Consider the following 53,352-nt stretch of genomic DNA (forward strand, 5'->3'; position numbering starts at 1 on the left):
AACTGCACGTTGACGATGTTAGAGTCGCCCGTCAGCATCCAGCCGGCATTGGAGCTCGAACCCCGCGCCGCGCCGATATTCTGTTGCTGCTCCGTGACCTTGACGATCTCGACGGACTCCAGCGGCCAGAGATGGAAATGCAGGCCCGGCATGGAAATCTCGTCCTTCGGACGGCCAAAACGCAACTCGACGCCGCGCTCGTCCGGCTGGACCGTATAGACAGACTGGAATGCAAGAAACGCCACGACGATAAGAAGCACGATGACGAAGGCGCCGCCGTTGAAGCCGCCGGGCATTACGCCACGCAGGCGATCCTGGCTGCGCCGGATGATGTCCTCCAGATCAGGTGGACCACCGCTGCCTCCCCCGCCGCGTGGGCGGTTCGGTCCCTGCCCCCAGGGTCCTTGATTATTACCGCCACCGCCGCCCCAAGGGCCGCCGCCGCCATTCTGATTGCTCCAGGGCATCAAAACCTCTTTGTTCGTACCACTCCCATGCCGCGACATACCGCGTGACGGCAGCCGGGCCTTGCCGTTATAGGTATCCCGCGCCCCGCTTTCAACGCAGCTTCAATAACTTCCCGTTGTTCGGTAACGAAATGTCTCAGTTTGTCGCGCTTCGGCGCCGATAGGTGACGAAATGCGTCGCATAGTTGTCCTTCTCGCCAGCCGGGACAGCAACCTCTTCCACCTTTTCGAAAACCTGCGGATCTATGTCCGGAAAGAAAGTATCGCCGTCTGAAATGTCCGCGTCGACATGCGTGACGTACAGCTTTTCCGCGAGTTTGATCGCCTGCGTATAAATTTCACCGCCGCCCAGCACGTACACCTCATCGGCGCTTATCTCAGCCGCCTTCTCCTCGGCCATGCGCAGGCCCTCAGAGAATGAGGGCGCGACCGCTACGCCGTCGGGCCGAAACTCGTGGTTTCGGGTCACCACCACATGCGGACGTCCGGGCAGCGGCTTTCCGCCGAAGGAATCGAAAGTCTTGCGTCCGACGATGACGGGTTTGCCGAGCGTGAGCGCCTTGAATCGTTTGAGATCGGTGGAGAGCCTCCATGGCATATCGCCATCACGCCCGATTACTCCATTGCGGGAGACTGCAACGACAATGACAAGGCGTGGTTTTGCCATATAGGCCACTTTCAAAACGCCGGCGAGAGCGCCGATTGGCAACAAGGACGCCCAGCCGTATTGAAGCCTGCCCCTATGCGCAACAGGTTTTGAAACTGAAAATCCGGTTTTCAGACGCTATTGTCCGCGATGCCCGGGCAGGAGTATCGGCCGGGGGCCTGGCACTGAGTAGGGCTACCCCTTCAGCAAAGAAAAGTCCGGTCGGTCTTGAGATGATACATCACGCCATCGTCCCACGGCGCAGCCTCCCTGAGTTTCGCGAGGCTTTCCCAGTCCGTGGAGCCGGCGGCCCAGAAGTGGATGGTTTCGACACCCGCCTGTTTTGCGCGCGATTTGGCGAGTTCGAAAAGCTGGCGGGCCACACCGTGTTTGTCGACGAGGCTGACTGCCGCAAAGATCGGAACTTCCAGCTGAGACCCGCGTACCGGATGCTCCCGGGTGAAGACGTAACAAAGCCCGCGGATATAGCCGCGCGCATCCGTCACGGTCAGCCAGTCGTGACGGGAGGCGGCGGTTGCCGTCAGGGCCTTCCACTCCTCCAGATCGATACCCGGAATTACATGTTGAATGACTGCGTAGGCGCGATGCACATCCGCCGCATCGAGCCCTCCCACATCGTATTCCATTTTCATCTTGCCGTTCCGCCAAATGCTGAACCCAGGCCTTCGCCTGTTGTTCTCAACTTCGCAGATCCGGGGACATCGGCATTGATCGGCGTCAACGGATAGCAATCCTCTCCTCATTGCGCTGCGTCAATGAAACCACGGCAAAGTTGAGGACAATCGCCGCCGGACTTTATCTTTTTGCAAAGGAGCAATTGATGGCAAGAACCATGAAAGCCGCGATAGTGCATCAATTCGGCAAGCCTCTTGCCATCGAATGCGTGCCGGTACCCGTTCCCGGCCCCGGCGAAATGCTGGTGAAGGTCATGGCCTGCGGTGTCTGCCACACGGATCTTCATGCCGCCGACGGCGATTGGCCCGTCAAGCCGACGCCTCCCTTCATCCCCGGACATGAAGCTGCCGGCATCGTGGTCGAACTCGGCCCCGGCGTCACGGGTTTCAAGGAGGGCGATGCCGTCGGCGTCGCCTGGCTGCATGATGCCTGCCTGCGCTGCGAATATTGCGAAACCGGCTGGGAGACCCTTTGCGAGCATCAGCACAATACCGGCTATAGCTGCAACGGCGGGTTCGCGGAATATGTGATCGCCGACGCGGCCTTTGCCGCGCGATTGCCGCAGAACGTCGATTTTGCTGCTATCTCCCCGATCCTTTGCGCCGGTGTCACGACCTATAAAGGTCTCAAGGAAACCGAAGCCAGGCCGGGCGAATGGGTCGCGATCTCGGGTATCGGCGGTCTCGGTCACGTCGCCGTCCAATATGCCAAGGCCATGGGTCTGAAGGTCGCAGCGCTCGATGTCAGCGCCGATAAGCTCGAACTTGCCCGCAACTTAGGCGCCGATCTCGCCGTCGATGCTCGTGCCCTGACCGCCGTCGAGGAGGTCATGACCGCCACAGGCGGCGGTGCCCATGGCGTGCTGGTGACGGCGGTCTCGCCGCCGGCGTTTTCCCAGGCGATCCGCATGGTGCGACGCAAGGGCACCGTCAGCCTCGTGGGGCTGCCGCCCGGTGAATTCCCCACGCCGATCTTCGACGTGGTCTTGAAGCGCATCACGGTCCGTGGCTCGATCGTTGGAACGCGGCGTGACCTCGATGAGGCCATCGCCTTCGCGACCGAAGGCAAGGTCAGGACGGAAATCCACAAAGCGCCGATCGAGGACATCAACGACATCTTCACCCGCCTGAAGGATGGCAAGATCGAAGGGCGGATGGTGCTCGATTTCTCTTCCGCGGGTTGATCGGATGTAGGCGCCGGTCCAGGAGCCGGCGCCTTTTTCAGCGGCAAATGAGCTCGACGACCTCCTCCAGCGGCAGGGATGCATCGACATGCCGCCAGGAGATATCCGACGGTTTGCGGGCAAGTTGTGCTTCCAATACGCCGGCATCCGCATCCGACGGGCCGCCGACGCGGCTGCGTACTCGCTGCAGGAGGATTGCCGGAACGGCATCCAACCAGACACCCAGGAAATCCGCGCCGGCTGCGGCGCCTTCTATCAGCTTGCGGTTGGCCGGGTTGTCGAAAACGGCATCCGCCACCACGCAGCCGCCCTGCTCCAGAATGAGTTGGGAATGCCGCGCCATCTCCTGGTAGACTTTCCGCGAAACCTCCGGATCGTAGGCAGAAACAGGCAATCTCGTTTCCACCGAAACCCCGTAGAGGGCTTTGCGGATACGGTCGCTTTCAAGAATCCTTGCGCCTGCGGGTGCTCCGACTCTCGCCGCCAGGCGGTCGGCCACGGCCGTCTTGCCGGAACCGCTCAAGCCGCCGATCGCAATCAGGCGGGCCGGCCTGTCCTGCAGCAGGACGTCGATCATATCGAAGTAGGATTTTGCCTCCGCCGTCAACCTGGAGAGATCCTGCCCCGGCTCTTCGGCCTGCGTCGCGGTGACATGCGCGCGGACGGCTGCCCGGATGGCCATGAAGAAAGGCAGCAGGCAGAAACCTTCCGCATCGCCGGTTTCGTCGAGATAACGGTTCATCGTGAGGTTGGCGAGTTCCGGGAAACCCCGGTGCCACAGATCCATCAGAAGGAAGGCCAGATCGTAGAGCACGTCGATGGTGGCAATCTGCGCATTGAATTCGATGCAGTCGAAGAGGCGTGGCTCGCCCTCCAACAGGCACAGATTGCGCAGATGAAGGTCTCCATGGCAGCGGCGGACCTTGCCGGCGGCCGCCCTTCTGTCCAGCAATGCAGCGTGACGCCGCAATCGTGACCGGAACGCCTCGCCGACCGAGGCCAGCGCGGTCCTGTCGAAGACCCGGCTGGTGGCGAAACCCGCGTCGTTGATGTCCAGAACGGCTGCGATATTGTCGGCGCCGCCTCCGGCAGCAACCACCGGCGCCTTTGCGTGGTAGACGGCGATCATGCGCGCGGCGGCGCTCATGAGTCCGGGCGTCAGTTTCCCGGACACCGCCATGCGGTCGAAAAGGTTCTCCTGCTTGAAACGAACCATCTCGACGACGCAATCCACCGGGTCCCCGTCGCCGTCCCACTCGAGCGAACCGTCAGCCGCAGATGTGATCCGGCGAACTCCCAGGTAGAGGTTGGGTGCTGTCTCGCCATTCAGAGCGACCTCCTTGCGGCAGGCCTCTTCGCGGATTGCAGCGGTGGAAAAATCCACATAGGGAAGCTTCAGCGCCTTCTTCAGCTTGTATGCCCGTTCGCCGGCCAGCACGACCACCGAAATATGCGTTTCGATCACCTCGACCGGACCTGTCAGGCCATAGGTGGCCGGATCTGTCAGGAAGGCGATCGTGCCGCTCTGATCTTCTGTCATCATCGTGCATTCCCTCACAGAATCGCTTCATCCAAAGAAGCCGTGCGACCCGACGCCACCTTTCATGGGTCAACTGCGAGGCTCCGCTTGCTCTACCAAGACTTCAGCGCCCGCAGCGTCGGGGTCTTCTTGAAGATATGTTCGTCCATACGGGCGAGAAGGCTGTCAAGCAGGCTGACTGCCTCACCAACGGCAGGTCCCTTATTGAGCATGACGCATTCCGCGCGGGCAGCCATGGCTGCGTCGGTCATCTCGCCGCGGGATGGCAGGCCGTCTTTTACCAGATCCTCCAGAACCTGCGTCGCCCAGACCGTCGGCACGAAGGCGGCCTCGCATATCCAGAGGATTTCCTCCTGCATTTCCGCCACCCGCTCGAAGCCGATCTCGGCGGCAAGATCGCCGCGGGCAATCATCACGCCGAAGGGGCGATTGCGGCAGCGGGCACGTGCGATCAATGCCGGCAGATTTGTGACCGCCTGCGGCTGCTCGATCTTGGCGATGAGGCCAAGCGCATGTTCGCGCGGGGGATGTTCGCCAAGCGCCTCCTCCAGGAGGTCGATGTCGTCGGCACGGCTCACAAAGGAATAGCCGAGCATATCGGCATGGCGAATGATGGTGGCGAGATCGCTCTGATCCTTGGCGGTCAAGGGAGACAGACCAAGCGCCGTATCCGGCAGGTTCAGTCCTTTCTCTGCCTTCAACTTGGCACCGCCCGTTTTTGTATGCGTTATCCGAACGAGTGCCTCGCCGTCGCCAACGCTTTCGATCACGCCTTCCAGCTTGCCGTCATCATAGCGGATCCGGTCGCCGACCGAAACGCGTGTGACGATCTCGGGCAGCGAGACAGCCGCGCAGAAAGCGACCTCGGGCGTTGCGTAAGGCGTGCCCTTCGCCACCAACCGCAACAGATCGCCTGTCTCGATCCGCGATCCCTTTTCCGTCGCGACGGCTTCCGTGCGGATTTTCGGGCCTGCTATATCCATCAAGATCGTCAGGCGGCGACCGATGTCGGTTCCAGCGGCGCGCACGTGTCGTGCCATCTCCGTCCAGGCCTGCTCATCGTCATGGGCGCAGTTGATCCGCGCCACATCCATTCCGCGCCTGGCGAGATCGAGGATGAAGTCCGGCCGGCTCGCGGCCTCGCTTGGAAGCGTTACCATGATACGCCCGCGCCGGTTGGCGCGGGGCAGCCCGAAAAGCTCGTCCGTAGCCTGCGCCAGAAGATTTTCGCCCCGGAAGAACTCGCCCTCCGACGGCGACGCAAATTGCGGGTCGACGCCGCGCATCGCCGCAAGCGCAGCCAGAACGGCATCGATCGTCGGCAAGACCCGGCTCTCCAAGCGACCGAGCGAGGACAGCCCCCGCCGCATCAGCTTTCGCTGCAGGGGCCTCAGATCATGGTGACGCAGCGAAAGATAGTGGCAGAGGTTTTCCAGCCCCGCCCGCTTGTCCCCGGCCAGTGGGTCTGCGCCCAGCAATCCGCCCAACATCGGTGCCCCTTGTTTGGCTATGTCGTGGCGCAGCGCAGACAGTTCTTCAGACAGATCGGCCAGGTCATCAGGCCTGAGAGCATTTTCCACCGCATGCTGCAGCATCGCTATTCTCCTTTGGATGATTTCCTGCAGCCTGCATCGCGAAGATCAATTCTTCATGACGGCCGGCCGCACCTTGCGCTGCGTCAAGGAAGCCGAGAACCCGGCATGCGACACAAAGGCCAAAGCCAGCCTCGCCTGGCGAATTCTTCGTTGGGGCCGGTAACATGCTTGCCAAACAGCCGATCTATTTTGCCGAAGCCGACGCGGCGGGACTGGTCGGAGCCGCCCGCGTTCCTATCCTTCTGACAAATCGCGCCGAGCCGGCCGAGGTTCGCACTGCACCGGCAGCTCTTGTGGCGCTCATGGCGGCCGGAAATCGCAAGACAATGGATATCCCATGACCGACAAACTCCTCCTGACCTTCAATGCCGGTTCATCGACGGTGAAGATCGGCATCTTCAGGTTGGACGGCCATGGGGCCGCTCGTGTCGGCAAGGCGGTCGTCGATTTTGCAGATCAGCCCCCGGTGCTGCATCTCAAGGAAGGTCCGGAGCAATTTGAACTGCCTTTGAAGGGCGCGGCCGGCGACGATCTTGCGGAACTCATCGGCGAAGTCTTCCGGGAACTCGGCAAGCATTTCGATCTCGAGGCCGTTATGGCCGCAGGCCACCGGATCGTCCACGGCGGCGATATGTTCGACGGGCCGGTGGAACTGGAAGCAGAAACGCTCGAAAGCATCAGGAAGCTGACCGAGCTCGCGCCCTTGCATCAGCCCCAGGCACTTAGGCTTATCAGGGCCGTGAGGCATCTCCGCCCGTCGCTTTTCCAGACCGGCTCCTTCGATACGACCTTTCACGCGAGCCAGCCTGACCTCGTTCGGCGTCTGGCCATTCCGCGAGCCTATCACGACCGGGGCATCAAGCGGTACGGGTTCCACGGTCTTTCCTACCGTTACGTGAAAGGCGCTCTCGTGAAAAAGGCTCCCGACATCGCCGATGGCAAGGTGGTCATCGCCCATCTCGGCAGCGGCGCCAGCCTTTGCGCCATAGAAAACGGTGCGAGCCGCGATTCCAGCATGGGCTTTTCAACGCTCGACGGCGTTCCGATGGCGACACGTCCGGGCTGGCTTGATCCGGGTGTCCTGCTGCATTTCCTTGGCCCACTCGGCAAGTCCGTCCGGGAAGTCGAGGAAATGCTCTATCACCATTGCGGTCTTCTCGGCGTCTCCGGTGTCAGCGGCGACATCCGCGAACTTGTCAAGGACGATGGCAAGGAAGCCCGGGAAGCGGTTGATCTCTTCATATTCAGGATCGCCGGAGAAATCTGCCGCCTGGCCTCGACGCTCGGAGGATTGGACGGCCTCGTATTCACCGCCGGCATCGGCGAAAACCAGCCGATTATCCGCGAACGCGTCGCCGACCGACTGCTCTGGTTGGGTGTCGAACTCGATGCCGCAGCCAACGGCAGGAACGCCTCTAAAATCAGTACCCCAACAAGCCATGTCGCAGTCCATGTCATTCCGACGGACGAAGAACAGATGATCGCCGACGAATGTCTTTCTGTTCTGAAAGCGAACGATCGCGTGCCGGCCTAACGGCCCAGCCCAAGGAGAAGTCGATGCAGCTTAACGTGCCCCTTCCCACACAGCCCGAGATCGGCCCGCAAGAGCTGGCGCTGCTGGACCGCTATTGGCGCGCCGCCAATTATCTTTCCGTGGGGCAGATCTATCTGCTCGACAATCCCCTTCTGCGCGAGCCGCTGAAGCCCGAACACATCAAGCCTCGCCTGCTCGGCCACTGGGGCACGACGCCCGGCCTCAACTTCATCTATACCCACCTCAACCGCGTCATCCGTCACCGCGATATCGGCATGATCTATGTCTGCGGCCCCGGACACGGCGGGCCTGGCATGGTCGCCAGCACCTATCTCGAAGGCAGCTACAGCGAGATCTATCCGGATATCGGCCAAGACGCCGAGGGCATGAAAAGGCTCTTCAGGCAGTTTTCCTTTCCAGGCGGCATTCCGAGCCACGCGGCGCCTGAAACACCCGGCTCCATCCACGAAGGGGGCGAGCTCGGCTATGCGCTGGTGCATGCCTATGGCGCCGCCTTCGACAACCCCGATCTCGTCGTCGCCTGCGTCGTCGGCGACGGCGAGGCCGAGACCGGACCGCTTGCGGCAAGCTGGCAGTCGAACAAATTCATTAATCCGGCTCGCGATGGCGCGGTTCTGCCGATCCTGCATCTTAACGGCTACAAGATCGCCAATCCGACCGTGCTGTCGCGGATGAGCGACGAAGACCTCGACCATCTCTTCCGCGGCCATGGCTACGAGCCTTTCTTCGTCGAAGGGCACGAGCCGGAAAAGATGCACAGGCAGATGGCTGCAGTACTCGATCAGGCATTCGACCGCATCAGGACGATCCAGAGCGAAGCCCGCGAAGGCAAGGCCGGCGACCAGTGCCCGCGCTGGCCGATGATCGTGCTGCGCAGCCCCAAGGGCTGGACGGGGCCAAAGGAGGTGGACGGCAAGAAGGTGGAGGACTTCTGGCGGGCCCATCAGGTGCCTGTCGCAAATTGCCGCGGGGACGCCGGGCACCGCAAAATCCTCGAAGACTGGATGCGGAGCTACAATCCGGACGATCTGTTCGATGCGGACGGGCGACTGAAGGAGGAGTTGAGGGCGCTGGTACCGACGGGTGAACGCCGGATGGGCGCCAACCCGCACGCCAACGGTGGTCTCCTGCGCAAGGAGCTCGTCGTGCCGGACATCGGCGATTACGCCGTGCCGGTGACCGAGCGCGGCGCGCTGATGGTGCAGACAACGGAGATCCTCGGCAAATACCTGCGCGACGTGCTGAAGCTCAACGACGCCCACTCGAATTTCCGCATCTTCGGCCCCGACGAAACGGAGTCCAACCGGCTAGGTGCCGTCTTCGAGGCCACCGATCGTGTCTGGATGGAGAGGATCGAGCCTTATGACGTGCACCTTGCGCGCGACGGCCGGGTGATGGAGGTGCTCTCGGAACATCTTTGCCAGGGCTGGTTGGAAGGCTACCTGCTGACCGGCCGGCACGGCTTCTTCTCCTGCTACGAAGCCTTCATCCATATCGTCGATTCGATGTTCAACCAGCACGCCAAGTGGCTGAAGGTTTCCCGGGAACTGCCCTGGAGAAAGCCGATCTCTTCGCTTAACTACCTGCTGACCTCGCATGTCTGGCGGCAGGACCATAACGGCTTTTCCCATCAGGACCCCGGTTTCGTCGATCTCGTCGCCAACAAGAAAGCGGATATCGTGCGCATCTACCTGCCGCCGGATGCCAATACCCTTTTGTGGGTCGGAGACCATTGCCTGAGGACCTGGGACCGCATCAACGTCATCGTTGCCGGCAAGCAGCCGGAGCCGCAATGGCTGACGATGGACGAGGCCGTTGCGCATTGCGAGGCCGGAGCCGGTATCTGGGCCTGGGCCGGTAACGAGGACGGCGCAGTCGCGCCCGACGTCGTCATGGCATGCGCCGGCGACGTCCCGACCATGGAAACGCTCGCGGCCGTCGCCCTCCTGCGGGAGGCGATACCGGAACTCAAGATCCGCGTGGTCAATGTCGTCGACCTGATGGCCCTGCAATCGAAGGAACACCACCCGCACGGCCTTGCCGACGAGGAATTCGACCGCCTCTTCACCACCGACCGGCCGGTGATCTTTGCCTATCACGGCTATCCTTATCTCATCCACCGGATGACCTATAAGCGCATCAACCACGGCAATATCCACGTCCGCGGTTTCGTGGAGGAAGGTACCACGACCACGCCCTTCGACATGACCGTGTTGAACGAACTCGACCGGTACCATCTTGCGATCGAGGCGATCGAACGCGTCCCGGGCCTCAAGGCGAAAGCAGGTCACGTCGTGGAAGCCCTGCAGGCCAAGCTTGACGAACACCATCACTATGTCAGGGAATACGGAGAAGACATGCCGGAGATCCAGAACTGGAGATGGAAACGTTAGGCGGCGCATCCGAATTGATGGATGTCAATGGCCGGTGATTTGCGTCAGGTATTGTCTTCAGAAAAGCCGCTCGGACCCGCCACGGGTTCGAGGTCGGTTTTTGCTGGAGCCCATATATGTCCGTCCCGTCTCTGCGATTCAGTGATCCTCCTCTCCATGAAAGCTGCTTATGGGGATTATCGGCCGAGGAGGCGGAGGCGCGGCTCGCCGAGCATGGCCAGAACCTATTGCCGGCCCCGCAAGCACCGTCGCTGTGGGTCATTTTCCTGCGCCAGTTCCGCAGCCCGCTGATCTATATCCTGCTGCTTGCAGCCGCCGTATCCTTGGCGGCGGGCGAAGCGGAAGATGCCGCCTTTATCGGCGCCGTGCTCCTCCTGAACGGTATCATAGGAACCATGCAGGAATACTCCGCGGGCCGTGCCGCAGCGGCGCTTCGCGCGCTTGAACAGCCGTATGCCGTTGTTATCAGGGATGGCCAGGTGCAGGAAATCGAAGCACGCCTTCTCGTCCACGGCGATCTTGTGCAGCTCGAGGCAGGTGGAAGGGTTCCGGCCGATGTCTCGCTGGTCGAAGCCAGTGATCTTCTCTGTGACGAATCGCTGCTGACCGGCGAGTCCCTTCCCGCGCGAAAGAGACTTCCCCTGCCGGGCACGCCGCCCGAAGGTCGGGAGGCCGCGATGGCATTCGCAGGAACCTTGATTACGCGCGGCCGCGGCAAGGGCGTCGTTACTGCGACGGGACTTTCCACCGAGATCGGGCGGATCGCTTCCGAGATCAACAAGGCGTCCATCTCGCAACCGCCGCTGATGATCCGGCTTGCCCGCTTTTCGAATATCATCGCCTGGACGGTGGGGATTGCCTCGATCGTGCTCGTGGCCGTCGGGCTTTTGCGCGGCATGGCCTGGAGCGACCTGTTCCTGATGTCCGTCGGCCTCGCCGTCAGCGCCATTCCGGAAGGGTTGCCGATCGCCATATCGATTGCGCTCGCAATCAGCATGCGTCGCATGGCCAGGCGAAATGTCATCGTCCGACGAATGCCGGCGGTCGAGTCGCTTGGATCCTGCACGATGATCGCAACCGACAAGACCGGAACATTGACCCTGAACGACCTGACGGTGACGGATATCCGCCTGCCCGAGGGCACCGACCTGCTGCTCGACGCCGGACAGGATCTCGACGCATGCGAGATCCGGGGCTCCGATCTGAGTCCTTCCGAAGCACGCAACCGGGCCGCGAGACTGCTGCAGGCGGCATTGTTACCGAACGAAGGCTCGCTCTCACGCGATGGCGACGGCTGGAAAGGCGTCGGCGATACGGTCGACGTCGCGCTGCTGGCAGCCGCCCATAAAGGCGGTCTTACCCAGGATACGATGGTGGAAACCTATCCCCTCGTCGGCCGCATTCCCTACGAGCCGGATCTCAAATATGCGGCGTCCTTCCATCGAAGCGGCGAACGCATTCGCATTTTCGTCAAGGGCTCGGCTGAAATCCTGATCGACATGGCCGATCGGATGGATACGGGCAAAGGCGTCGTGCCGATCGAACGTCTAACGCTTCTACGGCAGAAGGAAAAAATGGCGGAGCGCGGCCTGCGCGTACTCGCCTTTGCCGAAGGAGAAATCCGAAGCGGCGCGGACGAGACCTTTGGCCACCACCACCTCGTCGATCTTGTTTTCCTTGGTCTGGCAGGTATGCAGGACCCCATCCGTCCGGAAGTTCCCCAGGCGATCCGCGACTGCCACGCGGCGGGAGTCCAGGTCGCAATGGTGACAGGCGACGATCCGAAAACGGCAGCGGCCATCGCCGCCGAAGCCGGATTGGCTTTCAGGCAGGATCAGGTGACGACGGGTGAAGAGGTAGATCGCGCCGAAGCGGCGGGACAGGCCGCCCTCGACGAGTTGACGCGCCGCGTCCGGATTTACGCCCGCGTCGCCCCCGCCCAGAAGCTGTCGATCGTCCTTTCGCTGGCGCGCAACGGCCATTTCGTCGCCGTCACGGGAGATGGCGTCAACGACGCGCCGGCGCTCAAACATGCCCATGTCGGCGTGGCAATGGGCCGGAAGGGTACGGAGGTCGCCAAAGAGAGCGCCGACATCGTCGTCACGGACGACAACTTCGCCTCCATCGTCAGCGGGATCCGCGAGGGGCGCACCGCCTATTCGAATATCCGCAAAGTTATCCTGATGCTGGTCGCCACGGGTGCGGCCGAAATCCTGCTCTTCCTGCTGGCGATCCCGCTCGGCCTGCCGATGCCGCTGCTGCCGGTGCAGCTCCTGTGGCTCAATCTCGTCACCAACGGCATCCAGGACGTCGCACTTGCCGGAGAGAAGCCGGAGGGAGACGAGCTCACCCGGCCGCCGCGGCGCCCGAAGGAGCCGATCTTCGACCGCCTGATGATCCGCCGCATCCTCCTGTCCACCCTCGTGATCGGCGGCGGCGGTTTCGCCGCCTTCTATTGGCTTCTCGAACAGGGATACGAAGTGTCCGCAGCGCGCAACATGCTGCTTCTGCTTTTCGTCATGTTCGAGAATGTTCAGACCTTTACCTGCCGATCGGAACGACGCTCGGTTTTCTCGTTCAACTTTTTCGGCAATCCGCTGCTCATCTTGACCGTCGTCGCAGCGCAGGCCCTGCATATCTCGGCGATGTATATCCCCTGGTTTCGGGATACGCTCGAGCTTGCCCCGATATCCCTTTCCGAATGGGCCTTGATGCTGCTTGCCGCATCGTCAATCCTGCTGGTGAGCGAACTGGACAAATGGCGTTGCCGCAAGGCAGCATGAGCGCTCGATCGTCGGGAGTTGCATCTGATGCCGAAGCGCAGCGCAGGTCTCTTGATATTTCGCCGACAGGGTGGGGATCTGCAGGTTCTCCTGGTGCATCCTGGAGGACCGTTCTGGGCGCGCAAGGACGATGGCGCCTGGTCCATTCCGAAGGGCCTTGTGGAAGAAGGCGAGGACGAACTTGGCGCCGCCATCCGCGAGGCGGCGGAGGAAATCGGAACCACCATCGAGGGCTCCTTCGAGCGACTGGGGGAATACAGGCAACCCGGCGGCAAGAGGGTTCTGGTCTGGGCAGTCGAAGCCGATCCCCCGATCGATGAAGGCCACCTGGTCAGCAATCTGTTCTCGCTGGAATGGCCACCGCGCTCGGGTGTCTTTAGACAATTCCCGGAGGTGGACCGGGCCGGCTGGTTTTCCATTGCCGAGGCAAGGCAGAAAATCTTGAAAGGACAGGAGCCGATCCTCAACGATTTCATGGATCCGGCCACGACCGCTCGGCAACATTGATCCGCATCAATGTCGTCTGGACGGTGACGGGCGATCAGATAGCACCGCAAGACGAAGCCGAGAGCGTCGGCAACAGCAATCATACTCAAGGCTTTCGCGCCTGCCGCAAACCCCAGATGTCCGATGGAGCCATACAGTGAATCGCACCGGGAAAATTGCCATCGTCCTCGCCATTGTCGGGTTGGCCGCAGGTTCTGCGTGGAAATATCTACAGGACCGCAGCGCCGAACAAGCGCTGCGCGGTATCGCCAGCGGCAATGGACGCATTGAAGCCACAGAGATCGATATAGCCGCACGGACAGCCGGCCGCCTTTCGGACGTGCTCGTCAAGGAAGGCGATTTTGTCGAAGTCGGGCAGATTCTGGCCCGGATGGATATCGAACAGCTGACCGCCGAGAAACGGGAGGCCGAGGCGCAGCTTTCAAGGGCGAGGATCGGCATCGACACGGCCCGAAGCTTCGTCACCCAAAGGGAAGCAGAAAAGGAGGCCGCGGCCGCGGCCGTTGCACAAAACGAGGTGGAACTCCAGTCGGCTCGAAAGAGGCTTGCCCGCAGCGAGCAGCTTTCCCGCAGCGGCTCGGTCTCGGAGCAGGTTCTTGACGACGACCGCGCTCGCGTCGACACATCGGTCGCAACCGTCGCAGCCGCCAGGGCGAGGCTTGCGGCAACCGACGCAGCCATCGGTTCGGCCAGATCCCAGGTGATTGACGCAGAAGCATCGGTCGAAGCGGCGCAGGCGACGATCGCCAGGATCGAGGCGGACCTGCGCGATTGCGAACTCAAGGCGCCGCGCAGCGGCCGGATCCAATACCTGGTCGCCCGGCCTGGCGAAGTTGTCGCCGCCGGAGGACGGGTTCTCAACATGCTGGATATCGGGGATGTATACATGACCTTCTTCCTGCCGACTGCCGAGGCCGGGCGAACCGCCATCGGCAGCGAGGCGCGCATCGTTCTCGACGCCGCACCCCAATACGTCATCCCGGCCAGGATATCCTTCGTTTCGGACATCGCGCAGTTCACGCCCAAGACGGTCGAGACGGAGGAGGAGCGCCAGAAGCTGATGTTCCGCCTGCGCGCCCAAGTCCCGCGGGAACTCCTGCAGAAATACGTGGCGCAGGTGAAGACCGGACTTCCGGGTCGGACCTATGTCAAAATCGATTCCAACGCCGCATGGCCGGCCGCGCTAGCTCAACCGCTTACGCCTTGATTTGGAGCAGTCAGCCATGGTTGATCCCGCGGAACCAGCCTTCGTCGCCCGTCTGACGGGCGTCAGCCACACCTACGGCACTACCCTCGCGCTCGACGGGATATCGCTGGATATACCGCAAGGGCGGATGGCCGGCTTCATCGGCCCGGACGGGGTCGGCAAGTCGACGCTTCTTTCGCTGATCGCCGGCGCTCGTTCGATCCAGCGGGGCGATGTCCAGGCGCTGGGCGGCGATATGCGCGCCGGCCGCCACCGCCGCCGCGTCTGCCCGGCCATCGCCTATATGCCGCAGGGCCTCGGCCGCAATCTTTATCCAACCCTGTCGGTCTTCGAAAACGCCGATTTTTTCGGAAGCCTGTTCGGCCAGAACAAGGCCGAACGCCAACAGCGCATCCGCACGCTCCTGAAGCGCACGGGCCTTGCCGGATTCGAGGATCGGCCTGCCGGCAAGCTTTCCGGTGGCATGAAACAGAAGCTCAGCCTCTGCTGCGCTCTCCTCCATGATCCTGATCTCCTTATTCTCGACGAACCCACAACCGGCGTCGATCCGCTGTCGCGGCGTCAATTCTGGAACCTGATCGACGACATCCGGGCCGCGCGGCCGCAGATCAGCGTCATTGTCGCAACCGCGTATATGGAAGAGGCCGCACGCTTCGACTGGCTGGCAGCCATTGATTCGGGAAAAGTCCTCGCAACCGGCTCCCCACAGGAGATCCTGGCGCAGACGGGCGCCGCTACCCTCGATGACGCCTTCATTGCACTGATGCCCGAGGACAAGCGATCTGCGCATCACGCGGTGGAACTTCAGCCGCCGCCCTCGTTTGACGAGGCGGATTTTGCCATCGAGGCGCAGGATCTGACCATGCGTTTCGGCGCCTTCACCGCCGTCGACAATGTCAGCTTCCGTATCCGTCGCGGCGAGATCTTCGGCTTTCTCGGCTCCAACGGATGCGGCAAATCCACCACCATGAAAATGCTGACCGGGCTGTTGCCGGCAAGCGAAGGCACGGCCAAGCTGTTCGGCAGGCAAGTCGACCCGCGGGACATGGATATCCGCAGACGGGTTGGCTACATGTCGCAGGCATTTTCACTCTATACCGAGCTGACGGTGCGACAGAACCTCGACCTGCATGCGCGCATCTTCCGGCTCCCGCCCGAGACAATTCCGACGCGCATCGAAGAAATGGGGCGACGGTTCCAGCTGCTGGAAGTCATGGATACGCTGCCCGACGCGCTACCGCTCGGTATCCGGCAGCGGCTGTCGCTCGCCGTAGCCCTTGTCCATTCGCCCGAGGTTCTGATCCTGGACGAACCGACGTCCGGGGTCGATCCGATCGCCAGAGATCAGCTCTGGGCAATGCTGATCGAACTCTCCCGCAAGGAGAAAGTGACGATTTTCATCTCCACCCACTTCATGAACGAGGCAGAGCGCTGCGATCGCATCTCGCTGATGCATGCCGGCAAGGTATTGGTGAGCGATACACCCGCCGCAATCCAGGAGAACCGCCAGGCGGCCACGCTTGAAGAGGCCTTCATCGGTTATCTCGAAGACGCCACGATGGAGACACCCGACGTGGTGGCGACGGAATCGGAGGAAGGCTCCGACACGCCGGTGCCTGCCGCCCCGCCGCATCGACGGCTTTTCGACCTGCGCCGGATCTTGAGTTTCAGCCGCCGTGAAGCCCTTGAGCTGCGCCGCGATCCGATCCGCGCCACACTGGCGCTGATCGGCAGCGTGATCCTGATGTTCGTCGTCGGTTACGGCATCAACATGGATGTGCAGAACCTGACCTTCGCCGTGCTCGACCGAGACGATACGGTCGCCAGTCGGGACTACGTCGCCAATATTGCCGGTTCCCGCTACTTCATCGAAGAGCCGCCACTTCAAGACTATGCCGATCTCGACGGGCGCATGCGAGGGGGAAGGCTGAAACTTGCAATCGAGATACCGGCAGGTTTTGCCGAACGCGTCGCGCGGGGCAACGACGTGGAGATCGGAGCGTGGATCGACGGGGCGATGCCGCAACGGGCCGAGACCATTCGCGGCTATGTCCAGGGAATGCATGCGGCCTGGCTTGCCCGGCATATGCGGGAAACCTACGGTGACGCGGCGGCTGCGTCGTTCTCGATCGAAACCCGCTTTCGCTACAATCCCGGCATCGAGAGCCTGGTTGCCATGGTGCCTGCCGTCATACCGTTATTGCTGCTGTTGATCCCGGCGATGCTCACGGCCTTGTCCGTCGTTCGGGAAAAGGAACTCGGCTCGATCGTCAATTTCTACGTGATGCCGGTCACCAGGCTCGAATTTCTTTTGGGCAAGCAGATTCCGTATCTCGTCCTCGGCTTGGCGAATGCCGCCCTGCTCTGGCTCTTCGCCGTCCTCGTCTTTCAGGTACCCTTTACCGGCAGCCTGCTGCCATTTGCGGCCGCCGCCCTGCTCTACGTCGCCTTTTCCACCGCCTTCGGCCTCCTGGTTTCCAGTTTCATATCGAGCCAGATCGCCGCGATATTCGGAACAACGCTGATGACCATCATTCCGGCGGTTCAGTTTTCCGGCATGATCGACCCGGTCTCATCGCTCCAGGGTCTCGGCGCGCTGATCGGCCAGATCTACCCGACCACCTATTTCAACATCATCTCGCGCGGCACTTTTTCAAAGGGACTGGCGTTCGAAAACCTCGGCAGCGCCTTCCTGCCGCTCGTCGTCGCAGGCCCTCTGCTCATCGCTGCGGCAACCGTCTTTCTCAAGAAGCAGGCAAGGTGAAGCATGCGGCCCGGAACAATCTTTTATCTCGGGATGAAGGAACTGCAGGGACTGGTGCGCGATCCGATCCTCATCGGACTGATCATCTATGCCTTTACCATCGCCGTCTATACCGAAGCAGAGTCGGTACCCGAAACCCTGAACAATGCCCCAATCGCCCTCGTCGACGAAGACAATTCGCCGCTCTCGCGACGGATCGGGGATTCTTTCCTGAGCCCCTATTTCAAGCAACCGGTCATGATCACGGCGGGCGAGATGGATGCGCGCATGGATGCCGGCACCGATACTTTCGCGCTCGACATCCCGCCGAATTTCCAGAGCGACCTCATCGCGGGCAAGGCACCGGTCATCCAGCTCAATGTTGACGCCACGCGGATGACCCAGGCCTTTTCCGGCTCCGGCTATGTGCAGAGCATCGTGACTACGGAGGTCTCGGATTTTGCGCGTGCGAGCACTGTCGAGCAAACTCCCGACGTGGAGCTCACGCTTCGGTCCCGCTTCAATCCGGAGCTGAACCAGAGGTGGTTTGCGTCGGTGATGAGCATCATCGACAACGTGACCATGCTGTCGATCATCCTGACCGGCACCGCCCTTATCCGCGAGCGCGAACACGGCACGATCGAGCATCTCCTGGTCATGCCGGTAACGCCGATCGAGATCATGCTGTCAAAGGTTTGGTCGATGGGCATCGTCGTCTTCTGCGCCACGTTGTTTTCGCTGATCGTCATCGTACAGCTCATGTTGCAGGTTCCGATCGAGGGGTCGCTGGCGCTCTTCATGGCGGGAGCGGCGCTGCATCTTCTTGCAACCACCGCCATGGGGATCGCGCTTGCGACGATCGCCGGATCGATGCCGCAGTTCGGGCTTCTGATCATGCTCGTCCTCCTGCCACTGCAAATCCTTTCTGGAGCGACGACCCCACGCGAAAGCATGCCGGCAATGATCCAGACGATCATGCTCGCGGCCCCCAACACACATTTCGTCCTGATGGCGCAGGCAATACTCTATCGCGGCGCCGGCCTATCCGTCGTTTGGCCGCAGCTCATCTGGCTTGCGGGGATTGCAACGATCCTGTTTACGTTTTCGCTGCGCGGCTTCCGCCGTTCGCTGAAGTAACCACACCTGCCTGCGTCCGCATCTGGGGTCTCAGACCGCGACCGGCGCCTCGATGGCGGGGTGCGGATCGTATCCCGTCACCTCAAAGTCCTCGATGCGGTATCCATCGATGCTATCCGGCCGCCGCAGCAGGCTAAGCTTCGGAAACGGCCTCGGCTCTCTCTCAAGCAAGGTGTTCGCCATGTCGATATGATCGAGATAGAGGTGAACGTCGCCACCGACCCAGACCAGTTCGCCAGGCACCATATCCACCTGCTGCGCGACCATGGCGAGCAGGGCCGCCTGCTGGCAGACGTTGAACGGGTTTCCAAGTCCCATGTCGCTCGATCTCTGAAGAACGAGAAGCGAAACCTTTGGGCGCCCCTCGCCCATGCCGGAAACGTAGAACTGATACGTCATGTGGCAAGGCGGCAATGCCATCTGGTCCAGCTCTGGGACATTCCAGGCATGGAACAGCATCCGGCGGCTTGACGGATTCTTTCGAAGCGTTTCAATCACTCCCGAGATCTGGTCGTATTCCTTGCCGTCTGCGCCCTTCCAGCGACGCCACTGCTTGCCGTAGACAGGGCCGAGATCGCCCCATTCTTCAGCAAAAGCGTCGTCGGCCAGAATTTTGTCCTCAAAATCCTTCTGCGAAATCTCGGAGCCCGTTGCCTTGCGATATGCGGCGAGCGGCCAGTCGGTCCAGATGCGCACGTTTTCCTTCAGAAGCGACTGGATGTTGGTCTGTCCCGTCAGGAACCACAACATCTCCTTCACCGCGGTCTTCCAGAACACCTTTTTTGTCGAATAGACGGGAAACGTTCCGTCCGACAGGTCGAAACGCATCATCGCGCCGAACATGGAGAGCGTGCCGACACCCGTGCGGTCGATCCGCTTGTCCCCCTTTTCGAGTAGGTGGGTCAGTACATCGAGATACTGGTATTCCGGGTGTCTCAACGTCAAGGCGATGTCCTTTCGCGATGATCCACCGCCATGCGTCCGTTCGCGCGAGGGCCGGTGAGAACCGCCGATTCTTTAGCCAGAGATCTACATACTAGCACGGCAAGCCGCGGCCAATCTCGTTGCACCGCTTTCCCCGGCATTTCACCAGAGGCCTAATATGGTTCACCTGGGCACGTAATTGCGCCAGTTGTGCTTCTCGGAGAAGTTCAGAACCTCGCGGATCTTGCGGTTGCTGATCGGAGCTTCGAATTCGTCCAGCTCGCGCGTGATCGGCGTATTGGCGGCCCATCGCTCAAGGAATGGCCGCGTCGGCTCCCAGGCGGTGATCGTGTCGTTGACGGTGTTGAAGACCTGGAAGCCGAGGCCGTCCTTTTCGACGCAGAGATGGACGATCTGGCCGAGATCGCGGGCGTCGATATAGCTCCACGCATTGCGTTTGCGGGACGGCGGATCCGCAAGGAAGGCGGGAAAGCGGGCATAGTCTTCCGGCGAGATCACGTTGCCGATCCTCAGCGCATAGATATCCGCGCCGTAGCGCATGGAAAAGGCGCGTGCCGTCTTCTCGTTGACGACCTTGGAAAGACCATAGCTGTCCATCGGGTCGACGTCATAATCTTCCGTCAGCGGAAAGGAGCGATAATCCTTGTCTCCCTCGGCAAAGCAGACGCCGTAGGTCGTTTCACTGGAGGCGATGATCACTTTGCGGATGCCGAGTTTCATCGCCGCTTCGATGACATTGTAGGTCGATATCGTGTTGGCCGCGAATGTCGTATTGTCCGGCCGCATCAAGATTCTGGGAACCGCCGCGAAGTGCACCACCGCATCGACCGGCGCCGGCCCCTTCCCGGTCTGAAGCCCTTCGAACCCGAAATGCATGGAAAGCGCGTTGAAGGTCTCACCGCTGTCCGTCAGGTCGGTGATAAGGGTATTGACGCCCGGGCAATCCAGCGGCACGAGATCCAGGTTGAAGACCTCGTGTCCTTCGCCGACCAGATAAGGCACCGCATGCCGCCCGGCCTTGCCGCTGCCCCCGGTGAATACGATCCGCTTGCCCATGATGCCGCCTCCTCAAATCCCGTCCGGCCCGCCGCGTCTGTCGACATCGCCTGCCTGCTGCGACGAGGCATAGTCGAAACGACGTAACCAGTCCGATGATGAAGCATGGCACCGCCTGCCCGTCAATGTCGATCGCGGCAGCCGATTGCCGCTCCGCTTCGCAAGGAAGTGCGGTCAAGCGCTTCCCTTGGGCGTTGCCCGAACGAAAACGTGCCTCACGAACTTCACAAATCGACGAGGAGGAGCGCGCTCCATCGCTTGCCTCCCTGTAGGTTATCGGCCTGTTGAGTCCTGTTCAGCCAATCGCGAATCGGGCAGAAAAAGACCATTCCTCAGCCCGGAGCCTCGACATGCGTTTCCGCCACGCCCTTGCCGTCATCGCCTCTTTCGTGATCGCGGGGCCAGCTTTTCCGCAGGACCATCCTTCGGCCTTCGTCGGTTCGTGGGAGGTGGAAACAGGCAGCGCGGCCGGCAAATGCAACGTCGAACTCAAAAGCACGAGTTTCGCAGGCAAGCTCTCCGCCCGCAGCATCATGTGCCTGGGCCCTTTGGGCTTCCTGAACGGATGGACGCCGAGCCGAGAAGGCGTCACGCTGCTCGACGCCGGCGGCAGGGAGATCGGCAGCTTCGGACCGTCCCGCGGCAACCTCGTCGGACGTCTGAGCGACGGCAGCATTGTCACCATGAGACCGACGAGCGGCCAGCGTTTCGGCGGCAGGCGCGACGATGATCGCTGGCGGCCCGGCCGGGACGGAAACGATCGCGCGGACTGCTATCTGCGCGAAGATACCGGCCGTTGCGCCGATCCCGCCGACATTCCGCCGCCGCGGGAACGCCGTCTCGTCCGCTCGATCGGTCCGCTCAATGTCCGCAGGCAGGAAGATATGAGCAGCCCGGTCGTGACCCACACCGAGGCGGGCGAATGTTTCACCGTCTACGGCTGCCGCGATACCCGGTGGGGGCCCCGTTGCGAAGTCCGCTGGGGCAAGAACCAGATCGGCTATACGGTCAAGTATTTCGAGAAGAACGGGAAAAACTATATCGGGTTTCTGAACCGCTGCTGAAAACCCGGCCGCTTTCCCACGCCGTCGTCTGTTTCGAGGGCCGGTCTTCATCACCACGATGGGCCGTGGGGAGGATTGCGGCGCGAGACGCGAAAAGTCTCAGCAGTGCGCAACCAATGCGAAGCATTGCCCGCCGATGCTTTGCCCGACCCTCCTATCCCGCCTTTGACTGTGTTGCCGTGCCACACAAACGACGTGAAATGGTGGTTGGAGAAGGCGGCGGTTGACAAGCATCAAGGCTCTGGCGATCCTCACAGATATGAGCGGGATGTATCGAATCACATCTAAAGCGATGGCACTGATGTTCCGACTGGTGATGATCTTGTCACTGGCTGGCTACAGCTTTTCTGCCGTCAGCGCCGCGATGCATCCGGAAAGCTCCGCCCAGATCGCGCAGATCGAAGAGGTCTATTCCTCTCACCATGGCGACGACCACGTCGCGATGGCCGATACCGATCACCACGGCAACCAGCACGACCACAGCAGCCCGGAGAAGTCCAAGAACTCCTGCTGCAAGGATTATTGCGGCATTGCGGCCATCACATGCTCCGGCTCTTCGTTGAGCCATCCGCGCGTGGTTTCCATTCGCGAGTTCATCAACGACACGGACCCCCGGGGCCAGCCGCCGAGCCTGCATCGTCCGCCCAACATCTGAGAACGCGCACCCGCACGGGCGGGTATAGCCGTGCTGCGAGCCTTATCGGTCGACAGCGCGATCATGCATTCATTCTCGGAATTTCATTATGAAGCACCTGTTTCTGGTGGTCGCAATGCCGCTGTTCGTCAGCGGATGCGCAGCCACCCTTCCAGAGGTCGTCGCCTCCACGGATCATCCTGATTCCGCAACGGATATCAGGCCTGTACGTTATCAAAATCCGGTTGGCGCCTACATCCATCGCCTGCCTGTCGACCCTAAACCCTGGCGTGGTCTCAATGATGCGCAAGCTCCGAAGGGAGGCGCATAATGATGCCTCGGACGATCAGGCTGATCTCCTCCATCGTGTTTCCGCTGGTTACGGCGGGCTGTGTGACGACCGACTACGCGGCCAGCGATGCCGGGTTCACCAACGCTTCTCTGAAGAGCAGCGAAGCGACCGGCAAACAGACTGTCTGGGTGCAAAACCAGCAGCAGGCGCAAGCGGTTCGGGAGCGCGTGAAAACGCTGATGGCGAAGAAGACCATCGACGTGGAGACCGCCGTCCAGGTGGCGCTCCTCAACAACAAGGGCCTGCAGGCGGCTTATGCCGATCTCGGCGACAGCGCAGCCGACGCATGGCAGACGCAACTGTCGGTCTTTCCGACCTTCTCCGTCGGCCTTTCGGGCATCGGCACGCCCGGCCTCGAAGCCTATCGCGTGCTGGAAGGGGCGATCGCCGCCAACATACTGGCGCTTGCCACCTACGACAAAAACATCAGGCTTGCCGACACCCGCTTCCGGCAGGCCCAACTCAATGCCGCGCTCGCGACGATCTCGCTTGCTGCAGAAACCCGCCGCGCCTGGGTCAACGCCGTCGCCGCCTGGGAGAATGTCGCCTATCTCAACCAGGCGAAAGCTGCGGCCGACGCCTCATCCGAACTCGCCAAGAAAATCGGCGAAGCCGGATCGCTGACGAAGGCCGATCAAGCCCGGGAGCACGTCTTTTATGCCGAGCTGACCGGCGAGACGGCCAAGGCGCGGCTGGAAGCAAAGCTTGCCAAGGAGGAACTGATCCGGCTGATGGGCCTGTCGGGGACCGCCATCGATTTTCAGATCCCGAATCGCCTGCCCTCCCTGCCGAAGGCGTTGATCAAGCGTGACGATATTGAAGCGGAAGCCATCCACAAGCGGATGGACTTGCAGGTGGCGCGCCTGGAGCTTCAGGCAACCGCGCAGTCCTACAAGCTGGAGGACGTAACCCGTATCGTCACCGACATCGAGCTTGCGGGCACTTACGAAAAGGAACGCGAGCGCGAAGACGGCAGGATCCTGTCGGACGTCTCGAAGACCGCTTCGCTGGAGTTCACGATCCCGATCTTCGACTCCGGCCAGGCGCGGCTGCGAAAGGGCGAACTCGCCTATATGCGGGCCGCCAACCGGCTGGCCGAGCTCGCGGTCAACGTCCGCTCGGAAGCCCGCTCGGCCTACCTTGCATACAAGTCGAACTACGATATCGCGCGCCACTACCGGAACAACGTGCTGCCGTTGCGCAATGCCATCGAGGAACAATCGCTCCTCACCTACAACGGCATGATCACCAGCACATTCGAACTGATCGCCGACACGCGCGAGAAGATCGACTCCACCATCCTCGCCGTCAACGCCAAGCGTGACTTCTGGCTCGCCGAAGCGAACCTCGCCCCCGTCATCTACGGCGGCAGCACAGGTTCGGCCTCGGCGCAAACCGAGGTTGCGTCCGCTGAAGAAGCGACACGTGGCGGTCACTGAGAAAGGAAACGAGAATGTTCAGTAGAAGACAACTGCTTGGAGCAGGTGCCGCCGGTGCCGCGCTCGTCTCCTCCCAGGCCTGGGGCCAGACCTCCAACATGGGCCTGCCGGAAGCGGCCGTCATGGACACCGCCGCAACCCAGACGCCGGTGCGTCCGTCCGTCGGACCGGACTATAATCCGGTCGTCACCCTGAACGGGTGGACCCTGCCCTTCCGCATGAACAACGGCGTCAAGGAATTCCATCTGGTCGCCGAACCGGTCGAACGCGAGATGGCGGAAGGTATGACCGCCTACCTCTGGGGCTATAACGGCCAGTCGCCGGGGCCGACCATCGAGGCGGTCGAAGGCGACCGGGTCCGCATCTTCGTTACCAACAAGCTGCCGGAGCACACGACCGTTCATTGGCACGGGATGATCCTGCCGTCGGGCATGGATGGCGTCGGCGGCCTGTCGCAGCCTCACATTCCCGTCGGCAAGACCTTCGTCTACGAGTTCGACCTCGTGAAGTCCGGCACCTTCATGTACCACCCCCACTCGGACGAGATGGTCCAGATGGCAATGGGCATGATGGGTTTCTTCGTCGTTCATCCGAAGGACCCGAAGTTCATGCCTGTCGACCGCGACTTCGTCTTCCTGCTGAGCGCCTATGACATCGATCCCGGCACCTATGTGCCACGCGTCATGGAGATGACCGACTTCAACCTCTGGACCTGGAACAGCCGCGTCTTTCCAGGCATCGATCCGCTGGTCGTTTCCAGGAACGACAAGGTCCGCGTCCGCGTCGGAAATCTGACCATGACCAACCACCCGATCCACATGCATGGCTACGACTTCGAAGTGACCTGCACTGACGGCGGCTGGGTCCGGCCCGAGGCGCGCTGGCCGGAGGTCAGCATCGATATTCCCGTCGGGGCGATGCGGGCTTACGAGTTCGACGCAAAACATGTCGGCGACTGGGCGATCCATTGCCACAAGTCGCACCATACGATGAACGCGATGGGTCACGACATTCCCACCTTTATCGGCGTCGACAAGAAGGAGGTCGCCAAGAAGATCAGGCAGTTCCGTCCCGAATATATGCCGATGGGCACCGCCGGCATGGCGGATATGGGCGAAATGTCGATGGAAATACCGGAAAACACCGTTCCGATGATGACCGGATGGGGTCCGCACGGCCCCATCGAGATGGGCGGCATGTTTTCCGTGGTGAAGGTTCGCGAGGGTATCTCGGCGGGCGATTACACCGATCCGGGCTGGTACGAGAACCCGCCCGGCACACAGGCCTGGGAGTGGACGGGAAGTCTTCCCGACGCGCCAAAGGCAAAAGACGCAAAGACTTCGATCATGCCGGGACACCCCGATCACGGCTGATTGCCAACTTTCGAAACAAATAAAGGACCTGATCATGAAAACTGCAATTCTCGGCCTGTTGCTGGCCACCCTTGCGACGCCCGTTCTGGCATCCGGCAGTCATGCTGGCGGTCATGGCGAAATGGCCGTTGGCGAACCGGGCGACAAATCGAAGGTCAGCCAGACCATCCGCGTCAGCATGAAGGAGACGCCGGACGGCAAGATGATCTTCACCCCGAACGACTTCAAAGTCCGCAAGGGCCAGACCATCCGCTTCACCATCAAGAACGAAGGCGAACTCGATCATGAATTCGTCCTCGACCAGGAAGACAAGGTGATGGAGCACAAGGCAGTCATGGAGAAATTCCCGGACATGGAACATGACGACCCGAATGCGGTGCGGCTTGCTCCCGGCAAGTCCGGCGAGATCGTCTGGAAATTCACGAACGACGGCGTCTTCAAGATCGCCTGCCTCGTTCCCGGCCACTACGACGCCGGAATGCACGGCGACGTCACCGTCGCCAAGAAGTAAGAAGGAAGGATTAATCCATGAAAACCGTTTTCAAACTTGCTCTCGTTACAGCGCTCGCCCTGACCTCGGTGTCTGCCGCGTTCGCCCAGGAATTCACCAAGGGGACGGTCAAGAAGGTCGATGCCAAGGCCAAGAAGGTCACGCTCATCCACGAGGAGTTGAAGAGCCTCGAAATGCCCGCCATGACCATGGTCTTCAACGTCTCCGACGACGCATTGCTGGCAAAGCTTAAGCAAGGCGCGAACATCCAGTTCGTGGCGGAACGCGTCAACGGCAAGCTGACCGTCACCCAGGTGAAGTGACAACGACGCCCCGCTTCCCCGGAAGCGGGGCCTCCCCTCAAGAGACGGGTTGAAGGCACAAGGCCTTCCACAGGTCCTCTTTCCAGTCGCCCATCACAGGTGGGTCATGCAGCCTGTAAACCGTAGCGCCGATCAATACCGTTCGTGGCGCCTGACACCGGATGCGCATGAGGTGGGTGCCGTTGTCGACAAAGATGGGTTCGCCGCCGGTCTTGTGCTCGGTCAACCCGATTGCGACGTCGTAATCATATTCGATATCTTCCGATATCGCCGCCGACGTGATCGTGAGGCTCACGGTCCGGCTGTCGGAGAACTGCGCAATGTGAAACGGCTGACGTTCCTGGGCTTCCAGACCCGAGGCCACGATGACGAATGCTGCCACAGATAAGCAGAGACGGCCCATCGGCCCCTCCCAAGGCACGATACTTCAGTAGTTTAGCATCGATTGGACTGGCGGGACAGCGATTGTCAGATACTGCGACGGCGGGTTGTTATTTGCACGAAGAAACCGGCGGATTGCGCCGATCCTGCCCGCCTGCCCATATCCCTGTTGACCAGCGGCAAAAGTGACCGATGGACGATTTATAGGAGCCTTCACGCTTGTCACCCCTTTTCACCGGGGGTGGAAACGCCTATATCACGGTTGCCGGACTTCGGTCCGGCTATGGCAATAAACGGTCGGTGTAATAAACCTATTGGACCCGGGGGCGGTACCCGGCGCCTCCACCAAAAACCGGTCGGTCGCATGGGAAATCGCTGCGGACCGGCTTTTGATGGGGGCGAAATAGGATCGACAAGGGTGTAAAGATCGAACTTTTGCTCGGCATGATACCACCGTTATCGGGTCAAAAAGTGTAGTTGCAAACGACAACAACGCTAAGGGTTATGCTCTCGCTGCCTAATGGCGGTGCGGGAAATCCGAACTAAGTCCTTGGAGGTAGCACTTTAAGGCGGGGTCCGAAGGCACCTGGCAACAGAAGCCTTCACCTTCACGCCTCAGTCGAATATTATGAACTCTGACTCGGAAAACTTGGACGGGACTTCCCCGTGCCGAGCCGACATGGCATAACACGTCTGACTAACAGACGAGATAAATGGAAAGACAGGACCGTATGGGGCAGGATCACATCCGTTACGACATTCTGGCGCAGGACGCCTTGCGCGGCGTCATCCGCAAGGTTTTGTCAGAGGTTGCGGCAACCAGCCGGCTGCCGGGTGATCATCACTTCTTCATCACCTTCCTGACCGGTGCGCCGGGGGTGCGGATTTCGCAGCATCTGAAGTCGAAATATCCCGAACAGATGACCATTGTGATCCAGCACCAGTTCTGGGATCTCAAGGTCTCGGATACGCAGTTCGAAGTCGGCCTTTCCTTTTCCGATACGCCAGAACGTCTCGTCGTGCCTTTCAATGCCATCCGCGGCTTTTACGACCCCTCGGTGAATTTCGAACTGGAATTCGAGGTGCCGCTCGCCGACGAAGACGACGAGACCTCCGCAGAGATCACCGCGATCCCGGTCGAGGCCGTTTCGAAACCAGCCGACGGGGAAGCCTCGGCCAAGCCGAAGACGGACGAGGAAAAGAAGCCCGGTTCCGTCGTTTCGCTCGATTCATTCCGCAAGAAGCAATAGCGGGGAGGCGCTGCCCATGAGCGCCGACATCGTCAACCTGCGCCAGTTCCGCAAGGACAAGGCGAGGCTCGAAAAAGAGAAGGAAGCGGAGCAGAACCGCCTCACATTCGGCCGCACCAAGGCGGAAAAATCACTCACCAATGCGCGGAATGAGAAGGCCGAGAAGACCCTTGATCAGGGCCGGCTGGACAAGCCGTCACACGGCGACGAAAGTCCTCCGGACCGTTAACCTCCCGCTAACCAACACCCGCCCCATGCGCTTGACCTTATAAACGTCGCAGTCTGTATAGGCGAACCTCGTACCGTCCATCCCGGAGAGCTTCGTGATCCGAAAACATTCCGCGACGCTTCACGGTCATCGCACCAGCTTTTCTCTTGAAGACGAATTCTGGCTGGAATTGAAGGCGATCGCTGCGCAGCGGGGCATCAGCCTCGCCGGCCTCATCGCCGAGATCGACGACCAGCGCTCACCCGAAAGCAACCTCTCCTCGGCCTTGCGGCTGCACGTTTTGAAGTGGCTGAAGGCGCCGCGACGTTAGCAGCGCTCCCACCGGCTATTGTTGAACGCCGGGCAGGCCCGGCAAATCGGACGGCGGTATTGCGGGGAGGCTCTCCCGAAGCATGTCTTCGGTGGGCGAGACGATGAACGGCGTCCGGTCGATCTGCCGCTGCCGCTCTTCCTCGGCGGCGCGGGCCGCGGCTTCGGTCGCCTGTCGCTGACGCTCCTCTTCGGCGGCCTGCTGGCGCGCCCGCTCCTCGGCCGCCGCCTTTTCGCGTGCCACCTGCCGTTCTGCCGCCTGGAAATTATAGAGGGCTACTTCCCGGCGAAGCCGCTGCTTTTCGAGAACGCTCGCCTGCAGCGTCTCGACGCGCCGCCGCTCCTGCTCAAACGCACGCTGGGACAGGAAGTTGCCGATCGCGGTGATGTCGATCCGTTTGGTCGGCCGCGTCAGCCGGCCGGAATAGTCGAGCCGAACGGTCGGATCGCCGCCGGCGAGCGCCTCCTCGCCGGCATCGTAGGTGATGGCGAGGTCCGCCGACAGGGCGTCCTCCAGAAGATCGAAGCGGCCCTCGCCGGCGAGCTTCGTTGTGCCTACGGCCGCAACAACGTTCTGCGCTCTCGCCTCTCCCGCCGTAATCGTCATCGGAATGGTGAGACTGCCGATCCTGGCATTTCCCTGATGCACAAGACCAGTGACGATGGGCCGAACCTTCTCCTCCGTCACCTCGCCGCCGAGCTTGTCCACCTGCGCCATCAAGGGCTTCATCGCGTCGGGATTGAGACCGGCAACGGTCAGATCGCGGAGCCTCAATTCGGCCGAACCGCTCACGCCACCGAGCAATTCGGCGAAGCTTCTGCCGGTCGATTCCGCAGAAAGATCGAAGTCCAACTTTCCTGTTGCGACCGGCTTTTCCTCGACTGCCCAGACGAGCGGCCCAAGATCGGCATTCTCCGCCGACGCCCGGGCCTGCAAAAGTCCCATGCCGTCTCCGGTGGACATCATCAGGCGACCCGCAAGCCTGCCCCCCTGCCAGGCGCCTGCCGCGTTCTCGACGACGATGCCGCCGCTGCGATGGGTGATCCGGCCGGAAAAATCCGCAACGTCACCCAAGGCATCGGTGCGGAATGCGCCAGCCTTCACATCGAGAGCGATATCCAGGTTGCCGAAGATAGGCTGCGCAAAAGGTTTTGACGAAAGTCCCCCGGTCTGCGGATTGCCGAGCGGGCCGAAGATTGCCTCTCCCAACCACGCAAGATCGAGGGTATCGACCTGGAGCGTACCGGTTGCGGGCATTCCCGGCGCCTTGCGGTCCATCGTGATGCCGCCGCTCACCGAATTGCCGTCCACATCGCCTCTGATAGCCGCGACTTCGACGGCGCCGGGCGTCATGCTGATATCCGTATCCAGGGTGAGCGGCAAACCGGTCCCGAACTGCGGCAGGCCGATGCCGTTCATCAGCAGATAGGGTTCCAGATCGACGCTCTTCAACGTCACATGGCCGCGGCCTTCGCCGAAACTCTGATCGCGGATGTCCACGTCACCGTTCAGGTACAAAGAGGTCTTGCCGGTCTCGAAGGCGAGATCCGCTTTCGCAAGTCCCTCGGGACCTTGCCTGAGGTCGAGTGAAAGCCGCCCCGGACCATCACCATCGAAAGGCAGAGGTTCCAGCCCCGCCTGCCCGAAAAGCACCATCGGTTCAGCATTCTCGAGAGATGCATTGAGCGTCAGCGCCGTATCGCCGGTAAGGTCGAAGAGACCCGAAAGCGTCAGGGCTCCCACAAGCGCGCTGCCGTTCGATGTCCCGCTGACGCTCACGCCCACGCCGCCCGTCTCGCCGCCCACGCTCAGATTAGCAACCAAACTCGTATTGGCGAACCACGTGGAGTTCCGGGAAAGCCGTTGCAAAACCGGATGCGGCGGCAGCCGGTCGCGCAGCATGGCAAGGAATGCCGCGGGATCGGCGGAATGGAAATTCAAGGTGCCGTTGCCGGAATAGGAGAGCAGGGAGCCTTCCACCCGGCCCTTGGCCGAGATCGTCGCACCTTCGAGATTGCCGACCGTCAGCCGCTCCAGCGACAGCGCTCCGCCCGCCACCGTAAAGGCGGTGTCGACATTGTTTGCGGCGACGCCGAAGGCGGTGAATCGGTCCGCCTTGAGTGTCGCGGCAACCTTGTGATCCAGGACGTCCCGTCCCGCATCCTCACCGGTCACCAGCGAGGCAAGCGCACGCATGGCATCGATATCGATCTCGTTGCCGGCAAGGCTGACGGAAAGGTTCGGCGTCTGGTCATTGGGCGACTGACGCTCCAGCCGACCCTTGAGCGTTGCCGGACCGATCGCCAGTTCGAGATTATCGAAGCGCTGCAGCTCCGGCGTCAGATTGACCGCCGCTGAAAAACCCGTCGAACGGAGCTGGCGGATCTCCGGTGCGACATTGCCCGACAGCCAGTCCGCAAGCCCGGACGGCTGGTTGGAGGCGACGAGCATGTTCCCGACAAAGGAAATCCGGTCGCGCAGAAGAAGATTGCCCTTCGCTTCGAGATGCGTGCGGCCCGGCAAGGTCGCCACGACATTGTCGACCGTCCAGCCCCGTCCCGCCGGGCGGATATCGAGCTTGATATCGCGGATGGTGGTGTCGTTTGCCACGATCGCCGGCAGCCTGAGACTGGCCCGCCCCGGCACCTGCGGGATCGGGATCGATGCGGCCATGCGGATGAAATTGTTGATGCGGCGTTGCGCCGAGGCCGCCGGGTCGCGGCCGGTCTTTGCCCGGACGCCCTCACCGAGCCGGTTGACATCGATCTGCTGGCCATCGGCCGTCAGCAGGAATTCCGGCTTCTGGCCGGTGTCGAGCGTCGCCTCGCCGGTGACGACGTAAGGATTGTCGAGGACGCCGACCTCCAGCCGGTATTGCGGGATACGGATGCGATCATTGGTAAGCTCGAAGCCGCCCTTCACCCGAGGCCCAGGCGGCGGTGCGGTCACAGGTTCGGTCTCGTCTTCCTCCTGCAGGACATCGAGGGTGAAATTGCCGTTATAGGCCGGTCTATTGTCCGCGAGCGTCAGTTCGCCGTCGAGATTGATCTCGACCGGCTGTGCGTCCGGCCACAAACGCAGGCGCAGCGGCATCCGCTTGGCCGCGGCATCCGCGGTGCCGCTGGAGAGGTTGAACCGCGCCTCGTAACCATCCAGCGCTGCATTGCCCTCGCCCCGCCAGGGGCCATTCAGCGAGGCTGCGGAAAGATCGGCTGAGAGATCGGTTATCTGCCGCGAGCGGCCGGACTGTTCATCGATCAGATCGATCTCGCCGCCCGTCACGTGGATGTCTTCGATCACGACGGTTCGTGCGGGAATAGCGGCGCGGCTGCCGCGCATCCAGTCGAGCGTACCGTCCTGCAGAAGGCGGATGCGGGCCTTGGGTTCTTCGATGCGCATGTCGAAGATCCTGGCCTCGCCGGAGAGAAACGGCGCCAACTCCATGTCCATGGAAAACCGCGCCACCTGCACCAGCGGCTGGCCGTCCGTATCCGCACCCACCCGCACGTCGTGAAGGGTGACGGAGGGAAACGGCAATATCCGCGCATCGACTGCGCCGTGGACGGAAACCTTCTTCCCGAGGATGCGGCTCGCCTGCTCCTCGAAACCGACGCGGAAGCTGGACCAGTCGACAAAGAACGGCGCCAGCAGTGCCGTGAACAGCGCCACCACCACCAATCCGCCGAATGCCAAAAGGATGCGACCGAGCAACAGGTATCTCCGTGATCTCGACTAGAAGTGTAGTTCCATCGGGTGCTTAAGCAAGTCAAGCTTCAGGGAGCGTCTCATTCGCCATTCCGGAAGATCTTGCCGGGATTGAAGATATTGTCGGGGTCGAGGCTCTTCTTGATGGAGCGCATCAGGCCCACGGCACTTCCCAATTCCTCCTCCAGGAAAGCCATCTTGCCCTGGCCGATGCCGTGTTCGCCGGTGCAGGTTCCATCCATGGCGAGCGCCCTCCGGTTGAGACGCTCGATGAAGGCCTCCACCTTTTCGACGGAAGCCTGTTGCTTGCCGTCGAAGAGCACCAGCACATGGAAATTGCCATCCCCGGCATGGCCGACGATCGGCGCGAGCAAGCCCTGTTCGGCAATGTCCGCCTGGGTTTCGGCAACACATTCGGCAAGCCTCGAGATCGGCACGCAGACATCGGTCGACAGACCATCGAGTTCCGGCGCCAGAGCCCGGCTCGCCCAATAGGCATTGTGCCGGGCGTTCCAGAGTTTTGCGCGCTCCTCGGCATTGGCGGTCCAGCGGAACTCGTCGCCGCCGCACTCGGCCGCAATCTCCGAGAACTGTTCCGATTGCAGGGCGACGGTTTCTTCCGTGCCGTGGAATTCGAGGAAGAGCGTCGGCTTTTCCGGATAGGAGAGTTTGGAATAGGCATTGCAGGCGCGCATCTGCACGTCGTCGAGCAGCTCGATGCGGGCAACGGGAATGCCCATCTGGATGGTCATGATGACCGCGTCGCAGGCGGCTTTTACGCTTGGAAAGGCGCAGACCCCGCCGCCCACCTTTTCCGGGATGCCCTGCAGGCGCAAGGTGACGGAGGTGATGACGCCGAGCGTTCCTTCCGAGCCGACGAAAAGCCGCGTCAGATCGTAGCCTGCGGAGGATTTCCTGGCGCGCTGTGCCGTGCGGATCTCTTCGCCATCGGCGGTGACGACCGTGAGCGAAAGGACATTGTCCTTCATGGTGCCGTAGCGGACCGCATTCGTGCCGGAAGCCCGTGTCGCCGTCATACCGCCGATCGTGGCATTGGCGCCGGGATCGATCGGAAAGAACAGGCCCGTGTCGCGGAGCTCCCGGTTCAGTTCTTCGCGCGTGATGCCCGGCTCTACCGTAACGTCAAGGTCGGCCGAGCTAACCCGAAGAACCTTGTTCATGCGACTGAAATCAATTGAAATTCCGCCGGACGGCGCATTGACCTGGCCTTCCAGGGAAGAGCCGATGCCGAACGGGATGATCGGTACCCGATGCGCCGCGCAGGCTTTTACGACCGCCCTCACATCCTCTGCGGTTTCCGCAAAGACGACGCCGTCCGGCAACTGCGCCGGAAGATAGGTGGTCGTGTGCGCGTGCTGCTCCCGAAAGGACTGCCCGGTCTGGAAACGCTCGCCGAGGGACTGTTTCAGGATGCCGAGGACAGTCTTGATACCTTCCTCGTTGCGAAGGCCCGCCTTCACGTCCTTGACCGCCATGCTCAACTCCCACCGATTTCAGAGATTGGTTAGGCGACGGGTCCTGCTTTGTCCAGAAGAATAGCATCGGGAGATGGTCTGCGGAGACAGACTCCTCCCTTGGTGATGCTCGGATTTTTCGTTCGGACGGGGCGCTGGGAGCTGCCTCGTAAGTTTTAGTTTAGGCGGCACCTCTCAGCGCCCCGTTCGGCGGTTTTTATCCGCGACTCCGGTCCCTCTGCAACGGCCTTTCCGGATGGTGTTCGTTTGACCCGCAGCACCCGTCCGGATCCTCGGGTTTAACCCGAGGACCACCGGCAAGGGTTGCTGTGGGCCGCCGCCGGACTTTCCGGATCCTCGGTGATCCTCGGATCAAGTCCGAGGACGAGGGCGGACGGACTTCAAACAGTCCGGCGAAACCATCCTTCGGGCCACCATGTGTGCCGCACAGGCACGCCCGGCGCGCTCTTTCGGGCATCAAGAGACGAAGGCTCGGTCCGTGTGCCTTCACCTCTCCCCGTGTCGCCGGAGGGAGACCATTTTCCGCGGACCCGGATGATGAGGCTTTGCGTCTTACCCCCACCATCCGCACCGGCCCCGCCTCGCCGGAACGCCTTCCGGTGTATCCGATGCGGGACGGGGAAATTGTAGGCATGAGGTGAGAAGGCGGGGATAAACGCCTCCGGAATTTCTCCTAACCGATTGATTTTTGGCGAGGCGGAGGGGCGCAACTTCCCCAGCCTGTCACCAGCCGGAGACCCAGGTGGGCAGATGTCGCGGCCCCGTGCCCTCTCTACTCGGCGGCGAGCAGCGGGCGTTCCTTGTCCTTCTGGTCCTCGTTGGCCATTTCTTCCTTGTGCCGGACAGCATGCGCCAGTTCCTGGTGGAACCGCTGTTCCTCCTGGATATGAGGTTTGGCAAAGCGGGCGATCAGGAGATAGGCGACAGGGGTGATGAACAGCGTGACGGCGGTGGCGAGACCGAGGCCGCCAACGATGACCCAGCCGAGCGCAATTCGTGCTTCGGCGCCGGCACCCTGAGCCAGCACCAGCGGAACGCCGCCGATAATCGTTGCGATCATCGTCATCATCACCGGACGCAGTCGTGTGGCGCAGGCCTCTTCGATCGCCTCGCGGACGCCGGCCCCGCGATCGCGAAGCTGGTTGGCGAATTCCACGATCAGGATACCGTTCTTCGCCATGACGCCTACCAGCAGGACAAGGCCGATCTGGCTGTAGACGTTAAGGCTCGATCCGGTGAGCACGAGCGCGATCGCCGCGCAAGCCAAGCCAAGCGGCACCGTCGACATGATGATGATCGACGACAGTACGCTTTCGAACTGGGCGGCCAATACCAGGAAGATAATCGCAATCGCAAAGCCGAAGGTCAGCAGCATCGCGTTGGAGTTTTCGCCGAGCGTCTTGGCCTCGGCCATCGGCATAAGCCGCACGCCGGCCGGCAGCAGCGGCTGGGCAAGCGCCGTCACCTCCTTCACGGCATCCCCAAGCGCCACCCCATTGGCGAGGTTGGAGGAGATGGAGACGGAGGCGAGCTGCTGCTCGCGGTTGAGCTGCGGTGCGACCGCCCCTTCCTTCAACGTCGCAATGGTCGACATCGGGACGATCTTTCCGTCGCCAGCCTTCAGGAAGATGTTCTCGAGATCCGTCGGATCGTCGACAGGCCGGGTGGTCGAGGTCAGCTTGACCGGAAGAGCGTCGCCTCCGACGAAGACATCCACCACCGAGCGTCCCTCGAGCAGCGCCTGCATGGCAGTCGACAGGCCGGTGATATCGATGCCGAGATCGGAAGCCCGCTCGCGGTCGATCGAGACCGACAGCTGTGCCTGGGTCGGCTCATTGGTGAGACGCGGCGTATCGAACAGCCGGCTCTGCTCCATCTGCGACACGAGCTTCTGGGCGGTGGAGGTCAGGACATTGTAGTCATTGCCGACAAGCGCCATCTGCAATCCGTTGCCGGCGCCGCGGATCTTCAGGCTGTTCGATTGCATGGCGAAACCACGCAGCGCCGGAACGCGTTGCGCCGCTGCGTTGATGTCGGAGGCAATCTCGTCCTGGCTCCGCGTCCGCTCATCCCAAGGCGCCAGCGTCAGCACCATGAAGCCGCTGTTGGTGCTGCTGCCGAAGCCGGAAATCGAGAAGATATTGGTGATTTCGCCGGATTGGCGGAGCGGCTGCAGATTTTCCTCGATCCGCTGCATCTGGTCGCGGGTGAAGTCCAGGCTGACGCCTTGCGGCGCCGTCACCCGCAGCATGACGGAGGCGCGATCCTCGCGCGGCGTCAGCTCGCTCTTGACGAGACCGAAGACATTGTAGGCCGCAACCGCGAAGATGACCGAAAAGACGATGACGACAAGCGGCGCATTGAGGCAGGCCCTTAGCGCCCGGGCATAGAGACCGGCAAACGCATTGCCGAACGAGCCGAGAAGTCCGTGATGCTCCTTGATCGGCTTCGTCAGCATGCGCGAGGCCAGCATCGGGCAGAGCGTCAAAGCGGTGACGGACGAGAGCGCCACCGAAAAGGCGAGCACGAAGCCGAATTCCTTGAACAGGCCGCCGATCTGGCCCGGCAGGAAGGAGAGCGGAATGAAGACGGCGGCAAGCGTTGCAGTCGTCGCGATGACCGCGAAGAAAACCTCCTGGGTGCCGAGCACCGCCGCCGCACGCGGACCCATGCCCTCGGCCCGTCGCCGGACGATGTTTTCCAGAACCACGATGGCATCGTCGACAACAAGGCCAGTCGCCAGCACCACGGCGAGCAGCGTAAGGATATTGATCGAGAAGCCGACCAGGTAGATCGCGACAAGCGTGCCGATCAGCGCCACCGGCATGGTCAGCGCCGGGATGAGCGTCGCCCGCCAATCCTGCAGGAACAGGAAGATAACCACGACGACGACGACCGCCGAAAGGATCAGTGCAATTTCCACCTCGTGCAAAGCGCCCTTGATGAAGGTCGCGTCGTCGCTGCTGACGGCGATACGCGTGCCTTCCGGCAGCGTCTTCTGCATTTCCGCAACGGCATTCCTGACGCCTTCGGAAATGTTGAGGGTGTTCGACTGCGCCTGGCGGATGATGCCGAGGCCGACGCCCTGCACCCCGTTCGAGCGCAGCACGGTGGTGCCGTCATCGGGGCCGAGCGAGACGGTCGCCACGTCGCGGATCCGCACGTTCGGCGCGATCAGGACATTCTCGAAATCCCGCGGCGTCGTAAGGTTTGCGGTGGCGCGCACGACGATGTCCTGAGTGGTGCTTTCGATCGATCCCGCCGGCACGTCGAGTGCGGCGCTGTCCAGCGCCTTGGAAACGTCGGCCACCGTCAGGCCCCTGCCGGCCAGCGCCGCCTGATCGACGTCGACGCGGAACACCTTGTCCTGGTCGCCGTAGAGTTCCACGTCGGCGACGCCTTCGACGGCGGCGAGCCGATCGACGATTTCGTTGTTGACGAGCTGGGTGAGGTCGTCCATCGACAGCTTCGACGAGGTGACCGCAAGCCGCATGATCGCCTCGGAATCGGCATCCGCCTTGACGATGCGCGGCTCGTCGGCGTCGTCGGGCAACTGGTTGACGACGCGGCCGACGGCATCCCGGACATCGTTTGCGGCGTCGGAGAGATCGACAGAATCGGAAAATTCCATGGTGACGCGGCTGGAGCCGAACTGCGACTGCGAGGAGAGCGCCTTCAAGCCGCTGACGCGAGCGACCGCGCCCTCGATGACCTGGGTGACCTCCTGGTCCATGGTCTGCGGCGAGGCGCCGTCATAATCGGTGCGGACCGTGATAACCGGCTGATCGACATCCGGCAGTTCGCGCACTTCGACGCCTGCGAGCGCGGCAAGGCCCGCAACTACCAGGAGCGTGTTCAGAACCGCGGCGAGGATCGGCCTGCGGATGAAAAGCGCGGTGAAGGAATCGCCGGCCTTTTCCGCGCTTTTGTGTTCTGCGCTCTCGTCGCCAGCGCCTGGAAGTTCGATCCTCATTGGCGCGCCACCTCTGCCGTTTCCGGAGCTCCGGGGACGCGGACCGGCGCCCCTTCCCTCACGCGCTGCAGTCCTTCCGTCACCACCCGGTCGCCTTCCTTCAGGTCTGATTCGACAAGCACCGTATCGGGATTGCGCTGAACGACACGCACGCGGGTCTTGACCGACTTGTTGTCCTTGACCTGCCAGACATAGGAACCTTCGCCATCCCACTGGACGGCGAGCGGATCGACGGCGGGGTAGGTTTCACCCGGAAAGCGCATGCCGACGCTGAAGGCCATGCCTGCGCGCAGCACATCGCCCGGATTTTCGACCCGGGCGCGAATGCGCATGGTGCGGCTTGCCGGATCGACACGGTTGTCGATCGCCTCGACCTTGCCGGTGAAGACCTGGCCCGGGCGGGCGATCGATGTCGTCTCGACCGGCTGGCCGGGCTCTATCGCGACGGCGAAACGTTCGGGCGCCCAGAAATCGACGAGGATCGCCGACCGGTCGTCGATCGTCACGACGCTGGTCTGGGTGGTGACGTTGTCGCCGATATTCACCGCCACAATGCCGGTTATGCCGTCGATGGGTGCGACGATATCGCGACGCCTGAGATTGAGCTCGGCCGTGGAGAGCGCGAGCTTGGCCGCTTCCTCCGCGATCTGCGCATCCAGCACATCGAGGCGGGAAACCGATTGCAGGTTGCGGTAGGAGGCGGATTTTTCCTGCGCGCTTCGCAAGGCAACCTGGGCCTTGTCGCGCTCGATCACCTGCTCGTCGTCATCGAGCCGGGCGAGAACCTGGCCCTTCACGACCTTCTGACCCGACGTCACCCTGATCTCACCGACCGTGCCGGTCGCCTGCGGCATCACGACGACCGACTGGATCGCCTCGCCGCTGCCGATCGCCGAAAGCCGGTCGTTGACCGTGCCGATGGTGACGGGCTGCACGGCGACGAGCGTCGCCCGATTGCCGCCCTGGCCACCTTGTCCGCCCTGACCGCCCTGGGCTGCTTGCGTGCGTTGACCGCCGGCCGCCGGTGCCGCAGCCCCGCCTGCCGGCTGCGGACGAATGGCGGCGACGACCTGCCCCGGCACTCCGTATCTTGTCAGCGTCTCTCCCGCGCTCGGAACCATGAAGACCCACAGGCCGAGGGCAAGGACGATGACACAAAGACACAGAAGGAGTTGTTTCCAAATCCGCATTCAATACTCCGGCAAGGCAGGCGGGATGCAAGTCGTGCGCCAAGTATCCTTTTTTGCGTGTGCACAAGCAATGGAAGAATGCCGACCTTACGGAAATGTAACCTCACGGGATTTCACGCTTTTGTTAGATCGGATGCATACATGGACTGCCAGTATCCGGTGCCGATCGAAACCTCCGCCGCCGCTTCTCCACAATTTGGCCCTCTCCCTCGCAGAGACTGGGAATAAAAGAGGAACATTTTCTGGTCTTTCGGGTCCGAATCATTACATTGGCCGCATGAGTAACAGTTTCGACGATATTCCGTTCTTCGATGAGGAACCGGCGCCGCGCAAAGCGCCCGCTCCTCAGGGGAACGGCGGGCTTGGCATCGCCGCCCGCGCCATGGCAGCCCGCGACCAGTCCCGCGCGGCACCCGACTATCTCTCCGGCCTCAATCCCGAACAGCGCGAGGCGGTGGAGACCATCGACGGCCCGGTTCTGGTACTCGCCGGCGCCGGCACCGGCAAGACCCGGGTGCTGACCACCCGCATCGCCCATATCCTTGCGACCGGCCGTGCCTTCCCCAGCCAGATCCTTGCCGTCACCTTCACCAACAAGGCGGCGCGCGAGATGAAGGAGCGGATCGGCGTTTTGGTCGGCGGCGCGGTCGAGGGCATGCCCTGGCTCGGCACCTTCCACTCGATCGGCGTCAAGCTGCTCCGCCGCCACGCGGAACTTGCCGGCCTCCGCTCCGACTTCACCATTCTCGACACCGACGACGTGATCCGGCTGATCAAGCAGCTGATCCAGGCCGAGGGGCTGGACGACAAGCGCTGGCCGGCCCGCCAGTTCGCGGGCATGATCGACACCTGGAAGAACAAGGGCCTGCTGCCCGCCGACATTCCCGAAGGCGACGCACGCGCCTTTGCCAACGGCAAGGGCCGCGAGCTTTACGCCGCCTACCAGGCGCGGCTGAAGACGCTGAACGCCTGCGATTTCGGCGATCTCCTGCTGCATCCGATCGCGCTCTTCCGGCAGAACCCTGATATCCTGAAGGACTACCACAACCGGTTCCGTTATATCCTCGTGGACGAATACCAGGATACCAATACGGCGCAATATATGTGGCTGAGGCTGCTCGCGCAGCGACCGAAGGGTGTGGCGCAGAACGTCTGCTGCGTCGGCGACGACGACCAGTCGATCTATGGCTGGCGCGGCGCGGAAGTGGACAACATCCTGCGCTTCGAAAAGGATTTTCCGGGCGCCAGGGTGATCAAGCTGGAGCGTAACTACCGCTCCACCGAACATATCCTCGGCGCCGCCGGGCATCTGATCGCCCATAACGAAGGCCGGCTCGGCAAGACGCTTTTCACCGACCGCGTCAACCCGGACGACGAGAAGGTGATGGTGCATGCGGCCTGGGATTCAGAGGAGGAGGCGCGCGCCGTCGGCGAGGAGATCGAACAGCTTCAGCGCGGCGATTCCGACGGCAGGAAACATGCGCTGAACGACATGGCGATCCTGGTGCGCGCCTCCTTCCAGATGCGCGAGTTCGAAGATCGGTTCGTGACGCTCGGCCTCAACTACCGGGTCATCGGCGGCCCGCGCTTCTACGAACGGCTCGAAATCCGCGATGCCATGGCCTATTTCCGGCTCGTCTGCCAGCCGGCCGACGATCTGGCCTTCGAGCGGATCGTCAACACGCCGAAACGCGGCCTCGGCGACACGACCGTGCGCTACCTGCACGACTATGCCCGCGCCCGCGACGTGCCGATGCTTGCCGCCTCCACCGAGATCATCGAGACGGACGAACTGAAGCCGAAGGCGCGCAAGGCGCTGTTCGACGTGGTTCAGAGTTTCAGGAACTGGCAGACGCGCCTCGAAACCACGCCGCATACCGAGCTTGCCGAACAGATCCTCGAAGAGTCCGGCTATACGGACATGTGGAAGAACGACAAGTCGGCGGAAGCGCCGGGCCGGCTCGAAAACCTCAAGGAACTGGTCCGCTCGATGGAAGCCTTCGAGTCGATGCGCGGTTTCCTCGAACACGTCTCGTTGGTCATGGATGCCGAGCAGAACGAGGACATGGATGCCGTCTCGATCATGACGCTGCATTCGGCCAAGGGGCTCGAATTCGACACGGTTTTCCTGCCCGGCTGGGAGGAAGGGCTTTTCCCGCACCAGCGGGCGCTCGACGAAGGCGGCCGCTCGGGGCTCGAGGAGGAACGCCGCCTCGCCTATGTGGGCATCACCCGCGCCAAGCATCGCTGCCACATCTGGTTCGTCTCGAACCGCCGCATCCATGGCCTCTGGCAATCCACCATGCCGTCGCGCTTCCTCGACGAACTGCCGCAGGCGCATGTTGACGTCGCGGTCGCCGAGAGCAATTACGGCGGCTACGGCGGGCGCGGCGGCTACGGCCAGTCGCGCTTCGATAAGGCCGATCCCTTCGCCAATTCCTATTCGACGCCGGGCTGGAAACGCGCTCAGGCGAACAAGACCGACGCCACCCGCGACAACTGGGGCACCCGCTCCGGCCATGCGGTCGAACGCATCGGCTACGGCGAAAGCGGCCCGCGCGGCCGCACGATCGAAGGCGAACTGGTGGCGAAATCCGTGGCCGACACGCCGTCCCAGTTCTCGGTCGGCGACCGCGTCTTCCACATCAAGTTCGGGAATGGGAATATCTCGGCCATCGAAGGCAACAAGCTGACGATCGATTTCGACCGGGCCGGGCAGAAGCGGGTGCTTGAGGGGTTTGTGGAGCGGGTGTGAGGGTTATCCTACCACCCGCAGCCTAGGCAACTGGTCCCACGTCTGGCCTTGGTATTCTCTGCCGGTCTTCTTCTTGTTGACCCCGCCCCATTGCTTGAAGAAGAATGCCGTCTCGGCACTGTCGCACGCGGCTTTGATCTCATCCACCCAAGCCACATCCATGGGGCGGGCGCCAGGCCCGGATTCCCCGCCAACAATCGCCCAGTCGATTCCCGCAAGATCGACAGAACCTACCGCACGAATGAGCGGCTCGAATGAAATGAACCTGACAGCTGCCGGGGTATTCTTTAGGTGATCAATCCTGTCAATGTAGTCGCGGCCTTCAACCGACGTACCAAGCCAGACATTCTCAAGCACCGGTAGACCACGGCTAGACAGTACGCGCGCCATGTTATCTGGTCGCTTCGTCAAAATTTGGAATATGTGCCAATGAGCTTCGCTCATTGTTTCCCAGACTTGCTCAATAAAATCCTCCGGCACCGCATCCTGAAAAAGGTCTGACATCGAATTGACGAAAATCATGCGAGGTTTTCGCCAGGACACAGGGGCTTCAATGACGCCGTCGTTGAGGATCACCTTGCCCGTCCACACTTGGCGGCGCCCGCTCTTTCGGGTAGTGCCGCGGTAGCTTGGATGTCCCATCGCTTCCAGTCTCGCAGCCATCCGCATCGCATAGCAATTGGTGCAACCGGGAGAGATGATGGTGCAACCGGAGACCGGATTCCACGTCGCATCGGTCCATTCAATATCTGAGAGCCCAGCCATCACTTCCTCGTCATTATATGGTCCACCACCTTTAGCGCCAGCGTTCGGGCACTTTCCCGGCGATTCGCGCACGCAAACAGCAGCGAATAATAGTGCCTGCCGTTCCGTCCCAGTGGAATCCAGCGCTGTGACACGCCCTTATCGAAAATCGTCCCCATACATTTGATCATATATCGCGTGATGCCATCGGCTGTAGCAATCTTCTGGAGGTCAGGGGAATCCGGGCCAAACATATCGGATTGCGCTGGCGGCACCGCCGCTACCACTTCACTTCTCCAGTTGAAGGGTCCGAACATTTGGTCAATCGAGGCCTCTGCATCGCTAAGCACCAGCCCATTGCTTTTGACCTGCCTTGCAACTCCGAGCCAAGCCGGAAACAAATACCAGAGATCTATTTTTCCCGTCCTGGCAATCACTTCCAGCGTCTGCCACTTAACTTGATTGCCAAAGGGGTCCAAGAAGACAAGCGCTCTATCTTTGCTTGTAAGGTTCGCACAAAAATCCTGCACAACGGCGTTAGCGTCGGAGTGAGTTATCTCAATTCGCTCCCGCAGATGCGGAAACTCATTCAGCAGTTTCGACAATTCCCGGGTATTCTTCTTCTTCGCGTCGGCGAAAACATATCTTGAAAAAGGTATCTGCACTGATAAGGCACGACGAGCAGACCCCACCATAATCTCTGAGGCATCAATCATTTCAGAGAGTAGCGGCATGTCAGTGGCTGCTACTGGGATTTCGCCAGTTCCCGCAAATGCATCAAGATAGTGTAGCCGATAAGGATCGGTTGGATTCGGCTTCTCCCGCAAAGCTCTCGTGTAGAAATTTGCATAGTCAAAGACAGACTTTAGCTTAACTTCAGTATGTTTGTGCGCGAATGGAACTTGTGCCATCACCCCTCCGGAACATAGAGGGAACATACCGCAGAGCGGAGGAATTGCAACCATAATTTGCAGCTGAGACACTGCGAAAATTGCCTATTCGGTGCACTTAAATTCTGAATCCGCCCACTCCCTTAATCCTACCCGCCCCCTCCTCACCTCGCTGATCGGCGGCACGGGGGTGTCCATCGCGAGGGCCGTCATGCCGGTGTAGGATTTGGCGGCTGGGGCGGAGAAGCCGAGGGAGCGGAAGGTTTCTTCCCATTTGTCGCGCGGCGTGGTGACGACCTTGACGGGGCGTTCGAGCCATTCTGCAAAGGCGGCCGCGACATCGGCTGGGGTGTAGCGCTCGGGGCCTTCGACATGGAGCAGCCGGGTTTCGCCGGCCAGCTCGGTCATCAGGTCGGCGGCGGCCTCTCCCAGATCCTTGGGCGCAACCATCGGCAGGCGGAAATCCTTCGGGAAGAACGAGTTGAGCACGCCGTCTGTCTTCGCCGTTTCGAGGCTCATCTCCCAGTTGGTCATGTAATAGGCGGCGCGCAGGATGCTTGAGGGGATCGGCTGGCGCTTCAGGCCCTCCTCCAACTCATAGAGCGTGCCGAGATCGCCGATATGTTCGCCCTTGCGGGCGCCGTAGGTGGAATGGCCGACGATCTTTTCGAGGCCGGAGCCTTCGATCGCCGCGAGGATCGAAGCGATCGTCTTCTTTTCCCCGGCATCGGTATCGGTCTTCGGCGAGGCCGACGGGTTGAGGATGTAGAGCCGCCTGCCCTGAGCGAAAATCCTCTGGAGAGCTTTGGTGTCGTGAACGTCCGCGACCGCCACTTCGGCGCCGCGCTGCCGCAACTTTTCCGCCTTGTCGGCATGGCGAGCAACGACCGTGACCGCTTCGCCGCGCGCAAGAAGAGCTTTTGCAGTCGCCGAACCTGCCCGGCCCGTTCCGCCGAGAATGATGTGCATCGCTGCCTCCTAAACTTTGCGATGAAAATCGCTGAAGCGCCTCCTTGTTCCCCCCGCTTGCGGCTTTGCCTCCGCCCGGCTACCTCTGTTTCAGCACGGCACCGAGGAGGCAGCATGTATCTCACCAATCACGACCTGATCGAGCTTACCGCCTGGCGGCAGAGGCTGCATGCGATGCCGGAGGTGTCCGGCCAGGAGATCGCGACGGCTGCCGAAGTGCAGGCTTTTCTCGCAGGGACCAGCCCGGACCGGGTAGTCTCCGGCCTTGGCGGCACGGGCGTGGCTGTCATCTACGACAGCGGTGCGCCCGGGCTGACGGCGCTCTTCCGCGCCGAGCTCGACGCGCTACCGATCGAGGAGACGGGCAAGCCCGCGCATCGCTCGCGATTGCCTGGCAAGGGCCATATGTGCGGCCATGACGGGCATATGGCGACGCTGGCGGCGCTCGGGCGCCATTTCGGCCGGCAGCGACCGGCGCGAGGGCGGGTCATCCTGCTCTTCCAGCCGGCGGAGGAGACCGGCGCAGGTGCTGCGGCTGTGCTTGCCGACGAGCGGTTTGCCGAGCTTTCGCCGGACTACAGCTTTTCGCTCCATAACATGCCGGGCCTGCCGCTCGGCCACGCCTGGCTGAAGGACGGGGTGGTGAACTGCGCCTCGCGCGGCCTGAAGATCACGCTGTCAGGTCGGACGGCGCATGCCTCCGCACCGGAGACGGGCATCTCACCGGTGCCGGCGGTGGCGAAGCTGATGCCGGCGCTGACGGGCTTGAGCGGCGGAAGGATCGCAACCGAAGATCTGGTGCTCGCGACAGTGACGCATGCGTCAGTCGGCGAGCCCGCCTTCGGCATCGCGCCGGGTCACGCGGAGATCTGGGTGACGCTCAGGACGATGACGGACGGCAAGATGCAGGCCCTGGTGGATGCCGCCGAGGCGCTGGTCGGCCAAGCTGCCGCGGAAGGAGGCCTGGAATACGGTTTCGAATACCACGACATTTTCAGCCATTGCGAGAACCACCCGGAGGCTGCCGCATTGCTGAGGGTCGCGATGGAGGCGGAGGGCGTATCGCACGAGCCGGGAGAAGCCTTCCGGGCTTCGGAGGATTTCGGCCGGTTCGCGGGCGTGTCGAAATCGGCGATGTTCTTTCTCGGCGCCGGCGAGCGCCATCCGGCGCTCCACAATCCCGACTACGACTTTCCCGACGACCTGATCCCGATCGGGGCCAAGGTATTCCTACGGGTGGCGCGGGATATTCTCGGATGAGCGACGCCGATCAGGCGTCGCTGCCGCTGAAGAGCTTGGCGATGAAATTGTCGCCGCCGCCACCGCTGCCCGGGCGCTTGCCGTCCCACTTGGGCACGATCACCATATGGGTGATTTCGCCGCGCTGGAACGCCTTCAGGAAGCGGTCATAGTCGGCAAAGGCCACGCAGCCGTGCGAGTCGCCGCGCACACGCAGCAGAAAGCTGTGCGCCAAAAGCCCGGTGCGGTTCTGCGGATGCCTGCCGTCGACGGATGTCAGGCGGATCGCGGCCACCCCGTGGAAGAGCTTTTCGCGCATGGAGAGCTTATAGGTGCCCGGAGGGGTCGGGCCGCGCATCTTCACATGCGTGAATTTCGGGTTGTCGCGCATGCTGCCAATGCCGGAATGCGCTTCGAGCTTCGTGCCGTTCGGCATGTGAACGACGGCATTGCTGATGTCGTAGATCGCGACCTTGGTGCCGATACCCGGCCATTTCGGCGCAGGACCCGGACGCGCAGGCGTGTCGCGCAGGGGATTGTCGGGCTTGGCGAAGGCAAGCGCCGTCGGCTTGTCGTCTTCGGCAGGCTGCGCCGGCTTCTGCGGCGCGACGGCGGCAATCGCAGCCAGCGCGCTCGGCTTGGCCGGCCGGCCCGGGAAGGCAGACGACGGGCGGATGACCGGAAGCGGACCGGCCTTCGGAAGCGCATGGGCTTCGGCGGGCGCCGGCTCGTCGGTCGCCTCGACGGCGGCCTCTTCCAAGGCGTCGGCATTGTCTTCGACAGCCGTTTCCTCGAGCGCGGCCATCTCGACCGGCTTCATGTCCTTCAGTTGTGCAACGGAGGTGGCAGGCGCGGCATCCTGGATGAGGTCAGGCATGACCTCGTCGCCGCGCGGGGCAACCACGACCAGGCTTTCCATCGCCGGTGCCAGCGCCGCGCGGATGGCCTCGGCGCCAGGGCGCCGGTTTGCCAGCGCTGCGAACTGCCGTTCGCTCTCGGCGTGACGGTTGGCCTTGGCGAGCAAGGCGCCCAGCATCTGCCTGGCGCTGGAGCGATCCGGCTTCCGCGCTTCGAGCGCCGCAACATCGGCGCCGTCGAGACGTCTGCTCTTCGGGCTGGCCGGAGAACCGTCGGAGAGACGGGAAAATTTGGAAACATCGATCTCGCGCGCGCCTGGCGCCGCGGGCGCAACAGCAGGAGCAATCGGCTTGGCGAGGGCAATCTCGAACTTGACATCCGCCGTGGATTTGACCGCAGTCGCCATGGTTGCCACTGAAGCGCCCACAAGCGCCACCATCGTCAGCCCGAGGCCGACTGCGACATTCGTCAGGAGAGAGCGGGATTTCTTGCGGCGTTTCGGCGCCTTGCGTGCCTGTTTGCCATTCGCGGAAGCCTGGACCGTACGCGCCATCACTTGTTACCCGAACCGTTACCCACACGGGCGGAGAACACTTGCGTGTCGCCGCCGATACAACCGAGGCAGGACACAGCCGGAGAAGATGTGTACCGGTCCATGCCTGAGGACTGCCGGTGAGAATGAACGATTATGGTAACCAATGTCTTTACGCCCGCCCCGATTTGGTTTCGGTGGTGCACATAAAAGCGCATGCCGCCAGAAGTTTAGCCGAAATATGGCGTTAAGGTGTTTGTGGTATGCGAAACTGTGACAGTCAATACTTCGGCCACTGCAGGATGGGCCAAATCCACAGCCAGTGTTGCCTTATTGCCGCATGGCAGCCACAATCTGTGCCGTATCGGCCAGGATCGAATCACCCATAAACGCAATATTTTCCATGGCGCGCTCAGCCGCTTCCGCATGACCTGCTCCGCAGGCATCGCGGATGACGATCGGGACAAGCCCCAGATCGCATCCGTGACGGACGGTCGGGTCGATGCCGATTTCGGTCGCGACGCCGCAGATTGCAAAAGAGGTCAGGCCGAGATCGCGCAGGATGATCGCCAGCGGCGTGCCTTCGAAGGCGGAAAAGGTGATCTTGTCGAGAACCGCCTCGTCGGCGGTCGGTTCCAGTTCCGGGGTGATCTCAAAGCCCGGCGAATCGCGCAGGAACCACGGATGCACGGCATCCGGATCCTCGGTCCGCTGCCAGGCCATCGCCTGACGCATCTGGAAATGTCCCATCAGCGGCTTCGGCATCGACAAATGGCGAAAAAAGATGACCGGGAAGCCGGCCGCACGCGCCGCGTCCAAAACCGTCTTCACCTTGGCCGTGATGGCCGTCCCATCCTTGAGCTGGTGCAGGATACCGACCTGCATGTCGTAGACGACGAGCGCCATCCGGTCCGGGCGACAGAAATCCTGAAGCGTCTTGCCTATCTTCTGCGCCATCGTCACCCTCCCGTTTTGTTCCGGATGGCTCAATAGCAAAGAAACGGAGAAGGCGCGATAGGGAGAGGCGCAAGGTCAACCGGCGCGGCATGCGCCGGTCCGATTCGGATAGCAGTCCAAGACGTCGATAAGACCTCCCGGACTGTGCAAAAGCAATGATGATGTCAGCCGTTCACGACCATGCGCTTCTCGTCGCGGCCGCTCTTCATCCGCTCGGCGAGCAGGAAGGCGAGTTCGAGCGCCTGGTCGGCGTTGAGGCGCGGATCGCAGTGGGTGTGATAGCGGTCGTGCAGATCCTCAGCCGTGACGGCCCGGGCACCGCCGGTGCATTCGGTCACGTCCTTGCCGGTCATCTCGACATGGATGCCGCCCGGATGGGTGCCTTCGGCACGATGGATCTGGAAGAAGCTCTCGACTTCCGACAGGACGCGCTCGAAGGGCCGCGTCTTGTAGTTGTTCAAGGTGATCGTGTTGCCGTGCATCGGATCGCAGGACCAGACGACTTTTCTGCCTTCCCGCTCGACCGCGCGGATGAGCTTCGGCAGGCTGTCGGCGACCTTGTCGTAGCCGAACCGGCAGATGAGCGTCAGGCGACCGGCCTCGTTGGTCGGATTGAGGGCATCGATCAGTTCGATCAGGTTGTCGGGCTGCAGCGACGGGCCGCATTTGAGGCCGATGGGGTTCTTGATGCCGCGGAAATATTCCACATGCGCGTGATCGAGCTGGCGGGTGCGGTCGCCGATCCAGATCATGTGACCGGATGTGGCGTACCAGTCGCCGGAGGTCGAATCGACGCGGGTGAGTGCTTCTTCATAACCAAGCAGCAACGCTTCATGGCTGGTGAAGAAGTCGGTTTCGCGCAGGCTCGGATTGTTCTCCGAAGAAATCCCGATCGCCTGCATGAAGTCCATGGTTTCGCTGATGCGATCGGCGAGCTTGCGGTAGCGCTCGCCCTGCGGGCTGTCCTTTACGAAGCCCAGCATCCATTTGTGGACGTTTTCCAGGTTTGCGTATCCGCCCATCGCGAAAGCGCGCAGGAGGTTCAGCGTCGCGGCCGACTGACGGTAGGCGTCGAGCTGGCGCTCCGGGTTCGGCGTGCGTGCGTCCTTCGTGAACTCGATGCCGTTGATGATGTCGCCGCGGTAGGACGGCAGTTCGACATCGCCCTGCTTTTCGATGTTCGACGAACGTGGCTTGGCGAACTGTCCGGCGATGCGGCCAACCTTCACGACAGGCAATTGCGCGCCGAAAGTCAGCACGACGGCCATCTGCAGGAAGGAGCGGAAGAAGTCGCGGATATTGTCGGCGCCGTGTTCGGCGAAGCTTTCGGCGCAATCGCCGCCCTGCAGGAGGAAGGCGTTGCCTTCCGCGACGTTTGCGAGCTGCTTCTTCAGGCGGCGGGCTTCACCGGCAAAAACGAGCGGCGGAAAGGTCGCGAGCTGAGCTTCCGTCGCCGCCAGCGCGGCCGCGTCCGGATAATCGGGGACCTGCTGGATCGGTTTCTGCCGCCAACTGTTCGGGGTCCAATTCTGTGCCATCTCACTCACCTGTTACGGCCCGGCACCGAAGGCCGGGCGACCGCCCGTTAAAATAGGGGCGGCTTATAAACCTTAATAGAGGGTTTGCATAGCCGCCCTCGGCCCTAGAGCATCTCCGTCTTTCTGCGCGCCACCGACATGCTCTATCTTGTCGTTTTGACGCACTTCCGGACGGAAAACCGCTTCGCACTTTTGCCGGAACCGCTCTAGATACGCTCGCCGTTTTTGACCCGGTAGCTCGGGTTGTACATCGTGACGAGCTCTTCGGATGCCGTTGGATGCACGGCCATTGTACGATCGAAATCGTCCTTGGTCACGCCCGCCTTCAGGGAGATACCAAGAAGCTGCGCCATTTCGCCTGCGTCGTGGCCGAGCACATGCGCGCCGACGACCTTGCGGCTTGCCGCATCGACGATGAGCTTCATGATCATCTTCTCTGCCCGCCCGGAAAGCGTCGCCTTCATCGGCCGGAACTCGGCGCGATAGACTTCCAGTTCCGGGTAACGCTTCGCCGCTGCCTCTTCCGACAGGCCGACCGTGCCGATTTCCGGCTGCGAGAAGACGGCGGTCGCGATCAGATCATGGTCTGGGGTCGTCGGATTGTCCTTGTAAGCGGTCTCGATGAAGCACATGGCTTCGTGGATCGCCACCGGCGTCAGCTGTACCCTGTCGGTGACATCGCCAAGCGCATAGATATTCGGAACGCTCGTGCGGGAATATTCATCGACGACGATTGCGCCGCGTTCATCCATCTCGACCCCTGCCGCATCGAGCCCGAGGCCGGTGGTGTTCGGATCCCGGCCAAGCGCCAGCATCACAGTGTCAACAGCTATGGTTTCGCCGCAGAGCGTCCGTGCCAAGAGGCCGCCGGCCGGCGCCTTCGTCACCTCCTCGATGACGTCCGTCAGAACGATGCGGATGCCCTTTTCGACCATCGCCTTGTGCAGGCCCTGGCGCATGTCCTGGTCGAACCGCGACAGGATCTCCTTGCCCCGGTAGATGAGCGTGGTGTCGACGCCGAGACCGTGGAAGATGTTGGCGAATTCGACGGCGATATAACCGCCGCCCGCAATCAGGATCGAGCGTGGGAGCTCTGGCAGATCGAAGGCCTCGTTCGAGGAAATGCAGAGCTCGTGTCCGGGCAAGGCGACGTGCGGATTGGGCGCTCCGCCGGTTGCAATGACGATCTTTTCAGCCGTCACGGTCCTGCCGGTCTTTACCAGCCGGACGGTATGGGCATCGACCAGTTCGGCGCGAGTTTCGAGAATCTCGGCGCCGTTGTTTTCCAGCCCGCGACGATAGAGACCCTCGAGGCGCGCGATTTCCTTATCCTTGGCAGCGATGAGTTTTTTCCAGTCGAAGGTGCTTTCTCCGACCTGCCAGCCGTATCCGGCCGCATCCTCAAAATGCTCATGATATTGCGAGGCGTAGACGAAAAGCTTTTTGGGCACGCAACCGCGTATAACGCAGGTGCCGCCGAAGCGGTATTCCTCGGCGATAGCGACGCGCTTGCCGAGCGAGGCGGCGATGCGCCCTGCCCTGACCCCGCCTGATCCGCCGCCGATTACAAACAGATCATAGTCATAGGCGGTCATCGGCAATCTCCTTGAGGCAGGCGGCGGGACGGCTCCCATATAAGTTCCCGCTCTGAAAAGCAAAAGCCCGGATCGCTCCGGGCTTCGACAAAATTATCAACCGGCGAGAAGCCTCAGGGCTTCGGAGCGGGTGCCGGAGCCGGCTTGGCGGCGGGTGCCGGAGCAGGCTTTGCCGGGGCAGCAGTCGGAGCGGCGGGCTTGGCCGGTGCGGCAGCCGGAGCAGCCGGTTTGGCGGGAGCCGCAGGCTTTGCCGGTACCGGTGCGGCTGCCTGTGCTTCGGGCTGCACAGGTTCAACAACCGGCGCCTGGATTGGCGTCGCGTCGATGATACCGCGCAGCTTTTCGGTGCTCTGGTTGGTCAGGTCTCGCGAAATGCCGTTTGCCCAGATTTCGGCGGCCTTGGCCATTTCGCGGGACACAAGCGGCTGGGCCGTGAGAAGCTTCTTGCCGCCTTCGGTGTTGAAGAAGGCCGCGATCGCCTTCAGTTCGTCGATCGAGAAGCTCTTGGCGTAGATGGTCGCGGCTTCCTTTTCAAGATCGGCGCGACGCGGCGCCAGCGCCAGCGCCTGTTCGTCGACAACGCTGCCAATCTGTTCCTGGAAGTTCGGAGAGGCCTGAATATACTGCGCCTTCAGCCGCTCAGCGAGGTTCGGCAGGATATTGTCGTAACGATCCGTGACGTTCAGCGAAGCGATCGCCTCCCGTGCAGCGGCGAGCTGGGCCTCCGACACTTCTTGCGCGCGGGCGGATACCGTAAGGGCGCCGGAGAAGAGAACCGCCAATGCGGCGGCACGGCCGAGAACCGCGAATCTGATCATAAGTTGGTTGCTCCTAGTTTACTTCGCCTTAAGCGTCCGCGCTCCTGCCGGACCGGCAATGATCGCAAAGGACGCCATATGGATGAACAGCCCGTGTTCCACGACACCGGGAATGGAATTCAGCTCTCTCGAGAGAGCCTCTGCATCAGGAATGCGGCCAAAAGATGCGTCGAAAATATGGTGGCCACCATCCGTCATGAAGGTATCGTCGCCCGATTTGCGGAGCTTCAGCTCGCCGCTGAGGCCAAGCTTTGCCGCCACTTTTTCGATCGCGATACGGGTCGCAGCCTCGCCGAAGGGATTGACCTCGATCGGCAGAGGAAAGGCGCCGAGTGCCTCGACGAGCTTGCTCTCGTCGGCAATGACGATCATGCGGCCCGATGCTGCCGCGACGATCTTCTCGCGCAGCAATGCTCCGCCGCCACCCTTGATGAGGGTCAGGTTTTCATCGACCTCGTCGGCCCCGTCGATGGTCAGATCGAGTTCGGGAAGCTCGTCGAGCGATTTCAGCGGGATCCCCAGCTCGACGCAAAGCCTGGCCGTCCGTTCGGAAGTCGGAACGCCTTCGACCTTTAATCCCTCATGGACCTTTTCGGCCAGCAGCCTCACGAATTCCTCGGCTGTCGAACCAGTACCGATGCCGAGCCTCATGCCGTCTTCGACATACGCCAGTGCAGCCTCGGCCGCCTTGACCTTCATTTCCCGGGCGTCCATCCGCCACAAGCTCCCCGCTGTTTTCGCCGAGAGGCTGTTTACACGCCTCCTCCCGCAAGCGAAAGTCCCCCTGCCCGGTTTTGGACCGGCTTTTAAGGCGGGCGCGAATCTCGCATATTTGCTTTTCGCAACCGCATTCCTTAAGGCGGGCAATGTCCCGACACCATTTGCGAGGTTTCATTGACCGCTCCACTCGTCATTTTCGACCTCGACGGCACGCTGATCGATACCGCGCCGGACCTGATCGACAGCCTCAATCATACGATCACCGGGGCCGGACTCGCCCCTGTCACCTTCGATGATCTGACGCATCTTGTCGGCCAGGGCGGACGGGTGATGATCCGGCGGGCCTTCGATCTCAGGAAAACGCCTATCGACGAGCGGGAAACCGACCGGCTGTTTGCCTATTTCATCGACCACTACAAGAACCATCTGCCGGGCAAGAGCCGCCCCTATCCAGGCATCATCGAATGCCTCGACCGGCTGGCGGATGCCGGGATGCGGCTTGCGATCTGCACCAACAAGATCGAGCAGCTTGCGTTTCCGCTGATGGAGCGTCTGGATTTGTCGAGGCGGTTCGCGGTGATGACGGGCGGCGATACGTTTTCGGTCCGTAAGCCGGACGGCCGTCATATCCTCGGCACGATCGAGCGGGCCGGCGGCGAACCCGCGCTCAGCGTGATGGTCGGCGACAGCATCAACGACATCATGGCCGCACAGAATGCGGGCGTTTCCTCGATAGCGGTCGATTTCGGCTATTCAGACGTGCCTGTCCAAACCCTCAATCCGGATCACGTGATCAGCACCTATGACGACCTGACGGCGGATGTGGTGCATGCCCTGATCGGCGTCGACACCAAGCGCGCGGCCCTGGCCAAACAAGCGGTCAAATAAAAAGCAACGGTGTTAGGTGTCAATCGCGTTAGCGTGGTGTTCCCGCATTCTTGCGTTGAGGATGATGATCATCTTTCGCATGACGGCGACGACGCGACTTTGCCGGGTTTTCCTTTCGATTTCAGCTTTTCGAAGAAAGCTCTGATGCCGGGATCGAAGCGGATTGCCGGCAGGGCTGCGATGTAGA

At 61.8% G+C, this 53,352-nt stretch carries 43 protein-coding genes, 1 other RNA gene and 1 pseudogene (1 of these 45 only partly in view); 23 read left to right on the forward strand and 22 right to left on the reverse strand.

Features of this window, described 5'->3' with window-relative positions; genetic code table 11:
• The 3 genes from hflK to EDE05_RS19555 all read right to left on the reverse strand — a co-directional run.
• Positions 1 to 467, reverse strand: the 5' end (the start) of a protein-coding gene (gene hflK / locus EDE05_RS19545; RefSeq protein ID WP_105373812.1) for an FtsH protease activity modulator HflK. The gene continues 628 nt to the left of window position 1, outside the view; 467 of the gene's 1,095 nt are visible here — the first part of the coding sequence; its start codon is at positions 465 to 467; the stop codon falls past the left edge of the window.
• Between the two features lie 136 nt (positions 468 to 603).
• Entirely contained in the window at positions 604 to 1,134 is a 531-nt protein-coding gene (locus EDE05_RS19550; protein ID WP_132412835.1) for a dihydrofolate reductase, read from the reverse strand.
• Between the two features lie 182 nt (positions 1,135 to 1,316).
• Complete coding sequence (locus EDE05_RS19555; protein ID WP_112798111.1) at positions 1,317 to 1,766, reverse strand: hypothetical protein; 450 nt, start codon at positions 1,764 to 1,766, stop codon at positions 1,317 to 1,319.
• A 188-nt stretch (positions 1,767 to 1,954) separates the two neighbouring features.
• Here EDE05_RS19555 and adhP point away from each other — a divergent pair, with 188 nt between their 5' ends.
• On the forward strand, positions 1,955 to 2,992 hold the full coding sequence (gene adhP, locus EDE05_RS19560) for an alcohol dehydrogenase AdhP (RefSeq protein WP_132412833.1): 1,038 nt from the start codon (positions 1,955 to 1,957) through the stop codon (positions 2,990 to 2,992).
• A 37-nt stretch (positions 2,993 to 3,029) separates the two neighbouring features.
• Here the strand turns inward: adhP and EDE05_RS19565 are convergent, their stop codons facing one another.
• The gene (locus tag EDE05_RS19565) at positions 3,030 to 4,535 is read right to left on the reverse strand and encodes a bifunctional aminoglycoside phosphotransferase/ATP-binding protein (protein WP_132412831.1); all 1,506 of its coding nucleotides are present in this window, start codon (positions 4,533 to 4,535) and stop codon (positions 3,030 to 3,032) included.
• A gap of 89 nt (positions 4,536 to 4,624) precedes the next feature.
• Complete coding sequence (locus tag EDE05_RS19570) at positions 4,625 to 6,127, reverse strand: pyruvate kinase (protein WP_134102432.1); 1,503 nt, start codon at positions 6,125 to 6,127, stop codon at positions 4,625 to 4,627.
• A 164-nt stretch (positions 6,128 to 6,291) separates the two neighbouring features.
• Here EDE05_RS19570 and EDE05_RS19575 point away from each other — a divergent pair, with 164 nt between their 5' ends.
• The 8 genes from EDE05_RS19575 to EDE05_RS19610 all read left to right on the forward strand — a co-directional run bounded on the left by EDE05_RS19575 (position 6,292) and on the right by EDE05_RS19610 (position 18,452).
• Positions 6,292 to 6,468 carry a hypothetical protein gene (locus EDE05_RS19575; protein ID WP_348631330.1) on the forward strand — a complete coding sequence of 59 codons (177 nt, stop codon included), beginning with the start codon at positions 6,292 to 6,294 and terminating at the stop codon, positions 6,466 to 6,468.
• The gene (locus EDE05_RS19580; protein ID WP_132412827.1) at positions 6,465 to 7,661 is read left to right on the forward strand and encodes an acetate/propionate family kinase; all 1,197 of its coding nucleotides are present in this window, start codon (positions 6,465 to 6,467) and stop codon (positions 7,659 to 7,661) included. Before EDE05_RS19575 ends, EDE05_RS19580 begins: the two co-directional genes overlap by 4 nt.
• A 23-nt stretch (positions 7,662 to 7,684) precedes the next feature.
• A complete protein-coding gene (locus EDE05_RS19585; RefSeq protein ID WP_134102435.1) occupies positions 7,685 to 10,075 on the forward strand; it encodes a phosphoketolase family protein in 2,391 nt (796 codons plus the stop codon).
• Positions 10,076 to 10,191: 116 nt separating this feature from the next.
• Positions 10,192 to 12,858: an HAD-IC family P-type ATPase gene (locus EDE05_RS19590; RefSeq protein ID WP_132412823.1), complete on the forward strand. Its 2,667-nt coding sequence runs from the start codon at positions 10,192 to 10,194 to the stop codon at positions 12,856 to 12,858.
• 27 nt (positions 12,859 to 12,885) lie between these two features.
• Positions 12,886 to 13,365 (forward strand): NUDIX domain-containing protein, encoded by a 480-nt coding sequence (locus tag EDE05_RS19595; RefSeq protein ID WP_132412821.1) that lies wholly within the window; start codon positions 12,886 to 12,888, stop codon positions 13,363 to 13,365.
• A gap of 181 nt (positions 13,366 to 13,546) precedes the next feature.
• The gene (locus EDE05_RS19600) at positions 13,547 to 14,572 is read left to right on the forward strand and encodes an HlyD family efflux transporter periplasmic adaptor subunit (protein ID WP_245422978.1); all 1,026 of its coding nucleotides are present in this window, start codon (positions 13,547 to 13,549) and stop codon (positions 14,570 to 14,572) included.
• A gap of 16 nt (positions 14,573 to 14,588) precedes the next feature.
• Positions 14,589 to 17,336, forward strand: a complete 2,748-nt coding sequence (gene rbbA, locus EDE05_RS19605) for a ribosome-associated ATPase/putative transporter RbbA (protein WP_134102438.1) — start codon at positions 14,589 to 14,591, stop codon at positions 17,334 to 17,336.
• A gap of 3 nt (positions 17,337 to 17,339) precedes the next feature.
• A complete protein-coding gene (locus EDE05_RS19610; protein ID WP_132412817.1) occupies positions 17,340 to 18,452 on the forward strand; it encodes an ABC transporter permease in 1,113 nt (370 codons plus the stop codon).
• A 30-nt stretch (positions 18,453 to 18,482) separates the two neighbouring features.
• Here the strand turns inward: EDE05_RS19610 and thyA are convergent, their stop codons facing one another.
• A complete protein-coding gene (thyA, locus tag EDE05_RS19615) occupies positions 18,483 to 19,397 on the reverse strand; it encodes a thymidylate synthase (protein WP_105373824.1) in 915 nt (304 codons plus the stop codon).
• Between the two features lie 162 nt (positions 19,398 to 19,559).
• Complete coding sequence (locus EDE05_RS19620; protein WP_132412815.1) at positions 19,560 to 20,453, reverse strand: NAD(P)-dependent oxidoreductase; 894 nt, start codon at positions 20,451 to 20,453, stop codon at positions 19,560 to 19,562.
• Positions 20,454 to 20,803: 350 nt separating this feature from the next.
• Between EDE05_RS19620 and EDE05_RS19625 the strand changes: the two genes are divergently transcribed.
• The 7 genes from EDE05_RS19625 to EDE05_RS19655 all read left to right on the forward strand — a co-directional run bounded on the left by EDE05_RS19625 (position 20,804) and on the right by EDE05_RS19655 (position 26,128).
• Positions 20,804 to 21,517, forward strand: coding sequence for an AprI/Inh family metalloprotease inhibitor (locus EDE05_RS19625; protein WP_105373826.1), 714 nt, complete (start codon positions 20,804 to 20,806; stop codon positions 21,515 to 21,517).
• A 223-nt stretch (positions 21,518 to 21,740) separates the two neighbouring features.
• Positions 21,741 to 22,172: a hypothetical protein gene (locus EDE05_RS19630; RefSeq protein ID WP_105373827.1), complete on the forward strand. Its 432-nt coding sequence runs from the start codon at positions 21,741 to 21,743 to the stop codon at positions 22,170 to 22,172.
• A gap of 88 nt (positions 22,173 to 22,260) precedes the next feature.
• Positions 22,261 to 22,482, forward strand: a complete 222-nt coding sequence (locus tag EDE05_RS19635) for a hypothetical protein (protein WP_132412813.1) — start codon at positions 22,261 to 22,263, stop codon at positions 22,480 to 22,482.
• A complete protein-coding gene (locus EDE05_RS19640) occupies positions 22,482 to 23,942 on the forward strand; it encodes a TolC family protein (protein ID WP_132412811.1) in 1,461 nt (486 codons plus the stop codon). The genes EDE05_RS19635 and EDE05_RS19640 overlap by 1 nt, the downstream gene beginning before the upstream one ends.
• A 14-nt stretch (positions 23,943 to 23,956) precedes the next feature.
• Positions 23,957 to 25,315 (forward strand): copper oxidase, encoded by a 1,359-nt coding sequence (locus EDE05_RS19645; RefSeq protein WP_132412809.1) that lies wholly within the window; start codon positions 23,957 to 23,959, stop codon positions 25,313 to 25,315.
• 34 nt (positions 25,316 to 25,349) lie between these two features.
• The gene (locus tag EDE05_RS19650) at positions 25,350 to 25,826 is read left to right on the forward strand and encodes a plastocyanin/azurin family copper-binding protein (protein WP_105373831.1); all 477 of its coding nucleotides are present in this window, start codon (positions 25,350 to 25,352) and stop codon (positions 25,824 to 25,826) included.
• A 17-nt stretch (positions 25,827 to 25,843) separates the two neighbouring features.
• Positions 25,844 to 26,128, forward strand: coding sequence for a copper-binding protein (locus EDE05_RS19655; RefSeq protein ID WP_105373832.1), 285 nt, complete (start codon positions 25,844 to 25,846; stop codon positions 26,126 to 26,128).
• A gap of 37 nt (positions 26,129 to 26,165) precedes the next feature.
• Here the strand turns inward: EDE05_RS19655 and EDE05_RS19660 are convergent, their stop codons facing one another.
• Entirely contained in the window at positions 26,166 to 26,531 is a 366-nt protein-coding gene (locus EDE05_RS19660) for a hypothetical protein (RefSeq protein WP_132412807.1), read from the reverse strand.
• Positions 26,532 to 26,734: 203 nt separating this feature from the next.
• Here EDE05_RS19660 and ssrA point away from each other — a divergent pair.
• The 4 genes from ssrA to EDE05_RS19680 all read left to right on the forward strand — a co-directional run bounded on the left by ssrA (position 26,735) and on the right by EDE05_RS19680 (position 28,298).
• Positions 26,735 to 27,116: a transfer-messenger RNA gene (ssrA, locus tag EDE05_RS19665) on the forward strand.
• 124 nt (positions 27,117 to 27,240) lie between these two features.
• Positions 27,241 to 27,759, forward strand: coding sequence for an SspB family protein (locus EDE05_RS19670; protein ID WP_105373834.1), 519 nt, complete (start codon positions 27,241 to 27,243; stop codon positions 27,757 to 27,759).
• Between the two features lie 16 nt (positions 27,760 to 27,775).
• Entirely contained in the window at positions 27,776 to 27,988 is a 213-nt protein-coding gene (locus EDE05_RS19675; protein WP_112798133.1) for a DUF4169 family protein, read from the forward strand.
• Positions 27,989 to 28,082: 94 nt separating this feature from the next.
• Entirely contained in the window at positions 28,083 to 28,298 is a 216-nt protein-coding gene (locus tag EDE05_RS19680; RefSeq protein ID WP_132412805.1) for a ribbon-helix-helix domain-containing protein, read from the forward strand.
• A gap of 15 nt (positions 28,299 to 28,313) precedes the next feature.
• Here the strand turns inward: EDE05_RS19680 and EDE05_RS19685 are convergent, their stop codons facing one another.
• The 4 genes from EDE05_RS19685 to EDE05_RS19700 form a co-directional block, all read right to left on the reverse strand.
• A complete protein-coding gene (locus EDE05_RS19685) occupies positions 28,314 to 32,009 on the reverse strand; it encodes an AsmA family protein (protein ID WP_134102440.1) in 3,696 nt (1,231 codons plus the stop codon).
• A 74-nt stretch (positions 32,010 to 32,083) separates the two neighbouring features.
• Positions 32,084 to 33,499, reverse strand: a complete 1,416-nt coding sequence (locus tag EDE05_RS19690) for an FAD-linked oxidase C-terminal domain-containing protein (RefSeq protein ID WP_112798137.1) — start codon at positions 33,497 to 33,499, stop codon at positions 32,084 to 32,086.
• A gap of 772 nt (positions 33,500 to 34,271) precedes the next feature.
• On the reverse strand, positions 34,272 to 37,472 hold the full coding sequence (locus EDE05_RS19695) for an efflux RND transporter permease subunit (RefSeq protein WP_245505216.1): 3,201 nt from the start codon (positions 37,470 to 37,472) through the stop codon (positions 34,272 to 34,274).
• Positions 37,469 to 38,662, reverse strand: coding sequence for an efflux RND transporter periplasmic adaptor subunit (locus EDE05_RS19700; protein ID WP_132412801.1), 1,194 nt, complete (start codon positions 38,660 to 38,662; stop codon positions 37,469 to 37,471). The genes EDE05_RS19695 and EDE05_RS19700 overlap by 4 nt, the downstream gene beginning before the upstream one ends.
• A gap of 277 nt (positions 38,663 to 38,939) precedes the next feature.
• Between EDE05_RS19700 and EDE05_RS19705 the strand changes: the two genes are divergently transcribed.
• Positions 38,940 to 41,417 (forward strand): UvrD-helicase domain-containing protein, encoded by a 2,478-nt coding sequence (locus EDE05_RS19705; protein ID WP_112798141.1) that lies wholly within the window; start codon positions 38,940 to 38,942, stop codon positions 41,415 to 41,417.
• Between the two features lie 3 nt (positions 41,418 to 41,420).
• Here EDE05_RS19705 and EDE05_RS19710 read toward each other — a convergent pair whose 3' ends face one another.
• From EDE05_RS19710 to EDE05_RS19720, 3 genes are all read right to left on the reverse strand, one after another.
• Positions 41,421 to 42,182 (reverse strand): phage Gp37/Gp68 family protein, encoded by a 762-nt coding sequence (locus EDE05_RS19710; protein ID WP_112798143.1) that lies wholly within the window; start codon positions 42,180 to 42,182, stop codon positions 41,421 to 41,423.
• The gene (tcmP, locus tag EDE05_RS19715) at positions 42,182 to 43,072 is read right to left on the reverse strand and encodes a three-Cys-motif partner protein TcmP (RefSeq protein ID WP_166675482.1); all 891 of its coding nucleotides are present in this window, start codon (positions 43,070 to 43,072) and stop codon (positions 42,182 to 42,184) included. Before tcmP ends, EDE05_RS19710 begins: the two co-directional genes overlap by 1 nt.
• A gap of 84 nt (positions 43,073 to 43,156) precedes the next feature.
• Positions 43,157 to 44,020 (reverse strand): NmrA family NAD(P)-binding protein, encoded by an 864-nt coding sequence (locus tag EDE05_RS19720; protein WP_112798147.1) that lies wholly within the window; start codon positions 44,018 to 44,020, stop codon positions 43,157 to 43,159.
• Positions 44,021 to 44,134: 114 nt separating this feature from the next.
• Between EDE05_RS19720 and EDE05_RS19725 the strand changes: the two genes are divergently transcribed.
• On the forward strand, positions 44,135 to 45,280 hold the full coding sequence (locus EDE05_RS19725) for an amidohydrolase (RefSeq protein ID WP_112798149.1): 1,146 nt from the start codon (positions 44,135 to 44,137) through the stop codon (positions 45,278 to 45,280).
• A 10-nt stretch (positions 45,281 to 45,290) separates the two neighbouring features.
• On the opposite strand, the gene EDE05_RS19730 is transcribed toward EDE05_RS19725, so the two are convergent.
• The 6 genes from EDE05_RS19730 to rpiA all read right to left on the reverse strand — a co-directional run bounded on the left by EDE05_RS19730 (position 45,291) and on the right by rpiA (position 52,271).
• A complete protein-coding gene (locus EDE05_RS19730; protein ID WP_112798151.1) occupies positions 45,291 to 46,670 on the reverse strand; it encodes a DUF2778 domain-containing protein in 1,380 nt (459 codons plus the stop codon).
• A 309-nt stretch (positions 46,671 to 46,979) separates the two neighbouring features.
• On the reverse strand, positions 46,980 to 47,606 hold the full coding sequence (locus EDE05_RS19735; RefSeq protein WP_112798153.1) for an isochorismatase family cysteine hydrolase: 627 nt from the start codon (positions 47,604 to 47,606) through the stop codon (positions 46,980 to 46,982).
• Between the two features lie 164 nt (positions 47,607 to 47,770).
• Positions 47,771 to 49,144, reverse strand: coding sequence for a 3-deoxy-7-phosphoheptulonate synthase class II (locus EDE05_RS19740; RefSeq protein WP_105373846.1), 1,374 nt, complete (start codon positions 49,142 to 49,144; stop codon positions 47,771 to 47,773).
• Between the two features lie 206 nt (positions 49,145 to 49,350).
• A complete protein-coding gene (gor, locus tag EDE05_RS19745) occupies positions 49,351 to 50,739 on the reverse strand; it encodes a glutathione-disulfide reductase (RefSeq protein ID WP_112798155.1) in 1,389 nt (462 codons plus the stop codon).
• Between the two features lie 113 nt (positions 50,740 to 50,852).
• Complete coding sequence (locus EDE05_RS19750; protein ID WP_112798157.1) at positions 50,853 to 51,557, reverse strand: DUF2059 domain-containing protein; 705 nt, start codon at positions 51,555 to 51,557, stop codon at positions 50,853 to 50,855.
• Positions 51,558 to 51,575: 18 nt separating this feature from the next.
• Positions 51,576 to 52,271 (reverse strand): ribose-5-phosphate isomerase RpiA, encoded by a 696-nt coding sequence (gene rpiA, locus EDE05_RS19755; protein ID WP_112798159.1) that lies wholly within the window; start codon positions 52,269 to 52,271, stop codon positions 51,576 to 51,578.
• Positions 52,272 to 52,451: 180 nt separating this feature from the next.
• Between rpiA and EDE05_RS19760 the strand changes: the two genes are divergently transcribed.
• On the forward strand, positions 52,452 to 53,165 hold the full coding sequence (locus tag EDE05_RS19760; RefSeq protein WP_112798161.1) for an HAD family hydrolase: 714 nt from the start codon (positions 52,452 to 52,454) through the stop codon (positions 53,163 to 53,165).
• 12 nt (positions 53,166 to 53,177) lie between these two features.
• Here the strand turns inward: EDE05_RS19760 and EDE05_RS27280 are convergent.
• Positions 53,178 to 53,352 (reverse strand): annotated as a pseudogene (locus EDE05_RS27280) (IS110 family transposase); the annotation flags it as partial.

It is taken from the genome of Neorhizobium sp. R1-B (assembly GCF_004368875.1).
Lineage (GTDB): Bacteria > Pseudomonadota > Alphaproteobacteria > Rhizobiales > Rhizobiaceae > Neorhizobium > Neorhizobium huautlense.

What these genes read in the sequence shown, in the direction of transcription:
- EDE05_RS19650 (WP_105373831.1), top strand. Translation starts at nt 25,350, where the DNA reads ATGAAAACTGCAATTCTCGGCCTGTTGCTGGCCACCCTTGCGACGCCC.
- EDE05_RS19705 (WP_112798141.1), top strand. Translation starts at nt 38,940, where the DNA reads ATGAGTAACAGTTTCGACGATATTCCGTTCTTCGATGAGGAACCGGCG.
- EDE05_RS19570 (WP_134102432.1), bottom strand. Translation starts at nt 6,127, where the DNA reads ATGCTGCAGCATGCGGTGGAAAATGCTCTCAGGCCTGATGACCTGGCC.
- EDE05_RS19565 (WP_132412831.1), bottom strand. Translation starts at nt 4,535, where the DNA reads ATGATGACAGAAGATCAGAGCGGCACGATCGCCTTCCTGACAGATCCG.
- EDE05_RS19660 (WP_132412807.1), bottom strand. Translation starts at nt 26,531, where the DNA reads ATGGGCCGTCTCTGCTTATCTGTGGCAGCATTCGTCATCGTGGCCTCG.
- rpiA (WP_112798159.1), bottom strand. Translation starts at nt 52,271, where the DNA reads ATGGACGCCCGGGAAATGAAGGTCAAGGCGGCCGAGGCTGCACTGGCG.
- EDE05_RS19585 (WP_134102435.1), top strand. Translation starts at nt 7,685, where the DNA reads ATGCAGCTTAACGTGCCCCTTCCCACACAGCCCGAGATCGGCCCGCAA.
- EDE05_RS19655 (WP_105373832.1), top strand. Translation starts at nt 25,844, where the DNA reads ATGAAAACCGTTTTCAAACTTGCTCTCGTTACAGCGCTCGCCCTGACC.
- EDE05_RS19595 (WP_132412821.1), top strand. Translation starts at nt 12,886, where the DNA reads ATGCCGAAGCGCAGCGCAGGTCTCTTGATATTTCGCCGACAGGGTGGG.
- EDE05_RS19550 (WP_132412835.1), bottom strand. Translation starts at nt 1,134, where the DNA reads ATGGCAAAACCACGCCTTGTCATTGTCGTTGCAGTCTCCCGCAATGGA.
- rbbA (WP_134102438.1), top strand. Translation starts at nt 14,589, where the DNA reads ATGGTTGATCCCGCGGAACCAGCCTTCGTCGCCCGTCTGACGGGCGTC.
- gor (WP_112798155.1), bottom strand. Translation starts at nt 50,739, where the DNA reads ATGACCGCCTATGACTATGATCTGTTTGTAATCGGCGGCGGATCAGGC.
- EDE05_RS19575 (WP_348631330.1), top strand. Translation starts at nt 6,292, where the DNA reads ATGCTTGCCAAACAGCCGATCTATTTTGCCGAAGCCGACGCGGCGGGA.
- EDE05_RS19750 (WP_112798157.1), bottom strand. Translation starts at nt 51,557, where the DNA reads ATGATCAGATTCGCGGTTCTCGGCCGTGCCGCCGCATTGGCGGTTCTC.
- EDE05_RS19625 (WP_105373826.1), top strand. Translation starts at nt 20,804, where the DNA reads ATGCGTTTCCGCCACGCCCTTGCCGTCATCGCCTCTTTCGTGATCGCG.
- EDE05_RS19695 (WP_245505216.1), bottom strand. Translation starts at nt 37,472, where the DNA reads ATGAGGATCGAACTTCCAGGCGCTGGCGACGAGAGCGCAGAACACAAA.
- EDE05_RS19700 (WP_132412801.1), bottom strand. Translation starts at nt 38,662, where the DNA reads ATGCGGATTTGGAAACAACTCCTTCTGTGTCTTTGTGTCATCGTCCTT.
- tcmP (WP_166675482.1), bottom strand. Translation starts at nt 43,072, where the DNA reads ATGGCACAAGTTCCATTCGCGCACAAACATACTGAAGTTAAGCTAAAG.
- EDE05_RS19590 (WP_132412823.1), top strand. Translation starts at nt 10,192, where the DNA reads ATGTCCGTCCCGTCTCTGCGATTCAGTGATCCTCCTCTCCATGAAAGC.
- EDE05_RS19555 (WP_112798111.1), bottom strand. Translation starts at nt 1,766, where the DNA reads ATGAAAATGGAATACGATGTGGGAGGGCTCGATGCGGCGGATGTGCAT.
- EDE05_RS19730 (WP_112798151.1), bottom strand. Translation starts at nt 46,670, where the DNA reads ATGGCGCGTACGGTCCAGGCTTCCGCGAATGGCAAACAGGCACGCAAG.
- EDE05_RS19580 (WP_132412827.1), top strand. Translation starts at nt 6,465, where the DNA reads ATGACCGACAAACTCCTCCTGACCTTCAATGCCGGTTCATCGACGGTG.
- adhP (WP_132412833.1), top strand. Translation starts at nt 1,955, where the DNA reads ATGGCAAGAACCATGAAAGCCGCGATAGTGCATCAATTCGGCAAGCCT.
- EDE05_RS19640 (WP_132412811.1), top strand. Translation starts at nt 22,482, where the DNA reads ATGATGCCTCGGACGATCAGGCTGATCTCCTCCATCGTGTTTCCGCTG.
- EDE05_RS19610 (WP_132412817.1), top strand. Translation starts at nt 17,340, where the DNA reads ATGCGGCCCGGAACAATCTTTTATCTCGGGATGAAGGAACTGCAGGGA.
- EDE05_RS19675 (WP_112798133.1), top strand. Translation starts at nt 27,776, where the DNA reads ATGAGCGCCGACATCGTCAACCTGCGCCAGTTCCGCAAGGACAAGGCG.
- EDE05_RS19645 (WP_132412809.1), top strand. Translation starts at nt 23,957, where the DNA reads ATGTTCAGTAGAAGACAACTGCTTGGAGCAGGTGCCGCCGGTGCCGCG.
- EDE05_RS19620 (WP_132412815.1), bottom strand. Translation starts at nt 20,453, where the DNA reads ATGGGCAAGCGGATCGTATTCACCGGGGGCAGCGGCAAGGCCGGGCGG.
- EDE05_RS19710 (WP_112798143.1), bottom strand. Translation starts at nt 42,182, where the DNA reads ATGGCTGGGCTCTCAGATATTGAATGGACCGATGCGACGTGGAATCCG.
- EDE05_RS19740 (WP_105373846.1), bottom strand. Translation starts at nt 49,144, where the DNA reads ATGGCACAGAATTGGACCCCGAACAGTTGGCGGCAGAAACCGATCCAG.
- EDE05_RS19720 (WP_112798147.1), bottom strand. Translation starts at nt 44,020, where the DNA reads ATGCACATCATTCTCGGCGGAACGGGCCGGGCAGGTTCGGCGACTGCA.
- EDE05_RS19635 (WP_132412813.1), top strand. Translation starts at nt 22,261, where the DNA reads ATGAAGCACCTGTTTCTGGTGGTCGCAATGCCGCTGTTCGTCAGCGGA.
- EDE05_RS19690 (WP_112798137.1), bottom strand. Translation starts at nt 33,499, where the DNA reads ATGGCGGTCAAGGACGTGAAGGCGGGCCTTCGCAACGAGGAAGGTATC.
- EDE05_RS19725 (WP_112798149.1), top strand. Translation starts at nt 44,135, where the DNA reads ATGTATCTCACCAATCACGACCTGATCGAGCTTACCGCCTGGCGGCAG.
- EDE05_RS19735 (WP_112798153.1), bottom strand. Translation starts at nt 47,606, where the DNA reads ATGGCGCAGAAGATAGGCAAGACGCTTCAGGATTTCTGTCGCCCGGAC.
- EDE05_RS19670 (WP_105373834.1), top strand. Translation starts at nt 27,241, where the DNA reads ATGGGGCAGGATCACATCCGTTACGACATTCTGGCGCAGGACGCCTTG.